The sequence below is a fragment of the Streptomyces sp. NPDC101237 genome, assembly GCF_044767465.1.
Classification (GTDB): Bacteria; Actinomycetota; Actinomycetes; order Streptomycetales; family Streptomycetaceae; genus Streptomyces; species Streptomyces gramineus.
The window spans coordinates 1-56,405 of record NZ_JBIWNY010000019.1 but is presented as its reverse complement, the minus strand read 5'-3'; the positions used below and the strand labels follow the sequence as shown (position 1 = coordinate 56,405).

General features: G+C 72.7%; 50 protein-coding genes, 1 rRNA gene and 6 pseudogenes (1 of these 57 running past the window's edge). 16 read left to right on the top strand and 41 right to left on the bottom strand.

All coding sequences use genetic code 11. The features are described 5' to 3' along the window. From ACIRQ9_RS26975 to ACIRQ9_RS26940, 8 genes and pseudogenes are all read right to left on the bottom strand, one after another. A protein-coding gene (locus tag ACIRQ9_RS26975; protein ID WP_404178590.1) for a SpoIIE family protein phosphatase crosses the window boundary here: on the bottom strand, window positions 1–95 show its beginning. 1,990 nt of this gene lie to the left of the window's left edge; 95 of the gene's 2,085 nt are visible here — the first part of the coding sequence; its start codon is at window positions 93–95; the stop codon falls past the left edge of the window. A 155-nt stretch (window positions 96–250) separates the two neighbouring features. Next, window positions 251–1,330: a S1 family peptidase gene (locus ACIRQ9_RS26970; RefSeq protein ID WP_404178587.1), complete on the bottom strand. Its 1,080-nt coding sequence runs from the start codon at window positions 1,328–1,330 to the stop codon at window positions 251–253. Window positions 1,331–1,561: 231 nt separating this feature from the next. Further along, on the bottom strand, window positions 1,562–2,410 hold the full coding sequence (locus ACIRQ9_RS26965; RefSeq protein WP_404178584.1) for a slipin family protein: 849 nt from the start codon (window positions 2,408–2,410) through the stop codon (window positions 1,562–1,564). Window positions 2,411–2,533: 123 nt separating this feature from the next. Next, a complete protein-coding gene (locus tag ACIRQ9_RS26960; RefSeq protein ID WP_404178581.1) occupies window positions 2,534–3,433 on the bottom strand; it encodes a S1 family peptidase in 900 nt (299 codons plus the stop codon). 486 nt (window positions 3,434–3,919) lie between these two features. Beyond that, window positions 3,920–4,735, bottom strand: a complete 816-nt coding sequence (locus tag ACIRQ9_RS26955) for an LLM class flavin-dependent oxidoreductase (protein ID WP_404178578.1) — start codon at window positions 4,733–4,735, stop codon at window positions 3,920–3,922. Between the two features lie 22 nt (window positions 4,736–4,757). Continuing rightward, a pseudogene (locus ACIRQ9_RS26950) lies at window positions 4,758–5,069 on the bottom strand (ectoine/hydroxyectoine ABC transporter ATP-binding protein EhuA); the annotation flags it as partial. 80 nt (window positions 5,070–5,149) lie between these two features. After that, window positions 5,150–6,952, bottom strand: a complete 1,803-nt coding sequence (locus ACIRQ9_RS26945) for an FAD/NAD(P)-binding protein (protein ID WP_404178575.1) — start codon at window positions 6,950–6,952, stop codon at window positions 5,150–5,152. A 53-nt stretch (window positions 6,953–7,005) separates the two neighbouring features. After that, a pseudogene (locus ACIRQ9_RS26940) lies at window positions 7,006–7,269 on the bottom strand (amino acid ABC transporter permease); the annotation flags it as partial. Between the two features lie 650 nt (window positions 7,270–7,919). Between ACIRQ9_RS26940 and ACIRQ9_RS26935 the strand changes: the two are divergent. Together ACIRQ9_RS26935 and ACIRQ9_RS26930 are read left to right on the top strand one after the other, a co-directional pair. Further along, a pseudogene (locus tag ACIRQ9_RS26935) lies at window positions 7,920–8,123 on the top strand (ABC transporter substrate-binding protein); the annotation flags it as partial. Between the two features lie 308 nt (window positions 8,124–8,431). Then, window positions 8,432–8,872, top strand: coding sequence for a cell division protein SepF (locus ACIRQ9_RS26930; RefSeq protein WP_404178572.1), 441 nt, complete (start codon window positions 8,432–8,434; stop codon window positions 8,870–8,872). A gap of 37 nt (window positions 8,873–8,909) precedes the next feature. Here ACIRQ9_RS26930 and ACIRQ9_RS26925 read toward each other — a convergent pair whose 3' ends face one another. Beyond that, window positions 8,910–10,103, bottom strand: coding sequence for an acyl-CoA dehydrogenase family protein (locus tag ACIRQ9_RS26925; RefSeq protein WP_404178569.1), 1,194 nt, complete (start codon window positions 10,101–10,103; stop codon window positions 8,910–8,912). Between the two features lie 80 nt (window positions 10,104–10,183). Next, window positions 10,184–11,785 (bottom strand): MFS transporter, encoded by a 1,602-nt coding sequence (locus tag ACIRQ9_RS26920; RefSeq protein WP_404178566.1) that lies wholly within the window; start codon window positions 11,783–11,785, stop codon window positions 10,184–10,186. A 261-nt stretch (window positions 11,786–12,046) separates the two neighbouring features. Between ACIRQ9_RS26920 and ACIRQ9_RS26915 the strand changes: the two genes are divergently transcribed. Together ACIRQ9_RS26915 and ACIRQ9_RS26910 are read left to right on the top strand one after the other, a co-directional pair. Next, entirely contained in the window at window positions 12,047–13,345 is a 1,299-nt protein-coding gene (locus ACIRQ9_RS26915) for a mannosyltransferase family protein (protein WP_404178563.1), read from the top strand. A gap of 238 nt (window positions 13,346–13,583) precedes the next feature. Beyond that, window positions 13,584–14,621 (top strand): phosphatase PAP2 family protein, encoded by a 1,038-nt coding sequence (locus tag ACIRQ9_RS26910; protein WP_404178560.1) that lies wholly within the window; start codon window positions 13,584–13,586, stop codon window positions 14,619–14,621. Window positions 14,622–14,726: 105 nt separating this feature from the next. Here the strand turns inward: ACIRQ9_RS26910 and ACIRQ9_RS26905 are convergent, their stop codons facing one another. Then, on the bottom strand, window positions 14,727–14,942 hold the full coding sequence (locus ACIRQ9_RS26905) for an I78 family peptidase inhibitor (RefSeq protein WP_351320682.1): 216 nt from the start codon (window positions 14,940–14,942) through the stop codon (window positions 14,727–14,729). Window positions 14,943–15,405: 463 nt separating this feature from the next. Next, window positions 15,406–16,098, bottom strand: a complete 693-nt coding sequence (locus tag ACIRQ9_RS26900; RefSeq protein ID WP_404178557.1) for a transglycosylase family protein — start codon at window positions 16,096–16,098, stop codon at window positions 15,406–15,408. Between the two features lie 540 nt (window positions 16,099–16,638). Here ACIRQ9_RS26900 and ACIRQ9_RS26895 point away from each other — a divergent pair. Beyond that, window positions 16,639–17,421: a hypothetical protein gene (locus ACIRQ9_RS26895; RefSeq protein ID WP_404178554.1), complete on the top strand. Its 783-nt coding sequence runs from the start codon at window positions 16,639–16,641 to the stop codon at window positions 17,419–17,421. Window positions 17,422–17,555: 134 nt separating this feature from the next. Then, entirely contained in the window at window positions 17,556–17,963 is a 408-nt protein-coding gene (locus ACIRQ9_RS26890) for a hypothetical protein (RefSeq protein ID WP_404178551.1), read from the top strand. Between the two features lie 55 nt (window positions 17,964–18,018). Here ACIRQ9_RS26890 and der read toward each other — a convergent pair whose 3' ends face one another. The 6 genes from der to ACIRQ9_RS26860 all read right to left on the bottom strand — a co-directional run bounded on the left by der (window position 18,019) and on the right by ACIRQ9_RS26860 (window position 22,778). Further along, entirely contained in the window at window positions 18,019–19,497 is a 1,479-nt protein-coding gene (gene der / locus ACIRQ9_RS26885) for a ribosome biogenesis GTPase Der (protein WP_404178548.1), read from the bottom strand. Window positions 19,498–19,574: 77 nt separating this feature from the next. Beyond that, a complete protein-coding gene (locus tag ACIRQ9_RS26880; RefSeq protein WP_404178545.1) occupies window positions 19,575–20,267 on the bottom strand; it encodes a lysophospholipid acyltransferase family protein in 693 nt (230 codons plus the stop codon). Continuing rightward, a complete protein-coding gene (gene cmk / locus ACIRQ9_RS26875) occupies window positions 20,225–20,911 on the bottom strand; it encodes a (d)CMP kinase (protein ID WP_404178542.1) in 687 nt (228 codons plus the stop codon). The genes ACIRQ9_RS26880 and cmk overlap by 43 nt, the downstream gene beginning before the upstream one ends. 95 nt (window positions 20,912–21,006) lie before the next feature. Further along, window positions 21,007–22,092, bottom strand: a complete 1,086-nt coding sequence (locus ACIRQ9_RS26870; RefSeq protein ID WP_404178539.1) for a prephenate dehydrogenase — start codon at window positions 22,090–22,092, stop codon at window positions 21,007–21,009. Then, window positions 22,089–22,451 carry a chorismate mutase gene (gene aroH, locus ACIRQ9_RS26865; protein ID WP_404178536.1) on the bottom strand — a complete coding sequence of 121 codons (363 nt, stop codon included), beginning with the start codon at window positions 22,449–22,451 and terminating at the stop codon, window positions 22,089–22,091. Before aroH ends, ACIRQ9_RS26870 begins: the two co-directional genes overlap by 4 nt. Window positions 22,452–22,547: 96 nt before the next feature. Beyond that, a complete protein-coding gene (locus tag ACIRQ9_RS26860; protein WP_404178533.1) occupies window positions 22,548–22,778 on the bottom strand; it encodes a hypothetical protein in 231 nt (76 codons plus the stop codon). Window positions 22,779–22,838: 60 nt separating this feature from the next. On the opposite strand from ACIRQ9_RS26860, the pseudogene ACIRQ9_RS26855 reads away from it, so the two are divergent. The 3 genes and pseudogenes from ACIRQ9_RS26855 to ACIRQ9_RS26845 form a co-directional block, all read left to right on the top strand. Continuing rightward, window positions 22,839–22,949: pseudogene (locus ACIRQ9_RS26855) on the top strand (hypothetical protein); the annotation flags it as partial. Window positions 22,950–23,030: 81 nt separating this feature from the next. After that, complete coding sequence (locus ACIRQ9_RS26850) at window positions 23,031–23,477, top strand: Rieske (2Fe-2S) protein (protein WP_404178932.1); 447 nt, start codon at window positions 23,031–23,033, stop codon at window positions 23,475–23,477. A gap of 22 nt (window positions 23,478–23,499) precedes the next feature. After that, window positions 23,500–24,207 carry a DNA polymerase beta superfamily protein gene (locus tag ACIRQ9_RS26845; protein WP_404178530.1) on the top strand — a complete coding sequence of 236 codons (708 nt, stop codon included), beginning with the start codon at window positions 23,500–23,502 and terminating at the stop codon, window positions 24,205–24,207. Here ACIRQ9_RS26845 and ACIRQ9_RS26840 read toward each other — a convergent pair. Then, window positions 24,156–24,287, bottom strand: a pseudogene (locus ACIRQ9_RS26840) (DNA polymerase beta superfamily protein); the annotation flags it as partial. The gene ACIRQ9_RS26845 and the pseudogene ACIRQ9_RS26840 sit on opposite strands and share 52 nt — an antisense overlap. Here ACIRQ9_RS26840 and ACIRQ9_RS26835 point away from each other — a divergent pair. Continuing rightward, window positions 24,249–24,413: pseudogene (locus tag ACIRQ9_RS26835) on the top strand (DNA polymerase beta superfamily protein); the annotation flags it as partial. The pseudogenes ACIRQ9_RS26840 and ACIRQ9_RS26835 overlap by 39 nt on opposite strands. 40 nt (window positions 24,414–24,453) lie before the next feature. Here ACIRQ9_RS26835 and ACIRQ9_RS26830 read toward each other — a convergent pair. The 11 genes from ACIRQ9_RS26830 to ACIRQ9_RS26780 all read right to left on the bottom strand — a co-directional run bounded on the left by ACIRQ9_RS26830 (window position 24,454) and on the right by ACIRQ9_RS26780 (window position 37,329). After that, entirely contained in the window at window positions 24,454–25,476 is a 1,023-nt protein-coding gene (locus tag ACIRQ9_RS26830) for an ADP-ribosylglycohydrolase family protein (RefSeq protein ID WP_404178527.1), read from the bottom strand. Continuing rightward, a complete protein-coding gene (locus ACIRQ9_RS26825) occupies window positions 25,473–26,204 on the bottom strand; it encodes an NUDIX hydrolase (RefSeq protein WP_404178524.1) in 732 nt (243 codons plus the stop codon). The genes ACIRQ9_RS26830 and ACIRQ9_RS26825 overlap by 4 nt, the downstream gene beginning before the upstream one ends. 164 nt (window positions 26,205–26,368) lie before the next feature. Next, window positions 26,369–27,490: a pseudouridine synthase gene (locus ACIRQ9_RS26820; protein WP_404178521.1), complete on the bottom strand. Its 1,122-nt coding sequence runs from the start codon at window positions 27,488–27,490 to the stop codon at window positions 26,369–26,371. Further along, entirely contained in the window at window positions 27,490–28,143 is a 654-nt protein-coding gene (gene scpB / locus ACIRQ9_RS26815) for an SMC-Scp complex subunit ScpB (protein WP_404178518.1), read from the bottom strand. Before scpB ends, ACIRQ9_RS26820 begins: the two co-directional genes overlap by 1 nt. Further along, a complete protein-coding gene (locus ACIRQ9_RS26810) occupies window positions 28,140–29,285 on the bottom strand; it encodes a segregation/condensation protein A (RefSeq protein WP_404178515.1) in 1,146 nt (381 codons plus the stop codon). Before ACIRQ9_RS26810 ends, scpB begins: the two co-directional genes overlap by 4 nt. An 18-nt stretch (window positions 29,286–29,303) precedes the next feature. Then, the gene (locus ACIRQ9_RS26805) at window positions 29,304–29,930 is read right to left on the bottom strand and encodes a hypothetical protein (RefSeq protein WP_404178512.1); all 627 of its coding nucleotides are present in this window, start codon (window positions 29,928–29,930) and stop codon (window positions 29,304–29,306) included. Continuing rightward, a complete protein-coding gene (locus ACIRQ9_RS26800) occupies window positions 29,915–31,042 on the bottom strand; it encodes a ParA family protein (protein ID WP_351936587.1) in 1,128 nt (375 codons plus the stop codon). Before ACIRQ9_RS26800 ends, ACIRQ9_RS26805 begins: the two co-directional genes overlap by 16 nt. A 411-nt stretch (window positions 31,043–31,453) precedes the next feature. Continuing rightward, window positions 31,454–32,569: an alanine dehydrogenase gene (gene ald / locus ACIRQ9_RS26795; RefSeq protein ID WP_404178929.1), complete on the bottom strand. Its 1,116-nt coding sequence runs from the start codon at window positions 32,567–32,569 to the stop codon at window positions 31,454–31,456. Between the two features lie 144 nt (window positions 32,570–32,713). After that, on the bottom strand, window positions 32,714–34,771 hold the full coding sequence (locus ACIRQ9_RS26790) for a tetratricopeptide repeat protein (RefSeq protein WP_404178508.1): 2,058 nt from the start codon (window positions 34,769–34,771) through the stop codon (window positions 32,714–32,716). 175 nt (window positions 34,772–34,946) lie between these two features. Beyond that, window positions 34,947–35,573 (bottom strand): NUDIX domain-containing protein, encoded by a 627-nt coding sequence (locus ACIRQ9_RS26785; RefSeq protein WP_404178505.1) that lies wholly within the window; start codon window positions 35,571–35,573, stop codon window positions 34,947–34,949. 85 nt (window positions 35,574–35,658) lie between these two features. Continuing rightward, window positions 35,659–37,329 carry a CTP synthase gene (locus ACIRQ9_RS26780; RefSeq protein WP_404178502.1) on the bottom strand — a complete coding sequence of 557 codons (1,671 nt, stop codon included), beginning with the start codon at window positions 37,327–37,329 and terminating at the stop codon, window positions 35,659–35,661. Between the two features lie 510 nt (window positions 37,330–37,839). Here ACIRQ9_RS26780 and ACIRQ9_RS26775 point away from each other — a divergent pair. From ACIRQ9_RS26775 to ACIRQ9_RS26765, 3 genes are all read left to right on the top strand, one after another. Continuing rightward, on the top strand, window positions 37,840–39,642 hold the full coding sequence (locus ACIRQ9_RS26775; protein WP_404178926.1) for a glycoside hydrolase family 15 protein: 1,803 nt from the start codon (window positions 37,840–37,842) through the stop codon (window positions 39,640–39,642). A gap of 91 nt (window positions 39,643–39,733) precedes the next feature. Then, window positions 39,734–41,116 (top strand): FAD-binding oxidoreductase, encoded by a 1,383-nt coding sequence (locus ACIRQ9_RS26770; protein WP_404178499.1) that lies wholly within the window; start codon window positions 39,734–39,736, stop codon window positions 41,114–41,116. 43 nt (window positions 41,117–41,159) lie between these two features. Further along, window positions 41,160–42,797: a PucR family transcriptional regulator gene (locus ACIRQ9_RS26765; RefSeq protein WP_404178496.1), complete on the top strand. Its 1,638-nt coding sequence runs from the start codon at window positions 41,160–41,162 to the stop codon at window positions 42,795–42,797. 3 nt (window positions 42,798–42,800) lie between these two features. Here the strand turns inward: ACIRQ9_RS26765 and ACIRQ9_RS26760 are convergent, their stop codons facing one another. From ACIRQ9_RS26760 to ACIRQ9_RS26740, 5 genes are all read right to left on the bottom strand, one after another. Continuing rightward, on the bottom strand, window positions 42,801–43,934 hold the full coding sequence (locus tag ACIRQ9_RS26760; protein ID WP_404178493.1) for a glycosyltransferase family 4 protein: 1,134 nt from the start codon (window positions 43,932–43,934) through the stop codon (window positions 42,801–42,803). Window positions 43,935–44,186: 252 nt separating this feature from the next. Next, window positions 44,187–45,905: a DNA repair protein RecN gene (recN, locus tag ACIRQ9_RS26755; RefSeq protein ID WP_404178923.1), complete on the bottom strand. Its 1,719-nt coding sequence runs from the start codon at window positions 45,903–45,905 to the stop codon at window positions 44,187–44,189. A 197-nt stretch (window positions 45,906–46,102) separates the two neighbouring features. Next, window positions 46,103–47,008: an NAD kinase gene (locus ACIRQ9_RS26750; protein ID WP_351320730.1), complete on the bottom strand. Its 906-nt coding sequence runs from the start codon at window positions 47,006–47,008 to the stop codon at window positions 46,103–46,105. After that, window positions 47,005–47,820, bottom strand: coding sequence for a TlyA family RNA methyltransferase (locus ACIRQ9_RS26745; RefSeq protein ID WP_404178489.1), 816 nt, complete (start codon window positions 47,818–47,820; stop codon window positions 47,005–47,007). Before ACIRQ9_RS26745 ends, ACIRQ9_RS26750 begins: the two co-directional genes overlap by 4 nt. A 7-nt stretch (window positions 47,821–47,827) precedes the next feature. Then, on the bottom strand, window positions 47,828–48,145 hold the full coding sequence (locus ACIRQ9_RS26740) for a hypothetical protein (protein ID WP_404178486.1): 318 nt from the start codon (window positions 48,143–48,145) through the stop codon (window positions 47,828–47,830). A gap of 42 nt (window positions 48,146–48,187) precedes the next feature. Here ACIRQ9_RS26740 and ACIRQ9_RS26735 point away from each other — a divergent pair, with 42 nt between their 5' ends. After that, window positions 48,188–48,535, top strand: coding sequence for a sterol-binding protein (locus ACIRQ9_RS26735; RefSeq protein ID WP_404178483.1), 348 nt, complete (start codon window positions 48,188–48,190; stop codon window positions 48,533–48,535). Here the strand turns inward: ACIRQ9_RS26735 and ACIRQ9_RS26730 are convergent. The 4 genes from ACIRQ9_RS26730 to ACIRQ9_RS26715 form a co-directional block, all read right to left on the bottom strand. After that, entirely contained in the window at window positions 48,519–49,370 is an 852-nt protein-coding gene (locus ACIRQ9_RS26730) for an ABC transporter ATP-binding protein (protein WP_404178480.1), read from the bottom strand. The genes ACIRQ9_RS26735 and ACIRQ9_RS26730 overlap by 17 nt on opposite strands. Beyond that, entirely contained in the window at window positions 49,367–50,419 is a 1,053-nt protein-coding gene (locus tag ACIRQ9_RS26725) for a FecCD family ABC transporter permease (RefSeq protein ID WP_404178477.1), read from the bottom strand. Before ACIRQ9_RS26725 ends, ACIRQ9_RS26730 begins: the two co-directional genes overlap by 4 nt. An 11-nt stretch (window positions 50,420–50,430) precedes the next feature. Next, window positions 50,431–51,474 carry a FecCD family ABC transporter permease gene (locus ACIRQ9_RS26720; RefSeq protein WP_404178474.1) on the bottom strand — a complete coding sequence of 348 codons (1,044 nt, stop codon included), beginning with the start codon at window positions 51,472–51,474 and terminating at the stop codon, window positions 50,431–50,433. 61 nt (window positions 51,475–51,535) lie between these two features. Beyond that, window positions 51,536–52,564, bottom strand: coding sequence for an HAD hydrolase-like protein (locus tag ACIRQ9_RS26715; RefSeq protein ID WP_404178471.1), 1,029 nt, complete (start codon window positions 52,562–52,564; stop codon window positions 51,536–51,538). Between the two features lie 94 nt (window positions 52,565–52,658). On the opposite strand from ACIRQ9_RS26715, the gene ACIRQ9_RS26710 reads away from it, so the two are divergent. After that, on the top strand, window positions 52,659–53,942 hold the full coding sequence (locus ACIRQ9_RS26710) for a DUF1015 domain-containing protein (RefSeq protein ID WP_404178468.1): 1,284 nt from the start codon (window positions 52,659–52,661) through the stop codon (window positions 53,940–53,942). An 80-nt stretch (window positions 53,943–54,022) separates the two neighbouring features. On the opposite strand, the gene ACIRQ9_RS26705 is transcribed toward ACIRQ9_RS26710, so the two are convergent. Then, window positions 54,023–54,892 (bottom strand): tetratricopeptide repeat protein, encoded by an 870-nt coding sequence (locus tag ACIRQ9_RS26705; protein ID WP_404178920.1) that lies wholly within the window; start codon window positions 54,890–54,892, stop codon window positions 54,023–54,025. On the opposite strand from ACIRQ9_RS26705, the gene ACIRQ9_RS26700 reads away from it, so the two are divergent. Beyond that, complete coding sequence (locus tag ACIRQ9_RS26700; RefSeq protein WP_404178917.1) at window positions 54,830–56,284, top strand: hypothetical protein; 1,455 nt, start codon at window positions 54,830–54,832, stop codon at window positions 56,282–56,284. The genes ACIRQ9_RS26705 and ACIRQ9_RS26700 overlap by 63 nt on opposite strands. A 29-nt stretch (window positions 56,285–56,313) precedes the next feature. Here the strand turns inward: ACIRQ9_RS26700 and rrf are convergent. Next, a 5S ribosomal RNA gene (gene rrf, locus ACIRQ9_RS26695) occupies window positions 56,314–56,405 on the bottom strand; the annotation flags it as partial.

The following is a 56,405-nucleotide window of genomic DNA, read 5'->3' as shown; positions in this document are numbered from 1 at the left end:
GTGTCCAGGATCAGCCGGCCGGTGGGCGACTGACGGAACAGGGCCTCCAGCACCGCGGCACCCTTGCCCGGCGAGACGGCTTCGTTGTGCGCCACGGCAACCCACCTCCCTAGTCCAGCCTGCACCGAGCCCCGGTGCGCCGCTCTCCCGGGCGGGCTTCGGTGTCGTGGGCACGGCAAGGCGGGCGGCCCGGTGAACGCGGCCGCCCCGCCCCTTCGGGAGGGCGGGGCGGCTGGGCGTGCGGTGCGGGTCAGCCGATCTGGCTGCCGGTGGCCGACAGGGCCTCCGTCACCGGCTGGAAGAACGTCTCCCCGCCGGAGGTGCAGTCGCCGCTGCCGCCGGAGGTCAGGCCGACGGCGTCGCTGCCCGAGAAGAGGGAGCCGCCGCTGTCGCCCGGCTCGGCGCAGACGTCGGTCCGGATGAGCCCGCTCACCGTGCCCTCCGAGTAGTTCACGGTGGCGTTGAGCCCGGTGACCGTGCCGTCGTGGACCTGGGTGGTGGAACCGCTGCGGGTCACCTTCATGCCGACGGTGGCCTCGGCGGCGCCGGTGATCTTCCGGGCGGAGCCGTCGTAGAGGTCGACCTCGCTCGGGTGGTCCACCGTGGAGGTGTACTCGACCAGACCGAAGTCGTTGCCCGGGAAGCTGGACCGGGCGTTGGAGCCGATCACGGCGCCGGAGGAGTCCGACCAGCTGGAGATGGCGTCCGTGCAGTGCCCGGCGGTCAGGAAGTACGGCTCGCCGCCCTTGACCACGTTGAAGCCGAGCGAGCAGCGCCCGCCGGACCCGCTGATCGCGTCGCCGCCGGCGATGAAGGTCTTGAACTCCCCCTTCGAGCGCCGCAGTTCGGCCCTCTCACCGAGCCCGTCGACAACCTTGGCGAGCCGGGCCAGCGCGGTCCCGGCCACCGTCCTGTCGGCGGTGACGACGACCTTGTCGGAGACCGGGTCGGTCGCCCAGGAGGTGCCCGGGATGGTGGCGTCCCGCTTCAGCGTGCCACGCGCGCCGTCGAGTTCGGCCAGGGAGTTGGCGACGAGTCTCGCCCTGGCCCCGGCCGCCTCGACGGTCCGCGCGGCGGCGTCGTCGAGCACGTTGACGACGAGGCTCTTCGCCTTGGCGTCGTAGTACGTGCCGGCCGCGCCGGTGCCGAGGTCGGCGACCAGCGTCGAGGCGAGCTTTCCGGCCGCGGGCGCGGAGAGCGTCCGCGGTGCGGCGGTCTTGGCGGGCTCGCCGGCGTTCGCACTCTGGAAGGTCACTCCGGTGGCGACGAGCGCGGCGACGCCCGCGGCGGCGAGGGCCGCCCGGCGCCCGGGTATGCGTCGGTGCCTCAACTCATGTCCTCCTGTGGGGGGTCGGCCCGTAAGGATGTGGGGACCTCAGGGCCGGAAGGCTGGTTGACGGGCGCCCACTATTCCGACACCCACAGGGAGCACACAAGGTCGACTTCAGGACGCGTGTGCGCAGGCGGTGCGCGCCCCCCGCGCGACGGCCGTTCGCAGTCACCGCCGGGGAATTCGCACTGCAAACACTACGGGCGAGTAACCACGGGCGGAGCGTGACCCTCACCCCTGGCCGGAATGCGCCCCTCCAGGCTCGTCCGACTCCCGCGCGACCCTGTTCACCGCCGACCCGTCGGCCCCGGGCGGCAGTTGCTGCTGGGCCCGCTCCAGGAACCGCAGCAGCTCCACGGGGAAGGGCAGCACCAGCGTCGAGTTCTTCTCCGCGGCCACCGCCACCACCGTCTGCAGCAGCCGCAGTTGGAGCGCGGCGGGCTGCTCGGACATCTCCTTGGCCGCCTCCGCTAGCTTCTTGGAGGCCTGGAGTTCGGCGTCGGCGTTGATGACCCGGGCCCGGCGTTCCCGGTCGGCCTCGGCCTGCCGGGCCATGGACCGCTTCATGGTCTCGGGCAGCGACACGTCCTTGATCTCGACACGGTCGATGGTGACGCCCCACTCCACGGCCGGACTGTCGATCATCAGCTCCAGGCCCTGGTTGAGCTTCTCCCGGTTCGACAGCAGGTCGTCCAGCTCGCTCTTGCCGATGATGGACCGCAGCGAGGTCTGCGCCATCTGCGAGACGGCGAACCGGTAGTCCTCGACCCGGACGACCGCCTCGGCGGGCCCGGTCACCCTGAAGTAGACGACGGCGTCGACGCGGACGGTCACGTTGTCCCGGGTGATGCCCTCCTGCGCCGGCACGGGCATCGTGACGATCTGCATGTTGACCTTCTGGAGCCGGTCCACGAAGGGGACGATCATGGTGAAACCGGGTTCGCGCACCTCCGGTCGCAGCCGGCCGAGGCGGAACACCACGCCTCGCTCGTACTGCCTGACGACCCGTGCCGCGGCCAGTGCGTAGACCGCTCCGACGGACACGAGAGCGGCCGCGGCCGCCACCATCGCCTCGACCATGCCGGCCCCCAGGGGGTGACTCCAGTGGTCCTTCGACGGTAACTCCGCCACCCCGTCAAAAGGGAGCCCCCGCACGCCGGTTGCGTGCGGGGGCCCCCAGGGAGAACCGGTCCGGGAGGATCGTCAGCCGACGCTCACGCCGTAGTAGCTCAGCGCCTCGGTGACCGGCTGGAAGAAGGTCGTTCCGCCGGAGGTGCAGTTGCCGCTGCCGCCCGAGGTCAGACCGTAGGCCACGGAACCGCCGTAGAGCGGGCCGCCGCTGTCGCCGCCCTCGGCGCAGACCGTGGTCTGGATCATGCCGTAGACGACGTCACCGCCGCCGTAGTTGACGGTGGCGTTCAGCGCGGTGACCCGGCCGCTGTGCGTGCCGGTGGTCGAACCGCGGCGGTACACCGTCGTCCCGACGGACGGGGTGGCCGCACTGGTGATGGTCTGGCTGCCGACCGCGCTCGGGTGCGCGATCGAGCTGTTGGTGTACCGGACCAGCGCGAAGTCGTTGTTCGGGAAGCTGTAGCTGACGTTGGTGCCCAGGACCGTGGTGTGGCCGGAGTTGCTGTACCAGGTCGAGGCCACCTCACCGCAGTGCCCGGCGGTCAGGAAGTAGTACGTGCTGCCGCTGTGCACGTTGAAGCCGAGCGAGCAGCGGTAGGAGCCGCCGTAGATGGCGTCGCCACCGGTGATCAGCTTCTTGAAGGTGCCGGGGGTGCGCTTGACGGTGATCGCGCCGGCGTCGGCGCCCGCCTGGTCCTTGATCTTGGCGATCTCGGCGGCGGAGACCGTGGAGTCGGCGGTGACGACGACACGGTTGGTCTTGCTGTCGACGGCCCAGGCGGTGCCGGGGACGTTCGCCTTCAGAACGGAGCTGTTCACGGCCTTCAGTTCGCTCGCGCTGAAGGTGTGGACGGTACTCGCGCTCGCGGTGGGGACGGCGAACGCGGCAGCGGCCAGGAAACCGGTACCCACGGCGATCAGCCGGGTCCGTCTCGTGACACCGCTGCGGGGGGTCGTGCGCTTGATCCTCACTTTTCGTTCCCTCCCAGGGGAATCAGGGGGCCCGCGTGGGGTCGGGGCCCGTGAGGCGCAGCCAGGGAGGACGTCCGGGTTCCGGACACGCATGCCCCTGACAAGCGCTGTGGGGGAGTATTCGGGCGAACGACCGGTACCCGCAAGGGGGCCTTTCGGCCGTGCGACCGTGTTCGAACCCTGCCGACTTTGTGGGAACTCGTCGTGGTCCGTACGGGATGACACCCGGTCACAAATCCCTCGAATCCCTCGGGTCACTGTGCGCTCCCCCGCCCCGGCCGCGAGGTCCGTCCCGTTCCCTCGCGGCGGGAAGGGGCAGATGGCGGGGGCCGCGGCGGCGCACGGCGGCGGTCGCGCCCGGCCGGTGCCGACGGCCGGGGAGTCGCCGGCGCCGGGGAGCGGCCGAATAGATGAACCCGAAACGGCGTGCGTCCCTCTCCCCCGCGTGCCCGTCCCGTCCGCGCCGGCCGGGAGCGCACGGCCGTCTCAGGGCGCCGCGAGCTGCCCGGCTGACCGGGCCAGGCCCAGGTGCTCGCGCAGGGTGCCGCCCGGATAGAAGGTGCGGAACAGCCCGCGGTGCTGGAGCAGCGCCACGGTGCCGTTGACCAGCCGCTCCAGGTCCCGGCGCGGTTCGGCGGGCACCAGGTGGAAGCCGTCGGCGGCGCCCTCGCCGTGCCAGCCGGCGATCAGCTCCGCGAGGTCCACCGGGCCGCCTCGGTACAGCGGCCCGCGCACGGTCTGCCGGGGCCCGCCGCCGCCGTGCCCCGGCGCGGCCGCCCGCTCCCCGTCCCCCAGGTCCACCAGCAGACTCACCAGCACCCGCAGCGCGTCGGGATCCCGCCCCGACTCCCCCGCCCGGCTCCTGAGTTCGTCCCGCACGGCGGCGGCCTGAGCCGCGCTCGCGGCCCGCACCAGGACGACGTCGGCATGGCGTGCCGCGCTCCGCAGGGCGGGACCCTCGGTGGCCTCGGCGACCCGGACCGGATGCCCGTGCGAGGGTCCCGGCGTCCCGCTCCACCAGCCGGCCCGGCCCCGGCTGACCCGGTCGAGGTCGGCCAGTGCGGTCTGCGGGGCGCTCACCAGCGGCACCAGCCCGATGCGCCGGGTGGCGAGCGCGATCCGCGACAGCACGGCGAGCGGGTCGGTCTCCGCCCACCCGGACCGGCCGTCGAGCGTGACGAAGTCCAGGGCGCCGCTCTCGGCGAGCCGCGCCAGCTCCACGTGAAGCTCCGCGTCGGAGCCGTCCGCCCGGTCCACGGCGGCGGCCAGGTGCAGCAGTCCCCGGCCGTACGAGCCGCTCATGACAGACCGTCCTCTCGGCGCATCACAGCGCCTTGGAGAGGAGCGTCCGGGTCCGCTCCTCGCGCGGAGCGTCCAGCACCCGCGCCGGCGGTCCGGCCTCCACGATCCGTCCGTCGGCCATGAAGACGACGGTGTCGGCGACCTCCCGGGCGAACCCGATCCCATGGCTCACGATGATCGTCGTGGTGCGCTGCCGCGCCAGGTCCCTGATGCCGTCCAGGAGTTCACCCACCGGTTCCGGGTCGAGCGCGGAGGTCGGTTCGTCGAACAGCAGCACGGTGGGCGCCGGCGCCGGCGCCCGTGCGATCGCGGCCCGCTGCTGCCGGCCGCCGGCCCGCACCGGGAGGTCGATGCCCTTGAGCACCTCCGGCGTGCCGAAGCTCTTGTGCACGGACCCGATGTCGACCATCACGCTCATGGAGTGGACCCCTCGGGGGAAGTGGAGGCCGGACCGGCGGACCGGGCGGCGGTCCGCCCGTCCGGGTCCCGCAGGAAGGCCAGTGCCGCCCGCGCCGCGCCGTCGTTCTGCCGGAAGGCGGGGCCGCCGGTGCGCGGCCGGGTGAACGCGCCGGGTGTGCGGGCGTCGGTGAACGGCCCGAGCGCGAACCGGCGGGGATGCGGCCGGCCGCTCACGTCCAGGACGCGGCCGTCCGCGGGATCGACTCTGAGCAGCCCCTCGGGCGTCTCGGCGGCCCCGTCGGTCAGGAGTTCGCGCAGCAGCGTCTCCCGGGTCCGTCCCACGGTGGGTTCGGGCAGCCGCGCCTCGACGAGCGCCCGCGCCTCGACCACGAACCCGGGCACGGTCTCCGCGGACGCCGCGAACACGCCGTCCCGCGCCGTCACCTCCGTCCCGGCGCCGAGGAACCTGACCACTCCCGCCCGGGACAGCGCGAGCAGCTGCCGCAGCCGGGGGCCGGGCGGCCCCGAGGCCAGGTAGCTGAAGAACCCGTGCCACCAGGGGCCGATGTCACCGAGCCGCACCAACTGCCCGTAGACGGAAAGCAGTCCGAGGAAGACCGCCAGGTCGGCGCTGTGCCCGGGATCGTGACGGCGGCTCAGGTCCGCCTCGACGTAGGTCCGCAGACCCTCCTGGAACTCCTCGTGGGATCCGAAGCGCACGCCCTCCAGCGGCCGGTCGAGCGCCGCGAGGTCGAGCCGGTCGGCCGGGTCCGGCACGGCGGACGCCACCAGCGCCCGGATCTCCGCCCCGGTCCCGGCGGCGGCGTACTTCTCCTCGAAGTCCCGCCAGGCGACGGCCGTCCGCTCGGGGTGGACGGTGAACAGCCGGTGGTAGTGGGCGAAGCCGAGTTCCTTCTCCACCAGGGGCCACACGTCCCGGCGGAAGTCGAGACGGCCGGGCCTCGCGCGCAGTTCGTCGACCTCGGCGGGGCCGAGGAACCGGGGCAGCGGCGGCCGTTCGCCGGTCCAGTCGTAGCCGATCTTCGCGTGGTACGGCACCCCGCGCCGTGAGCCGACGTACAGCACCGGTTCGCGTCCCGAGGGCACGTAGGTGTCCCCTTCGTACCGTCCGCCACGGCCCTCCGTGAGGAGCACCATCAGGTCGACGAAGGCCAGCCCGAAGCCGCGCACCAGCACCGGTTCGCCGGGCCGTAGCGCGGACAGGTCGCTGTCGGCGGTGAAGTCCGGGGGCAGGTGGACCAGTCCGTGCGTGCGGGCGTACGCGGCCAGGGCCTGCTGTTCGGGGTCGAGGTCGGCGTCGAGGTGGCCGAGGGCGAGGACGACGAGGTCGGCGACGAGCGGGTCCCGGCGGCCCTCGAGCCAGACCTGCTGACGCCCGTCGCGCGGACCGCTCACCCGCAGGGCCCGGTGGGGATGGTGCCGGACGGTGACGCCGTCGGGCAGGCCGGCCACGGCGCGGTCGTACACGTGCCGCAGGTACCGGCCCTGGATCTGCCGGTCGGCGAAGGTACGGCCGTCCAGTCCCGCCCACTCGTGCAGGGTCGGACCCTCGCGCACCGGGCCGGTCATGCGCACCGTCTCGTCGGTGAACATGGTGACGTCCTCGGCGTGCGAGTTCATCCACAGCAGCGGCGACTGCGCGGCCCGCCAGATCCGGCCGGCGCCGGGCGGATGGGGGTCGACCAGGTGGATGTCGAGGCCGTCGCCGGCGTACAGCTCGGGCGCGTTGGCGGCGATGCGCTCCAGGAGTCCGGTCCCCCGCGGACCGGCTCCCACGATCACCAACCGGGACCTCATCGGCCCGTTCCCGTGCCGCGCGCGGAGTGCTTCTCGACGGAGTGCCGGCCGATGCCGAGCACCGAGGTGACGACGGTGTACCACAGGGTGAGCCACAGGCCGAGCAGTACGGAGGCGGTGGTGAAGCAGTCGGCGACGACGTCCCGTGGGAACGCCTTGTTGCGCACCACCGAGGCGGTCGCGAGGCCGAGCAGGACGAGGACGGCGACGGCCGCGGTCCCTTGTCCGTACCGGCGGCGCGGGACGACTCTCAGGTGGTGCGCGCGTTCGGGTATACCGAGCGCGGCAGGGACGGTGGCGAGGGTGTCGGATGACATGCGAAGGCTCCGTGACGGATCATTCGAGCACGCTGGACGCGCGCACGGTGGTGCGGCGGGTGCCTTCACACGGAGCGCCGCCGCTGGGCGGCGCTCGCACGGCCGAGCCCCTCAGCAGGGCCGTCCGTCGACTGTACGGCGCCGTTTCCCCTCCCTGTCAAGGGTGTCCGGACTGTGAGCAGCGCGTCTCAGGTCGGTTGACGGGGAACCGGAGACCTGTTCCACTTGGCCCATGCATCCGCAGCAGTGGCTGGTCACCCGCTCCCACATCGACTTCGGTCGCGTGTGGTCCTCTTCCTGTTGAGCTGACCCACTGCGCGCCCCGCCGACGGCGGGGACTCCTCGCGTTCTGTGCCGCTTTCCCCGTTCCGCCTTCACACGCGCACCCCTCCCCTCGCACTCCCCCTCGCGCCGCGCCTCCAGGTCCGCACGCCTGCTGATCCCAGGAGACCGCCCGACGATCCGTACGCCCGTCCCATACCCGCCACCGGTTCCTGCTCCCCGCTTTCGCGATCACCTCGGTCACGGCCCTGTCCCTCACCGCCTGCGGTTCCGGTTCCGGCGGCCCGTCGGGCTCCGGTTCGGCACGGGGGGGGGCGGCGGCCGGGAGCGGCGCGATCCCCACCACCGACGTGGTCTCCGCGGCCCACGAGGACCTGAAGATCCTCAACGAGTACCACCGGCTCGACGTCGGTTTCGCCCTCAAGAAGGGCACGAAACGGGCGCCCGCGTTCAGGGCGGCCGTGAACAGGCTCATCACCGACGGTGCCTACGAACGGATTCCGCGGAAGCGGGGGACGACCGCGTCGGCGATCGGCACCTCGCGGATCTCCCCGCCCGAGCTGAAGAACTGACAGTACGTCAGGGCCGGTACGACGCTGAGCTGGGCCGTCGTATCGGCCTACTGTCGTTTCATCGACGCCCGTCGATTCACTCGGACGCACCGCTCATCACCCATACGCCCGGAACAATCATATTTCACTCACAGTCAGCAGCCGTGTGAGTCACGACCCTTGGGGTACCTGGGCTCTCGACGTTTGCGCTCTGCACCAGTACCGTCACAAACCCCCCGCGCGGCGTCTATCCACTTGGCGCGCCATCCGCATCATGGACGACCATAGGGATGCGGAAGCATGAAAGACCGCTGTGAGAGGAGGCGTCCATGGGATCGGTACGCAAGGCGAGTGCCTGGCTTGGCCTCGTCGACGACAACGATGACGAGCGCTACTACGACGACGACTACTCCGAAGGGACCGAGCAGCCCGGGGATGCCTGGGTCACCGACCCGCGGGTCAAGGTGGCCACGGACACCGCCGAGGAGAAGGGCCGCCGGATCGGCACGGTCACCCCGGACAGCTTCCGGGACGCCCGCGCGATCGGCGAGCTGTTCCGCGAGGGCGTGCCGGTCATCGTGAACCTCACCGCCATGGAGGCCGGCGACGCCAAGCGGGTCGTCGACTTCGCGGCCGGGCTGATCTTCGGCCTCCGTGGTTCGATCGACCGGGTGTCCAACCGGGTCTTCCTGCTCTCCCCCGCCAACACCGAGATCGTCAACGGCGAGCCGGCCGCGCGCCGGGAGGACGGTTTCTTCAACCAGAGCTGAGGCAGGGCCGCTCGCCGGCCCTGCCCCCGCGCAGGGGTCACCGGAAGGCGTCGAGCCCGGTGAGCGCCTTGCCCAGCACGAGCTGGTGCATCTCGACGGTGCCCTCGTAGGTGAGCACCGACTCCAGGTTGGTCGCGTGCCGCATCACCGGGTACTCCAGCGAGATCCCGTTGGCGCCGAGGACCGTCCGTGCCGTACGGCAGATCTCGATCGCCTCCCGCACGTTGTTGAGTTTGCCGAAGCTGACCTGCTCGGGACGCAGGCGGCCGGCGTCCATCCGCCGCCCGAGGTGATGGGCGAGCAGGATCCCCTTGTGCAGTTCGACCGCCATGTCGGCGATTTTGGCCTGGGTGAGCTGGAAGCCCCCGATGGGCCTGCCGAACTGCTCCCGCGACTTCGCGTAGTCGACGGCCGTCTCGAAACAGGTGCGGGCCGCGCCCATGGCGCCCCAGACGATGCCGTAGCGCGCGTGCGACAGACAGCTGAGCGGCCCCTTGAGCCCCGTGACCTCGGGCAGCACGGCGTCGGCGGGCAGCCGTACGTCGTCCATCACCAGCTCGCTGGTGACGCTCGCCCGCAGCGACCACTTGTGCTTGATCTCCGGCGCGGAGAAGCCGGGCGTGTCGGTGGGCACGACGAACCCGCGGATCCCGTTGTCGCTCTGCGCCCACACGACGGCGACGCCCGCCACCGAGCCGTTGGTGATCCACATCTTCCGGCCGTTGAGCACCCAGTCGCCGCCGGCCTCGCGCTTGGCGTAGGTGCGCATGGCGGCGGGGTCGGAGCCGTGGTCGGGCTCGGTGAGGCCGAAGCACCCGATGACCTCACCGGCGGCCATGGCGGGCAGCCAGCGGGACTTCTGTTCCTCGCTCCCGAACCGGTGGACGGCGTACATCGCGAGCGATCCCTGCACGGACACCAGCGAGCGGATGCCCGAGTCGGCGGCCTCCAGCTCCAGGCAGGCCAGCCCGTACTGCACGGCGGACGCCCCGGCGCAGCCGTAGCCGGTCAGCGACATCCCGAGGGCACCGATCGCGCCCAGTTCCCTGGCCAGCTCCCGGATGCCGGGCAGCTCCCCGCTCTCGTACCAGTCGGCGACGAACGGCAGCACCCGGTCGGCCGCCCAGTTCCGCACGGTCTCCCGGACGGCGAGATCCTCCGGCTCCAGAAGATCGTCGATGCCGAGCGGATCACCGGCATCGAACGGAGGCAACTTCCCGGACGCGGACATGCAGACCCTCCTGAAACTAGCACCGCTAGTCGGACCAGGCTACGCGCAGTCTCCCTGATCGCCCAGCCGCCCCCGACCGGTCAGGCCGAGACGCGGGACCTCTGGGGCTCCCTGGGGGCCGGCACCTCGACCGCGGCCTCCTCGCACTGCATCACCCGGGGCAGCCGCAGCGCCATCACCGCGCCCAGCAGCAGCAGACCCGCGCTCACCAGCAGCGTCACGTGCAGACCGTGCACGAAGGAGTCCCTCGCCGCCCGGCGCAGCGCCGCGCCCGTGGGGCCGCCGAGTCGGCCTGCGACGTCGTAGGCCTCGCCCAGCGAGTGGCCGGCCGCCGCGGACTCCGCTCGCGGCACTCCGGGCACCCGCGCAAGTCCGGGCGCGTAGGCGGCGTTCATCACGCTGCCGAGGAGCGCGATCCCGATGCCCGCGCCCAGTTGGTAGGAGGTCTCGCCGATCGCCGCCGCCCCGCCGGCCTGCGCGGCGGGCGCCTCGCTCAGCATCGACTCGTACGCCCCGAAGAGCGTGGTCTCCAGGCCGAAGCCGAGCAGCACGAAACCGAACAGCAGCAGGCCCGCGTTGTCGGCGCCGCCCATCGCGGTCAGCGTCAGCACCGCCGCGGCGGTCAGGCAGAAACCGAAGCACACCATCCGGCGCGGCCCGACGCGCCGCAGCAGCCGCGCCCCGGCCAGGCCGGCCGCCATCGCGGCGAGCGTCAGCGGCAGCAGGCGCAGCCCGGTCTGCAACGGCGACAGGCCCAGCACCAGTTGCAGGTACTGCGCGGCGATCAGTTCGAGACCCACCAACGCGAGCATCGCGAGGACGATGCAGCCCACCGAGGTGCTGAACGCGGGCCGGGCGAACATCTTCAGGTCCACCAGCGGGTACGTGCGCCGCCGTTGTCGTCGTACGAACAGGAACAGCAGCAGCGCGCCGACCACCAGCGGCGCCACCGTCAGCGCGTCGGCGGCCGGTTCGCCGCTGCCCAGCCGCTTCACGGCGAACACCACGCCGAACAGGCCAAGGGCCGCCATCAGGGCGCCCACGACGTCCCAGGGACCGTCGCGGTCGCCGCGCGACTCGGGGAGCAGCAGCCGTCCCACGGGCAGACTGATCAGCATCAGCGGGATGTTGACCAGGAAGACCGAACCCCACCAGAAGTGTTCGAGCAGGAAGCCGCCCAACAGCGGCCCCACGGCGGCGCCGACCGCCGCCACCGCGCTCCAGACGCCGATGGCCAGGGCGCGTTCGCGGCGGTCGGGGAAGACCTGCCGGAGGATCGACAGCGTCGCCGGCATGATCATGGCGCCGCCGACGCCGAGCAGTGCCCGGGCCCCGATCAGCGCTCCGGCGGTGGGCGCGGCCGCCGCGGCGGCCGAGGCGACCCCGAAGAGGGCGTACCCGAGGAGCAGGACACGGCGCCGGCCCACGCGGTCGCCGAGCGTGCCGAAGAGGATCAGCAGCGAGGCGCAGACCAGTGGGTAGACGTCGACGATCCAGAGCAGTTCCATGGCGCCCGGCTTGAGGTCCTCGGTGACGGCGGGCACCGCGACGTGCAGCACGGTCGCGTCGAGGGCGACCAGCAGCAGGCTGATGCAGAGGACGACGAGGACGACCCAGCGGTTGGCACCGGTACCGGTCGCCCGACGGCGCGGCCGTACGGCTGCCGTGGTCGTACCGGACATGTACGTACCTCCCAGATGATCCCTCGCGTACGGCGGATCGGCGGGCGGGGACTCCCCGTCGTACGGCCGGAGAGGAGCGGGGGTCTCCGGCCCGCGCATACGAACGCGAGTGACACGACAGCGTACGCGAGTTCGTTCCGGGGGTACGTGGCGGACCTCTCACCGGCTGCCGGGAAGTCGTGTGGTGTACGCCACTGACCTCGGGGTCCCGGCGGGCGGGGCCGGCTCCGCGGGATGCGGGCCGCGTCGATAATCGAGCCTGTGACCGATCTTGAGACGCCCGTGGCGGCCTCGCGTGTCCCGGCCCTGCGCCGGGCGGCGCCGGCCCTGCTCGGGTACGCCGCCGTGCGCGCCCTCGGCCTGCTCGCGCTGGCCGTGTGGAGCGGGGCGCGCGGCAAGAGCGCGTACGGCCTGCTGACGGCGCGCTGGGACTCGCTGTGGTACGCCCGTGTCGCCGGGCTCGGGTACGGCTACGAGGTGCGGCTGCCCAACGGTGACGTCCACTCCGACCTGGCCTTCTTCCCGCTGCTGCCGTGGCTGGAGCGGCTGCTGCACGCGCTCACGCCGCTGTCGTACGGGGGCGCGGGCCTCACGGTCTCCCTGCTCGCCTCGCTCGCCGCGGCCTGGGGGGTCTTCGCCGTCGCCGACCTCGTCCACGGCCCGCGGGTCGGCGTCCGCGCGGTCCTGCTGTGGGCGGTGCTGCCGGTCGGGATCGTCCAGTCGATGGCGTACAGCGAGTCCCTGTTCACCGCGCTGGCCGCGTGGTCGCTGTACGCCGTGCTGACCGGCCGCTGGGTGGGCGCCGGGGTGCTGGCCGCGCTGGCGGGGCTGACCCGGCCGGTGGGGCTCGCCGTCGTGGCGGCGGTGTGGGCGGCGGGCGTGGTCTCGTTCGTGCGGGCTCGGAGCGGGGGCGTGCGCGACCGGGGCGCGGGGCACGCGTCGGGCGCGCCGGACGACGGACGCGCCCCGGAGGAGTCCGGCACCGCCCCGCCCCGGCGCGTTCCGCGACCACCCGGCGCGCCACCCGCGGCGCACGCCCCCCATGTCACGGAGGGCGCGCCCGCCTGGCGGCGCCTCCTCGGCATGCTCCTCGCCCCCGTCGGCGCCGCCGCCTACGTGCTGTGGGTCGGCCACCGCACCGGCAAGGGACCGCTCGGCTACCTGGACGTCCAGGCGGGCTGGCGCAACGGCTTCGACGGCGGTTACGCGTTCGCGCGCTTCGTCGCCGACAAGTTCACGTCATTTCCGTCCGCCCTGGCCGGAGCGGGTTTGACCGTGGGTGTCTGTCTGCTGCTGTGGCTCTACGTGATCGGCGTACGACAGCGTCAGCCGCTTCCGCTGCTGGTCTACACGGGCGTCGTCCTCGCGCTCGCGCTGTGCGCGTCGAGTTATTTCGGCTCCAAGCCGCGCCTGCTGATGCCGGCCTTCCCGCTGCTGCTGCCGCCCGCCCGGGCCCTGGCCGCCGCACGCCCGCGCAGATCGGTGCTGGTCACCGCGGCGGTGGCGGTGGCTTCGGCGGTGTATGGCGCGTTCTGGCTGAACGGCTCGGGCCCGCCATGATCATCGGCGCACCGACGGTGAGCGGCCGGGGGACTCCACGCCACGCTTTGGTTAACGAATTCATAAGTGCCATAAAACGGCCGCCCGGCATGATCAAAGGAATTGAAGGCCGGGCACGCCGCGGATTACGGAATCCTTAGAATTCGGAGACCTCCTGAGAGGTTTCCCACATCACATCGTCATCACAAAGCCGCTGTTTCGACCGGGAACAGAGCTCACTCGCTGTAACGTCGATTGGGTGCGTACCGAACGAAACCTCACCCGTCTGGACCGGGTGTTCGCCAGACTGGACCGTGAGCCGGAACGACCGGCCCACATCGATGTGCCGAGGATGAGCCGGCACCGGGTCGTGTTGTTCACCGCGACCCTCGCCTTCTACCTGGCGATCGTGTGGGCCGTCGTGATCACGTCCTGGCTGGTCCGGCTCGACTGGCTGGTCATGTTCTTCCGGCCGTACCAGCAGTGGTCGGAGATCCACTGGTTCGTCGACTACTACGTGGTCCTCGGCCAGCGCGGCCCGACCGCCGTGATGGTCGCGTCCTGGCTGGGCTGGCGCTCCTGGCGCCAGCACACCCTGCGCCCGCTGCTGACCCTCGGTGCCTCGCTGCTGCTGCTCAACATCACGGTCGGCGCCGCCAAGCTCGGCATGGGACGCCTCGGACCGCACTACGCGACCGTGATCGGCTCGAACGAGATGGGCCTGGGCGGCGATATATTTCCCAGCGGACACACCGCCAACGCGGTGGTGACCTGGGGAATTCTGGCATATCTGGCCTCCACCCCCAGGGCCCGCCGCTGGCTCTCCGCCGCTTCCGCGGTCACCTCGCTCGGGGTGGGCATGTCCACCGTCTACCTCGGTACGCACTGGCTGAGCGACGTACTGCTGGGCTGGGCCGCCGGACTGCTGATCCTGCTGGCGCTGCCGTGGTGCGAGCCGTTCATCGCGCGCGCCGAGACTTGGATCTTCGACCTGCGCGACCGCTGGCGCGCCGGCCGCGGCCGCACGGCCCCCGCGCCCGTGCCCGTGCCCGTGCCCGTCTCACCGGTGGTGCTCAAGCCGCGTGCGGCGGCCGCCGAGGACGCGCCCGCTCCGGAGCGCGAGCCGGTCTCCCCGGTCCGCTCGCCCCGGACCCCGATCCATCTGGCGCCGGGCCCGCACACGGCCCGCTCGGAGCGCACCCCGGTCACCCCGGCCGGCAGCCGCCGGCCGCCGCACCCCGAGCGTCAGCCGCGCGGCGGCGCCGCCCAGCCGGCCCGCCCGCTGACGGGCGGCTGACGCCCCGGCCGACCCGCGCGCGGGCACCCGGTACGCACAGCCGGCCCGCACGCACCGAAGGCCCCGGTTCCCCCTGCGGGAACCGGGGCCTTCGCCGTCGCGGGGTCAGCCCTTCCAGGCGCGCGCCACGACGCCGTCGCGCACCTCGAAGTTGAGCCGCCCCGCCCGGTACTCCATGGTGATGATCGCGCCCGGTGGCAGCGCGCGGACCGTAGGCCACCCCCGCTGCCGGGCGAGCCGTTCCGCGTCGCCCGCGTCGAGGCCTACGTATCCCTGCGGGCTGTCCTGGGGCTCCTGCGCCGGAGCCGGATTCGGTGCCATACGGCCACGCTAGGCGGCTTCCGGCGGCGACGGAAGCCGAGAACGGCCGCGACGTCCGACGTCCCTCCCCGGTCACGCTTCTGTCACAGAATCACGACACGCGTTTCGATCGAACTCCGTCACACGTTCGAGCGGTTCAGTACGTCTTCTCGGCTCATTCGCACGCAATTCCCCGGCGCCGGTAAGGTCTTCCGAAAAGCGCGCCGGAAAGAACCGGAAGCCGGGACCCGGTGCGCTCGGCCGGGCGCATTCCATTCCGATTCCCCGGGCCGCCGCGCGAGCTGACACCGCATAAGAGATTCACCGCTTCGGCACAGAACCCCCCCTTGGCGGCCCGGCTCCGGGCCGGTGTGGCGGCGCCGCGAACTCGACGCCGTCCGGGCGCGCGAACCGCCCTCACCACGCGCCGCGCCCCGCCCGGTCGGAGCCGGGCGGGGCGTGGCGGTGCGGGGCGGGAGGTGCGTCAGAGCGCGAGGCGCTGCCCGGGCACGATGAGGTTCGGGTCGCCGCCGATGACGTCCTCATTGGCGGCGTACAGGCGTTGCCAGGTGGTGCCGTGCCGCTCGGCGATCCGGCTCAGGGTGTCGCCCTCGCGGACGGTGTAGTCGCCCCGGGCCGCGTCACGGCCGGTGCGGGTTGCCGGGCGCCGCGCCTCCTTGTGCGCGGGGGCCGACCCGGTGCTCTGCCGGGTGGCCGATCCGCCGGTGGAGCGGGTCGCCGGCTCGGTGCGGCTCCTCGTGGTCGCGGAGGCCCCCTCGGGCGCCGAACCGGTCGCTCCGGCCCGCGCCGAGCAGACCGGCCACGCCCCCCAGCCCTGGGCCTGCTGGACCCTGGTGGCGACGGCTATCTGCGCTTCCCTGGAGGCCTGGTCGGCCGTCGACGCGTAGGCGGAGCCGCCGTACGCGCGCCAGGTGGAGGCGGAGAACTGCAGTCCGCCGAAGTAGCCGTTGTGGGTGTTGATGTGCCAGTTGCCGCCGCTCTCGCACTGGGCGATGCGGTCCCACACCCCGTTGTCCGCCGCCGCGGCGTTGCCGGTCGCGGCCAGCAGGCCCAGCGGGGCGAGCAGCGCCGCTCCGGCCAGGGCCGCCGTCGTACGGCCCCTGCGGGAACCGCTGCGGTCGACGGTCTCACGGGTGGTATCGGCACACTCGGACATGTATATCCCTCTCCACGTACCCGGGATCCCCCAGGCGGGACGCGGTCCCCGCGATGGACGCGGTTCGTCGCGGCCGCCCCGTCCGCCGCGGCCGGCACCGTGACGGTGCTCTTCCTGGTGCCGGCCGGCGGACGTACCCGAGCGGTGCTCGTTGCACACGGCGGAGGAATCTAGAGAGCGGGAACGTCCGGAATCAACCAACTCCCTGTCGAGCCAGGCCAGTTCCACGTTACCGAAGGTAGCGGCGAATTCCGGACACCCACTACATACCCTGATTTCATGATGTGTCGACCATGCGATCGATGGATCTGTGACCCACTTCACCGCCTCAAACTCTCTTGGCGTGCGCCTAGTTGACGGAGCGTGCCGATTTCCGCACGCCGGGTGACCCAGTGCGATGGATGGTTGGATCCCGATCCCCCGGGGGCGTGACCACCACCACAGATCACCCGTTGTCTTCTTCATGAGCCCGCAACCCCCAGGGGCTCACGGACCGGGATCCGCCCGGGCCTTCACGTACCGCATCCCGAGGGAGCCACCGTGCCGCGCATGCTCGACGTCAGCGACGAGGTACGCGCCGAGATCGGCGACGAAGAAGCCGACCGGCTGCTCGCCGGAGACAACGCCCCAGGCAGTTACGACTGCACGTCCTGCCGCACCCCGGGCGACTCCGAACAGGAGCGCACCAGCACCGTCCTGTTCATCGGTGACGAGACCGCCGTCCTCGCCTTCGCCCACGCGGGCTGCCTGCCCTCGCAGGTCGTCCAGGTCACCGAGGAGCAGTTGCAGGGCGCGGTCCGCTCGATCAGCGGCGACAGCGCGCCCGGCGGGCCGCGGAAGTCCGTGCCCGAGCAGGCGGTGCTCGGTGTCACCAGCGGACTGGTACTGATCGCCGGTGAGCTGCACCCCGCGCTCGTCGTCGAGCCGACCTCGCCCATCGTGCGGCCTGGCACGGACGGGGTGGGCGACGACTTCCTGCCGCTCCTCATCGAGCAGGGCTTCATGCCGCTGACGGCGCTGGCCGCGGTGCCGCCGGTGCTGCACGGCTGGTCGGTGCTGCTGGCGGTGGGCCAGCTGCACGCGGTGCTCCAGCCGGGCACCAACGGCGGTCAGCCGGTGGCCTGGTGGCAGGCGCACCAGCCGCTGCAGGTGACCGACGGCTGGCGGGCGGCCGCCAACAAGCACCAGCAGGTGCTGATGTTCGCGGCGCCGGTCGGGTCGATCGGCCGGCAGCCCCGCGAGGACCTGCTGCGCGACGCGCTCGACAAGGCCGCGGCGAACGGCAAGCTGGTGGCGGCGGCGCTGCCCCTCGCGGGGGTCTGAGGACCGCCCCGAGGCCGCCGCCCTTCACCGGACCGGCGGCCGGGGGCGCGTCATGGCTGGTCGCGCGGTCGACCGCCCGCCAACGCGGCGCGGGCGAGCCGCATCCCTTTGGTGACCCGGTCGTTTGGACATACGTGCACGCATACGACCTTCCGCCCCGCCGGCCGTCCTTCTCCGCCGTTCCGTCCGCCCGGACGGGACAGGAGAGCCTGGGCTCCCTCTCGGCCACGCCGATCTACGACTCGCTCTACGCGGAGTGGGTCAAGAGCTTCCGAACGCTGCCGGGCGACCGCAGCGGTGAGGAGGAGATGGGCTTCGTCGCCTTCGGGACGACCCCGTTCAGCACCGGCACCTACGGCCTCGGGATGTACGGAGGAAACTCCTACAGCGCGTACAGCGCGGGCGCCTACAGCGCCCGCAACGGCGGTGACCAGCCGCAGCCGCCGCAGTGGCAGCGGATCGGGCCGCTCGGACGGTCCCAGGAGACCGGGATGCATCCGGTGCCGGCGGCGCTGCCGCCCGGTCCGCGCCGGGGCCAGTGACGCAGATGCCCGAGGGGCGGCCACCGATGACGGTGGCCGCCCCTCATTCGTGCGTCTACTTCTTCTTGCCGCGCTTCTCGCGCACCCGCACGGAGATGTGGATCGGCGTCCCTTCGAAACCGAACTCCTCGCGCAGCCGGCGTTCGATGAAGCGCCGGTAGCCCGCCTCGATGAAGCCGGAGGCGAAGAGGACGAACCGCGGCGGCTTGGTGCCGGCCTGGGTGCCGAACAGGATGCGGGGCTGCTTGCCGCCGCGGACCGGGTGCGGGTGGGCCGCGACCAGCTCGCCGAGGAAGGCGTTCAGGCGGCCGGTGGGGACGCGGGTCTCCCAGCCGGCGAGGGCGGTCTCGATGGCGGGGACCAGCTTCTCCATGTGGCGGCCGGTCTGCGCGGAGACGTTGACCCGGGGTGCCCAGGCGACCTGGCCCAGCTCGGTCTCGATCTCGCGTTCGAGGTAGTAGCGGCGCTCCTCGTCGAGGGTGTCCCACTTGTTGAAGGCGACGACGATCGCGCGGCCCGCCTCGACGGCCATGGTCACGATCCGCTGGTCCTGGACCGAGATGTTCTCGGAGGCGTCGATCAGGATGACCGCCACCTCGGCCTTCTCGACGGCGGCCGCGGTGCGCAGCGAGGCGTAGTAGTCGGCGCCCTGCTGGAGGTGGACCCGCTTGCGGATGCCCGCGGTGTCGACGAACTTCCAGGTGATCCCGCCGAGTTCGATGAGCTCGTCGACCGGGTCGCGGGTGGTGCCGGCGAGTTCGTTGACGACGACCCGCTCCTCGCCCGCCACCTTGTTCAGGAGGGAGGACTTGCCGACGTTCGGCCGTCCGATGAGCGCGATCCGGCGCGGGCCGCCCACCGCGGTGCCGAAGGTCTGCTGGGGCGCCTCCGGCAGCGCCTCCAGGACGGCGTCGAGCATGTCGCCGGTGCCGCGGCCGTGGAGGGCGGAGACCGGGTGCGGTTCGCCGAGGCCGAGGGACCACAGGTAGGACGCGTCGGCCTCGCCGCTGGGCCCGTCGACCTTGTTGGCCGCCAGCACCACCGGCTTGCCGGCCTTGCGCAGCAGTCGTACGACCGCCTCGTCGGTGTCGGTCGCGCCGACCTTGGCGTCCACGACGAAGACGACCGCGTCGGCCGCCTCGATCGCGTACTCGGCCTGCGCCGCCACGGAGGCGTCGATGCCGAGGACGTCCTGCTCCCAGCCGCCGGTGTCGACGACCTTGAAGCGGCGGCCGGCCCACTCGGCCTCGTAGGTGACCCGGTCGCGGGTGACGCCGGGCTTGTCCTCGACGACGGCCTCGCGACGGCCGATGATGCGGTTCACCAGGGTCGACTTGCCGACGTTCGGGCGGCCGACGACGGCGAGCACCGGCAGCGGGCCGTGGCCCGCCGCCTCGATGGCACCCTCGACGTCCTCGGCGGCGAAGCCCTCCTCGGCGGCGAGCTCCATGAACTCCGCGTACTCGGCGTCGCCGAGTGCCCCGTGGTCGTACTCGTGCTCAGCCGAGTCGCCGGGCTGGATCTGGTCGTTCATGAAGTCCGTACCTCGTCGTTCATCGTGGTGATCGGTGGACCTTCCCCTATCGGGCTGATCCACTACTCAAGTGTCGCCTAGCGTCCGATCTGGCGCCTGGCGTTTTCCAGGTGGCTGGTCAGCTGCTTCTGAATGCGCTCGGTGGCCTGGTCCAGGGCGCTGCGGGTGCGCCGGCCGCTGCCGTCGCCCGCTTCGAAGGGCTCGCCGAAGACGACGTCGACCCGGGCCCGCAGCGGCGGCAGGCCCTTGACCAGCCGTCCGCGCCGCTCCGCGCTTCCCAGCACGGCCACGGGCACGATCGGCGCCCCGGAGCGCACCGCGAAGTAGGCGAGGCCCGCGCGCAGCGAGGCGAAGTCGCCCTCGCCCCGGCTGCCCTCGGGGAATATGCCGAGCACTCCCCCGTCCGCCAGCACGCCGAGCGCGCGGGTGACCGCCGTGCGGTCGGTGGACCGCCGGTCCACCTTCAGCTGGCCGATCCGGTTCAGGAACGGGTCCAGCGGGCCGACGAACGCCTCCTTCTTGATCAGGAAGTGCGTCGGCCGGGGCGAGACGCCCATGACCATCGGGCCGTCGATGTTGTGGGAGTGGTTCACGGCGAGGATCACCGGGCCGTGCGCCGGCATCCGCCAGGCGCCCAGCACGCGCGGCTTCCACAGCCCGTACATGAGGCCGACGCCGATGCGCCGGCCCACCTCGGCACCCCGCTGCGAGGGGTTCGACGGACCGCTCACTTCCCCGCCCGCTTCTCCTCGACGAGGGTGACGACGCACTCGATGACCTGGGCCAGCGTCAGCTCGGTGGTGTCCACCTCGACCGCGTCGTCCGCCTTGGCGAGCGGCGAGGTCTTGCGGCTGGAGTCCGCCGCGTCCCGCTTGACCAGGGCCTCGCGGGTGGCGTTGACGTCGGCGCCCTTGAGTTCACCGCTGCGCCGGGCCGCGCGGGCCTCGGGGGACGCGGTGAGGAAGACCTTCAGGTCGGCGTCGGGCAGCACGGTCGTGCCGATGTCGCGGCCCTCGACGACGATCCCGGTCTCGGTGCCGGTGGCCAGCGTCCGCTGCAGCTCACTGATCCGGGTGCGCACCTCCGGGACCGCGCTGACCGCGCTGACCTTGGAGGTGACCTCCTCGGTGCGGATCGGGCCGGCGACGTCCACGCCGTCGACGGTGATCGTCGGGTGGGACGGGTCGGTCCCGGAGACGATCTCCGGCTTGCCGGCGACCGCGGCGATGGCGGTCGGGTCGGTGAGGTCGATGCCGTTGGTCACCATCCACCAGGTGATCGCCCGGTACTGGGCACCGGTGTCCAGGTAGCTGAGGCCGAGCTGGGCGGCCACGGCCCTGGACGTGCTCGACTTGCCGGTGCCCGAGGGGCCGTCGATCGCGACAATCACGGGCTTTACGGCGCCGTTTTCCACGGGGGGACACCTTCCGGGTGCGGGGTGGTGGGTGGTGTGCGGGGCTCCGCGCGCCCCGCACAAGGTTACCGGCCCCCGCGACCGCCTGATTCAGCCTATTGCCGCAGCGCCCAGCCGCGGTCCCGCAGGGCCGCCGTGAGCACCGGCACCGCCTTGGGCTCCACCCAGATCTGGACGTGCCCGGCCTGCTGTCCGGTCGCGTGCTCGATGCGCACGTCCTCGATGTTGACCCCGGCCGCGCCGGCGTCCGCGAAGATCTTGCCGAGCTGGCCGGGCTGGTCGTCGATGAGGACCGCCACGACCTCGTAGGCGCGCGGCGCGGACCCGTGCTTGCCCGGCACCCGGACCTGGCCGGCGTTGCCGCGCCGCAGCAGGTCCTCGATGCCGGTGCCGCCCTCGTGCCGCTTGGCATCGTCCGAGGACTGCAGGGCCCGCAGCGCGCGCACGGTCTCGTCCAGGTCGGCGGAGACGTCGGCGAGCAGGTCGGCGACCGGGCCGGGGTTGGCGGAGAGGATGTCGATCCACATCGCGGGGTCGGAGGCGGCGATCCGGGTCACGTCCCGGATGCCCTGCCCGCACAGCCGCACGGCCGCCTCCTCGGCGTGCTCCAGCCGGGCCGCGACCATGCTGGAGACCAGGTGGGGCATGTGGGAGACGAGGGCGACCGCGCGGTCGTGGGCGTCGGCGTCCATGACGACCGGTACGGCACTGCAGTGCGAGACCAGTTCGAGGGCGAGGTTGAGCACCTCGGTGTCGGTGTCCCGGGTCGGGGTGAGCACCCAGGGGCGGCCTTCGAAGAGGTCGGCGGTGGCCGCCAGCGGCCCGGACTTCTCCCGGCCGGACATGGGGTGCGTCCCGATGTACGACGCCAGGTCCAGGCCCCGTGCCTCCAGCTCGCGGCGCGGTCCGCCCTTGACGCTGGCCACGTCGACGTAGCCGCGGGCCAGACCTCTGCCCATCGCGTCGGCGAGGACGGCGGCCACGTGGGCGGGCGGGGCGGCGACGATCGCCAGGTCGACGGGGCCGGCCGGGGGCTGGTCGGTGCCGGCGCCGAGCGCGGCCGCCGTCCTGGCCTGCTCGGGGTCGTGGTCGGCCAGATGGACGACGACGCCCCGCCGGGAGAGGGCGAGGGCGGCGGACGTACCGATGAGACCGGTACCGATGACGAGCGCGGTCCTCACTGGGCGATGTCCTTGCGCAGGGCGGCCGCGGCGCCGAGGTAGACGTGGTTGATCTCGGTGCGGGGCCGTTCGGACTCGATGTGCGCGAGGATCCGTACGACCCGGGGCATGGCGCCCTCGATGTCGAGTTCCTGCGCGCAGATCAGGGGGACGTCGACGATGCCGAGCTTGCGCGCGGCGGCCGCCGGGAAGTCGCTGTGCAGGTCGGGCGTGGCCGTGAACCAGATGCTGATCAGGTCGTCGGCGCTCAGCCCGTTCCGCTCCAGGACGGCGGTGAGCAACGCTCCGACCTGCTCGTCCATGTGACCGGCCTCGTCCCGCTCCAGCTGGACGGCCCCCCGGACCGCTCGTACCGCCACGGCGCTGCTCCTGTTCTGACGTCGTCTTCCCGTACGTCCAGCCTAGTCAGCCCACCGCCGGGCCGGTGCGCGGAGCCCGCCCGCTGAGACGGCCGCTCACCCGGAGTCCTGGCCGACCAGGCCGTCGGCGCGGGCCCGCGGTGTCCCGTCCTCGTGGCCGGGCCGGGCGGTGGGGCCGGTCCTGGCCAGCCCGTCGAGGAGGGCGCCCAGCGAACCGCCGCCCTGGCCGTGGCTGAGGAACCCGATCAGCGCGCTCAGGAGCCGTGCGTCCCCGCCTTCGCCGCCCAGGAGGCTGCCGAGCATCCTTTCCAGATCGTCGCCTGCCATGACCATGCCTTTCGGAGTCGTCGGGGCGACGTCCGCGGACGTCGGCGGACCCCCAGGTCAATGTCGGCCCATTCGCCGCGTCCCGCTACTCGGGGCCCGTTGGGCTGTCGGGTGTACGGAAAGGGTGTTTTGCGGCACTCCCTACCCGGTTGCTTCGTCCTGGGTGTTTTCAGTGCCAAGATGCTGCTGCTCCGCTCGGAGCGACTCCCTGGCGTCCGCCTCCCGGTTCTTCCGCACGTTCGGAGTGACGACATGACCGACGGATCCACCCGCCGCACGATGCTCACGACGGGCGCGTCGGCGCTCGCGGTGTGCTGCGTGGGATGCGGCAGCAACAACGGCAGTTCCTCCAGCTCCTCCGCGTCGGCCTCCGCCGCCGAGTCGGCCCCGGCGTCGGCGAGCGCGCCCGGCGGGAAGGCGCTGGCGCAGACCAGCCAGATCCCCGAGGGCGGCGGCATGATCTTCAAGGACCAGAAGGTCGTGGTGACGCAGCCGACGAAGGGCGAGTTCAAGGCCTTCTCGGCGATCTGCACCCACGAGGGCTGCACGGTCGCGCAGGTGGCGGACGGCACCATCGACTGCCCCTGCCACGGCAGCAGGTTCCACATCGCCGACGGCTCGGTGGCGCACGGCCCGGCCACCCGGCCGCTGCCCGCCGAGTCCATCACGGTGAGCGGAAATTCGATCACCCTGGCGTGACCGTCCGCGTACGCTCCCCGGCATGCAGCCCGAGGACCTGGTACGCGACCACACCGTCTACACCTGCGTCATGGGGTCGCGCGCCTTCGGACTGGCGACGGAGGGCAGCGACACCGACCGCCGGGGCGTGTTCCTCGCCCCCACGCCCCTGTTCTGGCGCTTCGAGAAACCGCCGACGCACGTGGAGGGGCCGGGCGAGGAGCAGTTCTCCTGGGAGCTGGAGCGGTTCTGCGAGCTGGCGCTGCGGGCCGATCCGAACATCCTGGAGTGCCTGCACTCGCCCCTGGTCGAGCACATCGACGACACCGGCCGCGAACTGCTCGCCCTGCGCGGCGCCTTCCTCTCCCGGCAGGCGTACGCCACCTTCACCCGCTACGCCCTCGGCCAGCGCCGCAAGCTCGACGCGGACGTCCGCGTGCACGGCGCCCCGCGCTGGAAGCACGCGATGCACCTGCTCCGGCTGCTGGCGAGCGCCCGCGACCTGCTGCGCACCGGCGAGCTGACGATCGACGTCGGCGACCGGCGCGAGGAGTTGCTGGCGGTGAAGCGCGGCGAGGTCTCCTGGCCGGAGGTCGAGGCCCGGATGGCCCGGCTCGCCACGGAGACCGAACGGGCACTGGGCGGCAGCCCGCTCCCGGCGGAGCCGGACCACGCCCGCGTGGCAGCCTTCCTCTTCGCCGCCCGCCGCACGTCAGCGACGAGCGGTGACAGAAGCTGCTCCAGCACGTAGCCGTTGCGGCGCGGCATCAGGCGGACGAACCTGCGCGGGTCGTGGGTGACCGGGTCCGTCTCGACGCCGTCGCGCGTCCACGGGTCACGGAGCGGCCCCATCCCGTGCTGTTCGCGACCGTCTCCGGCGCCCACCTGTACGGCTTCCCGTCCCGGGACTCGGACGTCGACCTCCGGGGCGCCCACCTGCTGCCCGTCGCCGACCTAGGTCAGGTCGAGGGCCGGGGACAGGGCGTCGGTCATGGGGTCAGGCGTCCCAGAGCGTGCCGAGGGCCAGCAGCTCCTCCCGGTACTCGATCCGGTCGGCCCAGGCGGCGGGCCAGGCGTCGGCGCCCAGCCAGGCGCCCGCGAAGGCGCCGGTCAGGCAGGCGATGGAGTCCGAGTCGCCGGAGGAGCAGGCGGCCCGGCGCAAGGCCGTCACCGGCTCGTCGGGGAAGAGCAGGAAGCACAGCAGGCCGGTCGCGAGGGCCTCCTCGGCGATCCAGCCGGCGCCGGTGGCCAGGCACGGGTCGGCCTCCGGGGAGGCGGTCCGCACGGCCTCCTGGAGCCGTTCGAGGATGGCCAGGCACTCGTCCCAGCCGCGCGCGACGAACGCCTCGGGCGTCGCGTCGTGGCTGCGGGTCCACAGGTCGCCGAGCCAGGTCTGGTGGTAGTGGGTGCGGTTGTCGAGCGCGTACGACCGCAACCGGCCGATCAGCGCGGCCGGTTCGGTTCCGGTGGCCAGCAGCCGTACGGCGTGCGCGGTGAGGTCGCTGGCGGCCAGCGCGGTGGGGTGGCCGTGGGTGAGGGCGGACTGCAACTGGGCCGCGCCGGCGCGCTGTTCGTCGGTGAGTCCGGGCGCGAGCCCGACCGGTGCGACCCGCATGTTGGCGCCGCACCCCTTGGAGTCGACCTGGCTGGCGTCCTGCCAGGCCCGGCCCTCCTCCTTCAGCAGGCCGCAGGCACGCAGACAGGTCCGGCCGGGCGCCCGGTTGTTCTCGGGCGACTGGTACCAGTCCACGAACTCCTCGCGCAGCGGCCGTTCCAGCCGCTTCGGCGCGAGATACCCTCGGTCCATGGCGGTGCGCAGCCCTCGTCCGACCGCGAGGGTCATCTGCGTGTCGTCGGAGACGAAGGCCCGCGCGGGCAGCTCCATCTCCCGCCACGGACCGCACTTGGCGAGGATCGAGGGCACGTCGTTGAACTCGGTCGGGAAACCGAGCGCGTCCCCGAGGGCGAGACCGGTCAGGGAGCCGACGGCGGCACGCTTGCGGGCGGGGTTCGTGGTCATGCGGGGCGTCCTTCCCGGGAGGGGCGGAGCAGGGGCGGGTGGAGCGCGGCGGCGGTGCCCGCGCGGTACAGCGCGGCGGGCTTGCCCCGGCCGCCGGTGAGCCGGGCGGCACCGGGCACCGGTTCGAGGAACCCGGGCGTGGCGAGCACCTTGCGGCGGAAGTTGGGGCGGTCCAGCGCGACGCCCCACACGGTCTCGTAGACGTTCTGCAGCTCGCCGAGGGTGAACTCGGGCGGGCAGAAGGCGGTGGCCAGCGAGCTGTACTCCAGCTTCGCGCCGAGGCGTTCGTGGCCGTCGGCCAGGATCCGCTCGTGGTCGAAGGCGAGCGGTCTCGCCGGGTCGTACGGCAGCCAGCGGGCCTGGGCCGCGTCCCCGCCGCCGCGCGGTTCGGGCGCGTCGGGCAGCAGCGCGGTGAAGGCGACGGAGACGACCCGCATCCTCGGGTCGCGGTCCGGCGCGCTGTAGGTGCGCAGTTGCTCCAGGTGCAGCCCCGACACGTCCGAAAGACCGGTCTCCTCGGCGAGTTCGCGCCGGGCCGCCGTCTCGGCCGACTCCCTGGGCAGCACGAAGCCGCCCGGCAGCGCCCACTGTCCGGCGTACGGTTCCTGCCCGCGCTCGACCAGCAGCACGTGCAGGGCCCCCGCGCGGAGGGTGAGGACGGCGAGGTCGACGGTGACGGCGAAGGGTTCGTAGGCGTGCTTGTCGTAGTCCTGCACGGACCCGTCCACCCCCCTTCTCTTCTGGCCACTCCCACTAATAGTCTCCACGACTATAAATAGGCGCGGCCGGACACGCAAGGCCCTCAGCGGCCGCTGAGGGCCCGTTCACGGGAACGACGACGGCCGGTCCCGTCGCACACGGAACCGGCCGTCAGGGAATCGCTCAGGGCCTTCTAGAGGTCGACTTCCTTCATGAGCATCCCGACCTCGGTGTTGGACAGGCGGCGCAGCCAGCCCGACTTCTGGTCGCCGAGGGTGATCGGTCCGAAGGACACCCGCACCAGCTTGTCGACCGGGAACCCGGCCTCGGCCAGCATGCGCCGCACGATGTGCTTGCGGCCCTCGTGCAGGGTGACCTCGACCAGGTAGTTCTTGCCGGTCTGCTCGACGACCCGGAAGTGGTCCGCGCGCGCGTACCCGTCCTCCAGCTGGATGCCGTCCTTGAGCCGCTTGCCCAGGTCGCGCGGGATGGGACCCACGATGTGCGCGAGGTAGGTCTTCTTCACGCCGTACCTGGGGTGGGTCAGCCGGTGCGCCAGCTCGCCGTGGTTGGTGAGCAGGATGACGCCCTCGGTCTCGGTGTCCAGACGCCCCACGTGGAAGAGCCGGGTCTCCCGGTTGGTGACGTAGTCGCCCAGGCACTGCCGCCCGTCCGGGTCCTCCATGGTGGAGACCACACCGGCCGGCTTGTTCAGCGAGAAGAACTGGTACGACTGCGTGGCCACGGTCAGGCCGTCGACGCGGACCTCGTCGTTCTCCGGGTCGACCCGCTTGCCCTGCTCCAGGACGATCTCGCCGTTCACCTCGACCCGGGCCTGCTCGATCAGCTCCTCGCAGGCGCGCCGGGAGCCGTAGCCCGCGCGGGCCAGCACCTTCTGCAGCCGCTCGCCCTCCTGCTCGGCGCCCGGAAAGGTCTTGGGGAGCTTCACGTCCGGCTTGCCGGCGTACCGCTCCCGGTTGCGCTCCTCGGCCCGGGCGTCGTACTCGCGGGAACTCGCCGGGGCCGTACGGCCCCGGCCGGTGCCCTGACCCTGCCGGGGGCCGCCCTTGGCGCCGCCGCGCGCCGAGGCGCCGCGGCCCGACTTGGGGCCGTCCTGGGTGGCGCCGGGGCCCACGTCGTAGCGCCGCTCCTCCGGGCGCGGCTTCTTCGGACGCCCGCCCTGCTTGTCGTCGCGGGCGTTGCCGGCGCCGCGGTAGTCACCGCGGCCACCGCTGCTCCCGCCGCGGCCGCCGCTGTTGCCACCACGGCTCCCGCCGTTGTTTCCGCTGCTGTTCCTGCCGCTGCTGCTTCGCATCAAAGTTCCGTCTTGTCGTCTGCGTCCTCGGAATCCGGAGCGTCCGGATCGAACGACGGCACACCCTCCTGGGTCTCGGCCTCGATCGCCTCCGCCTCCGGGAGGAAGGGCGCGAGTTCCGGGAGCTCGTCCAGGCCGCGCAGGCCCATCCGCTCCAGGAAGTAGTTCGTCGTCCTGTACAGGATCGCACCTGTTTCGGGTTCCGCGCCCGCCTCCTCGACCAGACCGCGCTGGAGCAGGGTGCGCATGACGCCGTCGCAGTTGACTCCGCGGACGGCCGAGACGCGGCTGCGGCTCACCGGCTGGCGGTAGGCGACGACCGCCAGGGTCTCCAGCGCGGCCTGCGTCAGCCGGGCCGTCTGGCCCTCCAGGACCAGCCGTTCCACGGCGGGCGCGAACTCGCCCCGGGTGTAGAAACGCCAGCCGCCCGCGACGAACCGCAGCTCGAAGCCCCGGCCCTGCGCGGTGTACTCCTCGGCCAGGGCCCGCAGCGCCTTGGTGATCGTCTGCCGCGGCCGCTCCAGGATCTTCGCCAGGTGCTCGGCGGTGGCGGGCTCGTCCACCACCATCAGGACGGCCTCCAGGGCCGGCTTGAGGTCGAGTTCGGCGACCGGGCGCAGCCCGGCCGGCAGCTCTGAGGTGTCCTCGCTCACGCCTTGTCCTCCTTGGGCGGCTCCGGCGGCCGGTCGAACTCGTCGGTCACCATCGGCCGGGACCCCGCGTCCCCGCCCGTCCACCGCACGATCAGGTCGCCCAGCGCGGTCTCCTGGTCCAGGGCGACGGCCTTCTCCCGGTACAGCTCCAGCAGGGCCAGGAACCGGGCCACGACGGTGAGGGTGTCGTCGGTGTCCGCGACGAGGGACCGGAAGTCCGCCTCGCCCAGTTCCCGCAGCCGGGCCACCACGATCTGGGCCTGCTCCTGCACGCTGACCAGCGGTGCGTGGATGTGGTCGACGTACACCTGCGGCTTGGGCCGGGGCTGCATCGCCTTGACCGCGAGCCTGGCGAACCCCTCCGGGCCGATGCTGATGACGACCTCGGGCAACAGCTCGGCCAGGTGCGGCTCCAGGCCGACGGTGCGGGGCCAGCGGCGCGCCTCCTCGTCCAGGCGGCTATTGAGGATGTCGGCGATCTGCTTGTACGCGCGGTACTGCAACAGCCGCGCGAAGAGCAGGTCGCGGGCTTCGAGGAGCGCGAGGTCGGCCTCGTCCTCGACCTCGGCGGCGGGCAGCAGCCGGGCGGCCTTGAGGTCGAGGAGGGTGGCGGCGACGACGAGGAACTCGGTCGTCTGGTCGAGGTCCCAGTCCGGCCCCATGGCCCGGATGTGCGTCATGAACTCGTCGGTGACCTTGGAGAGCGCGACCTCGGTGACGTCCATCTTGTGCTTGGAGATCAGCTGGAGGAGGAGGTCGAAGGGGCCCTCGAAGTTGGCCAGCCGGACCTTGAAGACACCGTCCGCCACGGGGTCCGGCCCGGACCCCGGCTCCGCCGCGGCCGGCTCGGACAGGGCCACCGCGGCTTCCGGCTCCGCCGGACCGGTCGCCGGCTCCGCCACCTCGGCCTCCGGGACGGCCCTGGCGGGCACCGGCACCGGCTCCGCCGCCACGGACTCGGGCGCGGCCTGAACGGACTCCGGATCCGCCGCGACGGGCTCCGGCCCGGCCGCCGCGGGCCCTGGTGCCGACCGCGGTTCGGCGGTCTCGGAAGCGGTCGGGGGCGCCGTGCCCGGTCCCCGTCCCAGCGCACGCCGACGGCCACCGGAGTGGCCGGGAACGGGAGCGTCGGTCGAGGTCATGGCCCCCGCAGGCTACCTCTACCGGCCGCGCAGCCGTCGTACGAGAATGCTCGCGTCCCCGCGGGACTCCAGGTCGGCCAGGACCACGGCGACCGCCTCGCGGACGATCCGGCCGCGGTCCACGGCCAGTCCGTGCTCGCCGCGGAGCACCAGACGCGCGTGCTCCAGGTCCATCAGTTCCTCGGCGGAGACGTAGACGGTGATCTTCTCGTCGTGCCGTTCCCGGCCGCTCGGCCGCCGCGCGGGGGCCCGGCCGCCGCGCTTGCGGGGCTGGGCCTGCTCGGCGGCGGCGCCAGAACCTTCCTGCGCCGCCTGCCGCCGCCCGGTCCGGTCGGCGGACGGCGTGACCGTCACCGCGGGCCCGGCGGGCGACGGGGCGTGGTTGCGGGACTCCCTGGCATCGGCCGGCTCGGCGTCCGCCGCCACGTGCTCCGCGCCCTCGCCGTCACCACCCTGCACCGGCACCGCGTGCGGCGCGTCAGCGGCACCCTCGGTGGCCGCGTCCTCGCTCTCCGCGGGACCCCCTGGGGCCGGCACCCGGGCCTCGCCGTTGGCCGGGCGCCTGGGGGTGGACGGCTGCAGCGCCATGCCCCCGGTCGTACGGAACAGTTCGTCGGCCCCCGGCAGACTCACTCGGCGTGACACCGGGCGAGCACCTCCCTGGCGAGCTGACGGTAGGCGGCCGCACCGACGGAGTTGGAGGCGTACGTGGTGATCGGCTCACCGGCGACCGTGGTCTCCGGGAAGCGGACCGTGCGGCCGATGACCGTGTGGTAGACGTGGTCGTCGAAGGCCTCGACGACCCGCGCGAGCACCTCACGGCTGTGCACGGTGCGGGAGTCGTACATGGTGGCGAGGATGCCGTCGAGCTCCAGCTCCGGGTTGAGCCGCTCCTGGACCTTCTCGATGGTCTCGGTCAGCAGCGCGACACCGCGCAGGGCGAAGAACTCGCACTCCAGCGGCACGATCACCTTGTGAGCGGCCGTCAGCGCGTTGACCGTGAGCAGGCCGAGCGAGGGCTGACAGTCGATCACGATGTAGTCGTAGTCGGGCAGCAGCGGCTTCAGGGCGCGCTGGAGCGTCGACTCCCGCGCGACCTCGGAGACCAGCTGGACCTCGGCGGCCGACAGGTCGATGTTGGAGGGCAGCAGGTCCATGTTGGGGACCGCCGTCTTCAGGAGCACCTCGTCCGCCGCCATGCCCCGCTCCATGAGCAGGTTGTAGACGGTGAGGTCGAGCTCCATCGGGTTGACGCCCAGGCCGACCGAGAGCGCGCCCTGCGGGTCGAAGTCGACGAGCAGGACCCGCCGGCCGTACTCCGCGAGCGCGGCACCCAGGTTGATGGTCGACGTGGTCTTGCCGACGCCGCCCTTCTGGTTGCACATCGCGATGATCTTCGCGGGGCCGTGATCGGTCAGCGGACCCGGGATCGGGAAGTAGGGCAGCGGGCGGCCGGTCGGGCCGATGCGCTCACGACGCTGGCGGGCGGCGTCGGGCGCGAGCGTGGCCGCGTACTCGGGATCGGGCTCGTACTCGGCGTCGGGGTCGTAGAAGTGCCCCTCGGGCAGTTCGTCGTAGTCGGCGAACCGGCTGTGGGGCGCGCCACTTCCGTCGCCGGCCATGGCGTTCACGTGATGGCCATCCATGCTCTGGTGTGCTGTCCGCGTGGTCAGCGAACTCTGATGGGCTGCGAAGGTGCGCACCGCGACGGAGCCGACAGCCTCGAACCCCGCGGGACCCTGGTCCCTCACCGGCATTCCTGGTTGACCACCCCCGGGAGAAAATGTCGACTCATTCACAAGTCGTCTTACCTCCTTGGTGACCAGGAAACTTCTAGACAGGTCAGCGTGGCACCATGCCGACAGTCGGCGACTCTATGGCGTGTCGGGCGTCCGCAGCAACACAATCCGCCGGACCCGGCAGGATGTGTCGGCAATGAAACATCTCGCTGTCAAGGGCGTACGGCCGTCGCACAGCAGGTTTCACCGGTGCGCGAATCGGTCGAAGGGTTACGTTCGAGGCGAGTTGACCGAGCGTCGCAAAGTGACCATACACACATCCGGCCGGACCTTGTCCGCAAGGTCCGGCCGGATGGGCGCGGTTGACGCCGCTTGTTGACGTATCGCCTTTACGAAAAGGTGACTTGGTCACCGCCTCGGTGCGACGGCTCAGTCCAGCAGCGTGTCGAGCTCGACGTGGTCCAGGCCGTGGGCCTCGGCGACCTCGCGGTAGACGACCTTGCCGTCGTGCGTGTTGAGGCCCTTGGCGAGCGCGGCGTCGCGGCGCAGCGCCTCGACCCAGCCGTTGTCCGCGAGCGACACGATGTAGGGCAGCGTGGCGTTCGTGAGCGCGTAGGTCGAGGTGTTGGGCACCGCGCCGGGCATGTTGGCGACGCAGTAGAAGACCGACTCGTGGATCCGGAAGGTCGGGTCGGCGTGCGTGGTGGGCCGGGAGTCCTCGAAGCAGCCGCCCTGGTCGATCGCGATGTCGACAAGGACACTTCCCGGCTTCATGCGGGAGACCAGCTCGTTGGTGACCAGCTTCGGGGCCTTGGCGCCCGGGATGAGCACCGCGCCGATCACCAGGTCGGCCTCCAGGCAGGCCTTCTCCAGCTCGAAGGAGTTGGACATGACGGCCTTGACCTTGGTGCCGAAGATCTTGTCGGCCTCGCGCAGCTTGTTGATGTCGCGGTCGAGCAGGGTCACGTCGAAGCCCATGCCGATGGCGATCTGCACGGCGTTCCAGCCGGAGACACCGCCGCCGATGACGACGGCCTTGGCGGGCAGCACGCCCGGGACACCGCCGGGCAGGACGCCGCGGCCGCCGGCCGCGCGCATCAGGTGGTAGGCGCCGACCTGCGGCGCGAGCCGGCCCGCGACCTCGGACATCGGGGCGAGCAGCGGCAGGGCGCGGCTCGGCAGCTCGACGGTCTCGTAGGCGATGGCGGTGGTGCCGGACTCCAGGAGGGCGTCGGTGCACTCCCTGGACGCGGCCAGGTGCAGGTAGGTGAAGAGCGTCTGGTCCTTGCGGAGGCGGTGGTACTCCTCCGCGATCGGCTCCTTGACCTTCAGCAGCAGGTCGGCGGTGGCCCACACCTCGTCCGCCGTGTCCAGGATCCGTCCGCCGGCGGCGACGTACTCGTCGTCCGGGATCGACGAGCCGACACCGGCGCCGCGCTCGATGACGACCTGGTGGCCGTGGCGCACCAGCTCGTGCACACCGGCGGGGGTGATGGCCACCCGGAACTCGTTGTTCTTGACCTCGCGGGGGATGCCGACCTTCACGTCGATCACGGTCCTTGGCTCAGAGGGTGTGGGGGCACAACAGCACATACCCGGCATGGAGGAACACACCAGGAGACACCGCAGGAGAACCGGCGGCAGAGCCAGTTTAATGAAGGCGTTCCGGCTGTCTAGCCTTTCATTGCATCAATCTTCGCCGGACCCGCTACGGATTTCGCAGGCGTTATCTCCCTGTTCCGGGCTGGAGTCCTGGCCGAGGGGCTCCTCACCCAGCATGCGCTCGGCGGCCGAGCGGTGCAGGCTCGCGGCGGTGGAGTCGCCGAGGCGCTCCAGCGTGTCCGCCAGCCGCAGCTGGAGCGCCGCCTGGAGCCGGGTGTCCTCGGCGCGGCGCGCCCACTCGACCGCCTCCTGACAGGTGCGCAGCGACTCCGCGGGCCGGCCGGCGTACTCCTGGACGCGGGCCAGCTCGCTCAACGCCCTTGCCTGGGCGGCCACATCGCCGTTCTTGCGGTGTCCGGAGACGGCGGCCCGCCAGGCCCGCAGCGCCTCGCCGTAGCGGCCCGCGTAGGTGTGCGCGCCGGCGATGCGGCCGTAGAGCCGGGCGGCCTCGGCGCGCTCGTCGCGGGCCAGGCGCTCGGCGAGGGCGCGGCCGAACCAGTCGGCGGCCCGGTCGTAGTCGCCCAGCTCCTGATACGCGCCACCTACGGATTCCATTGCGCGACCGGTTGCGTACGGGTCATTTGCACTGCGTCCGGCGGTCAAAGCCGACCGATATCGCACCAGCGCGTCCTTGGTGCGCCCGGTCTGCGCGTCCAGGTCGGCCAGGTTCAGCAGCGCGGCGGCCTGCTCGCGGGGCAGGTGCCGGCGCTCCGCCACGTCGAGCACCAGCCGGTGGATGCCGTACAGGTCGGGCGCGGCGGCCTGGGTGCCGAAGTGCGCCGCCATGGCCTTGACCAGCTGGGACATCAGCCGGCGGGCCAGGGTGTCCAGCTCGCCGTCGGCGACCGCCGCGCGGGCCGCGGCGAGCAGGGCGGGGCGCCGGATCCGCAGCCAGTCGGCGGCGGCCCGCGGGGTGGGGAAGCGCAGCTCGCGGTGCAGGCCCTGGAGCTTCTCGCGGGCCTGCGGGTTGTCCGTCTCGGTGATCGCCCGGCAGGACTGGAGCAGCCGTACCGTCCGCTCCAGCATCCGGGCCCGGGCCAGCTGGAGTTCTCCGGCACGCTCCTGGGTCTCGGCCAGGCCGCGGAGCAGCGGGTGCAGACAGCCGGGGACCTCGTACTGGGGCAGCGAGGTGAGCAGCGGGCGGAGCATGCCGAGGCGGACCAGCTCGTCCAGGGCGGCGCGGGCGGTGTCCACCGAGCAGCCCGCCAGGGCCGAGGCGGTGTGCGGGTCCACCAGACCGGCCGGGGCCAGCGAGAGGAGTCGCAGTGTCCGGGCGGTCTGGGCGGGCAGGTCGCCGTGGACGAAGCGGAAGACGCGGGCGAGCGCGGTGACGTCCTCCGGGTCGGCGTGCAGCCGTTTGGCGAGATCGGAGACGGTCACCTGGGGATGGGCCGCCAGCCAGCCGCCGGCCAGGGTGAGCGCGGCGGGCTGTCCCTGGCACACCTCGGCCAGCGCCTCGGCGGACCGCGGGTCGACGGTGACCCGGACCGAGCCGGTGTACCGGGCCAGGAGTTCCACGCCCGACTTGGTGTCCAGGCCGCCGAGGGTGCACGGGCGGACGTCGGAGATCCCGGTGAGCGGGCCGCCGGAGACGGCGACGGCCAGGCAGTCGGAGTTGTCCGGGAGCAGCGCGTCGACGTGGTCGGCGCCGGGCGCGTCGTCGAGGAGGAGGAGCATCCGGCGCCCGGCGAGGGCGGTGCGCAGGGCGTGCGTGAGGTCGTCCTCGGCGGCGCCGGCCGGGGTGGGCAGGCGCAGCGCGGTGAGGAGTTCGCGGGCGGTGCGTTCCACGGGGACCGCGGTGCCGTCGGGTTCGGTGAGGCGGGCGCGCAGCACGCCGTCGGGGTAGTCGGCGGCGACCTGGCGGACGAGTTCCGCGGCGAGGGCGGTGCGGCCGGATCCGGGTCTGCCCGCGATGAGCAGGACCCGGGCACGCGGGGCCTTGCGGCCGGCGATGGTGTCCAGGCCCGCGCGCTCGATGTCGGCGCGCAGTTCCTTCAACTCCCTTGTACGGCCCAGGAATTCGTCTTCCGTGGCCGTCGGCGCCGGCACCCGCGCGCCGCCTGTGTCCACCACCTGATCCGTCACGGGCCACACTCCCGTCCCACCGCACACGCAATGCCCGCCGGGACTCCGGTTCGGGCCTCTCGGCTCAATCGCGTCGAGCCTAGTTCACGTGCACGGACGTTCCGGGCGGAGCGCGGCGGGGACGTCGCCCGATCGGATCAGGCGATGGTCACATCAGCACACCCGCGGTGGGGGTTCAGGCGGCGAAGGGGCGGGCCGGCCAGGGCGCGTCGGCCGGGCGCAGCGCGTCCAGTCCGTCGCCGGTGCGCGCGGCGACCAGCGAGAGGACGCCCGTCACCAGGCAGTTGTTGTGCACGTCGCCGGCGAGCACCAGGCGCACCAGCTCGTCGACCGGCACGCGCGCGTACTCCAGGTCGATCTCCTCGTGCTCGGTCGCGAAACGCTCGCCCTCGGCCTCGGACAGGTCACGGGCGAGGAAGATCCGCACCGCCTCGTCGCAGCCGCCCGGGGTGGTGTAGAGGTCGGTCAGCACCCGCCAGTCCTCGGCCTTGACGTGCGCCTCCTCGTACAGCTCGCGCTGGGCCGCGTGCAGCGGGTTCTCGCCGGGGACGTCGAGCAGACCGGCCGGGATCTCCCAGAGCTTGTGCCGCACCGGGTGCCGGTACTGGCGGATGAGCAGCACCCGGTCCTCCTCGTCGAGGGCGAGGACGGCGACCGAGCCGGGGTGGACCTGGTAGTCACGGCGGACGACCGAACCGTCGGGCATGACCACCTCGTCCGTGCGGACGGAGGTCTTGTTGCCCACGAAGGGGGTCTCCGTCGCCCGGATCTCCCACTCCTCGGGAGTGTCCTTGATGGTCATGCCGTGCCGCCTTCCGCGTGCGGAGAAGAAAACCGGGGTGCATGCCGTTGAGGGGATGCGCCCCGGCCACCGTACAACCGGTGTGTTACTTCGCATTCTCCTGCCCGGCGGGGTCCTGCTGACGCGCGACCGCGGCCTTCACCAGGCCCGCGAACAGCGGGTGCGGGCGGGTCGGGCGGGACCGCAGCTCCGGGTGCGCCTGGGTGGCGACCAGGTACGGGTGGACGTCGCGCGGGTACTCGACGTACTCGACGAGCTTGCCGTCCGGGGAGGTGCCGGAGAACTGGATGCCGGCCTTCTTCTCCAGCTCCGCGCGGTAGGCGTTGTTCACCTCGTAGCGGTGCCGGTGGCGCTCCTCGACGTACTCCTTGCCGTCGTACACCTCGCGCACGATCGAGCCCTCGGCCAGCTTGGCCGGGTACATGCCCAGCCGCATGGTGCCGCCCATGTCGCCCTCGCCGGCCACGATGTCCAGCTGCTCGGCCATGGTGGAGATCACCGGGTGGCCGGTGGCGGAGTCGAACTCGGTCGAGTTGGCGTCCGGGATGTCGGCCAGGTTGCGCGCGGCCTCGATCACGATGCACTGCAGGCCGAGGCAGAGGCCGAGCAGCGGGATCCGGTTCTCGCGGGCGTACTTGATGGCGCCGACCTTGCCGAGCACACCGCGGTCGCCGAAGCCGCCGGGGATGCAGATGCCGTCGACGTCACCGAGCTGCGCGGCCGCGCCGGCCGGGGTCCTGCAGTCGTCCGACGTGACCCACTTGATCGTGACGCGGGCCTTGTTGGCGAACCCGCCGGCGCGCAGCGCCTCGGTGACCGAGAGGTAGGCGTCGGGCAGGTCGATGTACTTGCCGACCAGCGCGAGGGTGATCTCGTGGTCGGGGTTGTGGACGCGGTCCAGCAGGTCGTCCCAGGTCCGCCAGTCCACGTCCCGGAACGGCAGGTCCAGCTTGCGGACGACGTAGGCGTCCAGGCCCTCGCCGTGCACGGTCTTCGGGATGTCGTAGATCGAGCGGGCGTCCGGACAGGCGACCACGGCCGCCTCGTCGACGTCGCACATCAGCGAGATCTTGCGCTTGATGGCGGTGGGCACCTCGCGGTCGCAGCGCAGCACGATCGCGTCCGGCTGGATGCCGATGTTGCGCAGCGCGGCCACCGAGTGCTGGGTGGGCTTGGTCTTCAGCTCGCCCGACGGGCCGATGTACGGAAGGAGCGAGATGTGCACCACGAACACGTTGTCGCGGCCGACCTCGTGACGGACCTGGCGGACCGTCTCCAGGAACGGCAGGGACTCGATGTCGCCGACCGTGCCGCCGACCTCGGTGATGACGACGTCCACCTCGTCGGTGGCCATCCGGCGGATGCGGTGCTTGATCTCGTTGGTGATGTGCGGGATGACCTGGACGGTGTCGCCCAGGTACTCGCCACGCCGTTCTTTGGCGATCACCGTCGAATAGACCTGACCTGTGGTGACGTTGGCGGAGCCGTCCAGGTCGCGGTCGAGGAAACGCTCGTAGTGGCCGATGTCCAGGTCGGTCTCGGCACCGTCGTTGGTGACGAACACCTCACCGTGCTGGAAGGGGTTCATCGTGCCCGGGTCGACGTTCAGGTACGGGTCGAGCTTCTGCATCACCACACGCAGGCCGCGGGCCTTGAGCAGCATGCCCAGGCTGGAGGCGGTGAGGCCCTTGCCGAGCGAGGAGGCGACACCCCCGGTGACGAAGATGTGCTTGGTCGTCGTAGATTTCGGCGGCATGGCCAAGAGGGTGCTCCCGTGGTCGCGGTCTGTCATGCGGTACGGCCGGCCTCCGGGTTTCCGGGGGTGCCGTCGCTGCGGTTCGGGGGTTTCGTACCCACCGGTCCACGGGCTACCAGGGTATCAGCGCCGCGGAGAGATGGCTTCCGGCCACGTTCCGTACACACATCGGCACAGACGTGGTGCCTGGCTTACCGGGTTTTCACTCAGGGCTCACCCGTTCGGCGCACACGGGTTGCCCGGAGCGGCACGCAGATCATCTACGTGCGTCGTATCCTGCTCGGACACTCGCTGCCGAGCCGACCGGAAAACACGGCACACCCCCGCCCGTCACCCCCGGAACACGAGAGCTCGGCAGTTCGTTGAGCTATGACTGTCGTTTTGCCTCAGGGCGCGGCGGGCTGCTTTGCTTCACCGCTTAACGACGCACAACAACAACCCCCCTTGACCGCACTAGCGACAGCCCCCTTTTGCCTGGGGGGTGACGTGGCCGTTCGACTGGAGTTGCACGTGGCCGGGCGCATCGAAGACTACGCACTCATCGGAGACATGCAGACCGCGGCATTGGTCTGCCGGGACGGCACTGTGGACTGGCTGTGCCTGCCCCGCTTCGACTCGCATGCCATCTTCGCCGGTCTGCTCGGCACCGAGGAACACGGCTTCTGGCGGCTCGGCCCGGCCCACGCGGCCGACTCCGAGCCGCCGACCGCGGCCCGCCGCACCTACCGCGGCGACTCGCTGATCCTGGAGTCCGAGTGGGACACCCCGCGCGGGACGGTCCGGGTCACCGACTTCATGCCGCCGCGTGACGGCGCGCCCCAGCTGATCCGGATCGTCGAGGGCGTCACCGGCCGGGTGCCGATGCGCTCGGTGCTGCGGATGCGCTTCTCCTACGGCCGGGTCGTCCCCTGGGTGCACAAGCACGAGGGCCGTACGGTCGCCGTCGCGGGCCCCGACTCGGTGTGGTTCGACACGTCGGCGGAGACCTACGGGAAGTCGCTGACCACCTACGCCGACTTCACGGTGGCCCCCGGCGACCGGATCGCGTTCACCATCTCGTGGGAGCCCTCGCACAAGGAGCCGCCGCCGCTGCCGGAGCCCGAGCAGTCGCTGGAGGCGACCGAGGAGTTCTGGCGGGAGTGGGTCGAGCACTGTACGTACCACGGCCCGTACCGCGAGGCGGTGGTCCGCTCCCTGATCACCCTGAAGGCCCTGACGTACGCCCCCACCGGCGGCATCGTCGCCGCGCCCACCACCTCCCTGCCGGAGGACGTCGGCGGCGTCCGCAACTGGGACTACCGCTACACCTGGCTGCGCGACGCCGCGATCACCCTGTCCTCCCTGCTGCGCACCGGCTACCGCGAGGAGGCCCGCGCCTGGCGCGAGTGGCTGCTGCGCGCGGTCGCGGGCGACCCGGAGAACCTCCAGATCATGTACGGCATCGCGGGCGAGCGCGAGCTGGGCGAGGCCGAGCTGGACTGGCTGCCCGGCTACGAGCACTCGGCGCCGGTCCGGGTCGGCAACGGCGCGGCGCACCAGCTCCAGCTGGACGTCTACGGCGAGGTCACCGAGGCCCTGCACCTGGCCCACATGACCGGCCTCGCCCGCAACGACTACGCCTCGCTGCTCCAGCTGAAGCTCATCCGCTACCTGGAGGACCACTGGGACGAGCCGGACGAGGGCATCTGGGAGGTCCGCGGCCCGCGCCGGCACTTCGTGCACTCCAAGGTGATGGCCTGGGTCGCGGTGGACCGCACCATCAAGCTGATCGAGTCCGGGGACGCGGACGGGCCGCTGGAGCGCTGGAAGGAACTGCGCGACGACATCCACCGGGACGTCTGCGAGAAGGGCTACGACAAGGAACGGAACACCTTCACGCAGTCCTACGGCTCCCAGGAGCTGGACGCGTCGCTGCTGCTGATCCCGCAGATGGGCTTCCTGCCGCCGGACGACAAGCGGGTCATCGGCACCATCGAGGCGATCCAGCGCGAACTGTCCACCTCGGACGGCTTCATCCTGCGCTACCCGACCTCGGGCGGCGACGAGGGCGTCGACGGGCTCCCCGGCGACGAGGGGGCGTTCCTGGCCTGCTCGTTCTGGATGGCCGACGACCTCGCGATGATCGGCCGCGTCGACGAGGCCCGCAAGCTGTTCGAGAAGCTCCTCGCGCTGCGCAACGACCTCGGGCTGCTGGCCGAGGAGTGGGATCCGCGGCTGCAGCGGCAGGTGGGGAACTTCCCGCAGGCGTTCAGCCACGTGCCGCTGATCGACACGGCGCTGCGGCTCACGGCGTCGGGGGCGTACGGGGGATAGCCGGCCGTCGGCGCTTCCCCGCGCTCCCTGCGGGCCGCTCGTGCTTAGGTGGATCCAGGACCAATCCCCTCTTCGCGAAAGGGGGGCGGCCATGGCTTCCCCCTCCAAGGCGCACACGGCGCTCGCCGCCCTGCGCGAGGATCTCGCCGGTGCGGTGTTCGCGCCGGGCGACGCCGGGTACGACGACGCCCGTACCGTCTTCAACGCCATGATCGACCGGCGGCCCGCCGTCATCGCCCAGTGCGCCGACGACGCCGACGTGGTCCGCGCGGTGCGGTTCGGCCGCGAGCTGGACCTGGCGATCGCGGTGCGCGGCGGCGGCCACAGCGTGGCCGGGTCGGCGAGCGGCGACGCCGCGCTCGTGGTGGACCTGCGCCGGATGCACGAGGTCACCGTCGACCCCGCGGCGCGGACGGCCCGTGTGCGGGGCGGCGCCACGATGAGCGATCTGGACCGGACGACCGAACCGTACGGCCTGGCCACCACCGGCGGCCGGGCCTCCACGACCGGCGTCGGAGGCTTCGTGCTCGGCGGCGGTACCGGCTGGCTCGACCGCGCCTTCGGCCTGGCCGTCGACAACCTGCTCGGCGTCGAACTGGTCACCGCGGACGGCGAACGGGTGCACGCCGGTGCCGAGGACAACCCGGAGCTGTTCTGGGCCCTGCACGGGGGCGGCGGGAACTTCGGCGTCGCCACCGCCCTCACCCTCGCCCTGCACGAGCTGCCGGCGTTCTCCGTCGCGGTGCTGCTCTACTCGCCGCGGTCGGGACCGGACGTGGTGCGCACCTTCCGGGAGATGATCCGCACCGGGCCCGACGAGGCGGCCGGCGCGGTGCAGTACCTCACCGGCCCGCCGCTGCCGTTCGTACCGGAGCACCTGGTGGGCACGCTGGTGTGCGCGGCCCTGGTGACGTACGCGGGCGGCGAGGAGGACCTGCGCAAGGTCGTCGAGCCCTTGCTGGCGCTGCCGCACGAGGCGGAGACGGTCGGCCGGATGCCGTATCCCGCGGCGCAGTCCATGCTCGACTTCCCGCCCGGCCTGCGGAACTACTGGTCGGCCGAGTACCTGGACGCGCTGCCCGACGCGGCGGTGGACGCGTTCTGCGGCTGCGCGGACGGCGTCCTGGTGCCCAGCGGCACCCAGCACGTGCTCTTCCCGCAGGGCGGGGCGATCGCGGCGGGCCCCGCCGAGTACCCGGTGCCCTACCGGTCCGCGTCCTGGGCCGTGCACCCCTTCGGCATGTGGGCGGAGCCCGCCGACGACGACCGGGCCGTGGCCTGGGTGCGGGACGTCCGGGCCGCCGTGCGCCCCTGGTCCAACGGCGCGGTCTACCTCAACTTCATCGGCGACGAGGGCGGCGACCGGGTGCGGGCCGGGCTGGGAGCGGGGAACGCGCTGCGGCTCGGCAAGGTGAAGCGGGCGTGGGACCCCGACAACGTCTTCCGCTTCAACCACAACATCGAACCTGTCTGACGGAAGGTGCCGGGAAGGCGTTCGCCCAGGTAGCGTCCGCTCCATGGACGGTACGGGCGGCGGGTTCGACACCCAGGGCGGGATCACGGTGCAGCGGGCGCTGGAGCTGCCCGGGCTGCGCAGCGGGCTCCCGGAGATCCTGGCGGGCGCCGACCGGCTGGGCCGGACCGTGCGCTGGGTGCACGCCGGCGAGGTGCCGAACATCGCCTCGCTGCTCAAGGGCGGCGAGCTGCTCCTCACCACCGGGTACGGACTCGGCACCCGGCCGGGCGACCAGCGGGCGTTCGTGCGCACCCTCGCCGAGCGGGGCATCGCCGCCCTGGTGGTGGAGCTGGGCCCGCGGTTCGCACGGCTGCCCGCCACCCTCGTCGACACCGCCCGCGCGACCGGGCTGCCGCTGGTCGTGCTGCACCGCGAGGTGCCCTTCGTGACGGTGACGGAGGAGATCCACACCGAGATCGTCAACCACCACTACACGCTCCTCCAGCGCGCCGAGGAGGTGCACCGCCGCTGCACCGAGGCCCTGCTGGGCGGTGGCGGGGTCCCGCAGGTCCTGGCGATCCTCGCCGACTTCTGCGGCAACCCGGTCTTCCTGGAGACCACCGACGGCCAGTTGCTGTACGCCGCCGGGTCGGGGCCCGAGGGCGCGGATCCGCTGCAGGTGTGGGAGGGGCTGCGCGGCCAGCACCGGCAGGCGCCGCCGCCCGCCGGGACGGTCCTGGTGGACGTGCCGGGCGGCGGTCCCGGGTCCGGTTCGGTGCGCGCCCGGCTGGTGCTGCTCCCGGTGCGCGGGCCGCTCGCCCCGGTGCACCGCAACGCCGCGGAGCGGGCCGCCGGCATCCTGGCCGTCGTCCTGATGCAGGCCCGCCAGGAGGAGGAACTGGCGGCGCGCGGCCGTGGCGACTTCCTGACCGACCTCGCCGAGGGCCGCGTCAGCGCGGCGGACGCCCCGGCCCAGGCCCGCGTCCTCGGCTTCAAGCCCGGCGGCAGCCCGCTGCTGCCGGTGGTCATGCGGGTCGGCGACTCGCTGTCGCCGGGCGGCGGCTGGGCGGTGCTGGCCCGGGCCGTGGGCGAGGAGCTGGCCGCCGTGGGGGTGCCCGTGCTGCTCGGGGTGCGGCCGGTGGAGGGCCGGGTGCCGCTCCTGCTGGGCCTGCGCTCGGAGGCGGAGCGCGCGAGCGTCGCGGACCGGGTCGCGGCGGCGCTGCGGGCGGGCGTGGAGCGGGCCGGGATGCGGCGTCCGGGGGCCGCACCGCCGATCGTGGTGGTCGGGGTGGCGGGCGGCTGGGCGGCGGCCTCGGCGGGGCTGCGGCACGCGGCCGAGACGGCGACGGCGGCCCAGGGCCTCTCCGACCGCCCCTGGTACGACGCCCGCCGCCTCGACATCGACCTCCTGCTGTGGCGGCTGCGCGACCATCCGGACCTGGCGGCCTTCGTCGACCGGGCGATCGGCCCGCTCCGGGACCACGACGACCGGTCCAAGCCGCCCCTGCTGCCCACCCTGGAGACCTATCTCGCGCACGCCGGCCGCAAGGCGGAGACGGCCCGCGAGCTGCATCTGAACCGGCAGACCCTCTACAACCGGCTGGCCCGCATCGGCGAGTTGCTCGGCACCGACCTCGACGACCCGCAGGCGGTCCTGGCGTTGAGCCTCGCCCTGCGGGCCCGCCGGCACGTGCCCTGACCGCTACAGCGGCAGGGGCTGGGTCAACTCGTCGTACACGCTGAGCACTTGGGTGACCGTCTCGTCCTCGGTCGGCCAGCTCGCGGCCTGCCGGGCGCCCTTCTCGCGCAGTTCCTCGCGGCGCTCGGGGTCGCCGAGGAGGCGCAGCACGGTGTCGGCGAGGGCGACCGCGTCGCCGTAGGGGACGAGCGCGGCGGCGTCGCCGACCAGGTCGGGGACACCGCCGACGGCGGTCGCGACGAGCGGCACCCCCGCGTGCAGCGCCTCCTGGGCGAGCACCGAGCGCGACTCCCAGCTGCTGGTCAGCAGGGCCAGGTCGGCGGCCGCGAGCAGATGCGGGACGTCGTCGCGGTGGCCGAGGAGCCGGACGGGCAGTTCCTCGTCCTCGATCCGCCGCTGCAGCACCCCGCGCAGCGGTCCCTCGCCCGCGACGACCAGCAGCGGTACCGGGTCGAGCCGGCACCAGGCCCGTGCCGCGTCCAGCAGGACGTCATAGCCGCGGTGCCGGTCGAGGGAGCCCACCGCGACGAGCAACGGCCGTCCCATGGCGCCGAGTTCGGCCCGCAGCTTGGGCCGCTGCCGGTCCGTCTCGTCCCCTTCCGGAGGCCGCCGCAGTCCCGGCAGCGTCACGGCGGCGAGCCGCGCGTCCCGCGCGCCGGTACGGCGGGCCCGGTCCACCAGGTCGGAAGTGGTGCCCAGCACCACGGCCGCGGTGCGCACCACCCGCCGCTCCAGCATCCGCAGCAGGTGCGCCCGCGCCCCTTCGGCCTCCGGCCGGCTGTGCCAGGTGACGACGAGCGGGGTGTCGCGGCCGCTGAGCGCCAGCACGGCGCGGAAGGAGGCGTGCAGACCATGCGCGTGCACGAGGTCGGCGCCGGTGCAGGCGGCACGCAGGGCGGCCACCGATCCCGGGTCGCTGCTCCGCGGCACGTGGACGTGGTCGGCGCCGACACCCGAGAAGTCATAGGCGCGATCGGCCTCGGCGGGGGCGCACACCGTGACCCGCACGCCCCGCGCGACCAGACCGGCGGCGAGCGAACGCACGTGCGCACTGCTGCCGGCGTTGCCGCCGCCCAGCACCTGCACGGTGCGCAGCGGCGACTGACCGTGCGATGCGTTGCTGCTCACGGGGCTCACGCAGCCGGGCTCCTGTGTTCGGCGACGGGGCGGTCACGAGGGTACGTACAGACGGTATCGGGCCGAGGGGGGCACCGCAGGGGTCCGGGGTGGGGCATACCGGGGCGGGGCGGGGCACGCGCCGGAGTGAGTCACCCGTGAGAGTGACAGTACGGCACGCCGAGCGGGCGTGGGCGCCGGCTCGCACGCGGCGGGGCGGACGCGTCCTCGCGTCCGCCCCGGACGCACGCTCCCGCGCCCCCGACAGCCCTGTCAGGCGTCGGCCCGCGCGGCGGCGAGCAGTTCCTCCGCGTGCGCCCGTGCCGTCTCCGAGTCCTCCTGGCCGGCCAGCATCCGGGACAGCTCCCTGACCCGCTCCTCGCCCTCCAGGACCTTCACGCCCGAGCGGGTGACCGATCCGTCGTTCGTCTTCTCGACCAGCAGCTGCCGGTCGGCGAAGGCGGCGACCTGCGGGAGGTGCGTGACCACGACCACCTGCGCCGACTTGGCGAGCTTCGCCAGACGGCGCCCGATCTCGACCGCGGCCTTGCCGCCGACGCCCGCGTCGACCTCGTCGAAGAGGTACGTCGGGACCGGGTCGGTGCCCGCGAAGACGACCTCGACCGCGAGCATCACCCGGGACAACTCACCGCCGGAGGCGCCCTTGGCGATCGGGCGGGGCGGTGCGCCGGGGTGCGGGGCGAGGAGCAGTTCGACCTCGTCGGCGCCCGAGGGCCCGTAGGCGACCGTGCGGCCGCCGACCTCCACGCCCTCGGGGTCCTCGGTCTGGCGGATGTCGAAGGACACGCGCGCGTGCGGCATCGCCAGCGAGCCCAGCTCGGCGGTGACGGCGGCCGCGAAACGCTCGGCGGCCTCCGTGCGCGCGTCGGTCAACGCCTGCGCGAGTCCGCCCAGTTCCCCGCGCAGGGCGTCCCGTTCGGCGGTCAGCTCGCCGATCCGGTCGTCGTCGCCGTCCAGTTCGGTCAGCCGCGCGGCGCCCTGCTCGGCCCACGCCAGCACCGCGTCGGCGCTCTCGCCGTACTTGCGGATGAGCGCGGTCAGCGCGGCCCGGCGCTCCTCCACGGCGGCGAGCCGCAGCGGGTCGGCGTCCAGGTCGTCGGCGTACCCGGCCAGCTCGCCCGCCACGTCGCCGAGCAGGATGCCGACCTCGCCGATCCGGTCGGCGAGCGCGGCCAGCTCCGGGTCGTGCGACCGTACGGCCTCCAGGGCGCGGTGGGCGCCCGCGACGAGGGTGGCCGCGTCGATGCCCTCGGGGTCCTCGGGGTTGCCCGCGAGCGCGGAGTGCGCGGCGGTCGCGGCCGACGACAGCGCCTCGGCGTGTCCGAGCCGCTCGGCCTCCTCGGCGAGTTCGACGTCCTCGCCGGCCCGCGGCTCCACCGCGGCGATCTCGTCCAGGCCGTAGCGCAGCATGTCGGCCTCCTGGGCCCGCTCGCGCGCCCGGGTGACGATCTCGTCCAGTTCCACCGCGACGGCCCGCAGCCGCCGGTAGGCCTCGCCGTACTTGGCGAGCGGCACGGCGACCCCGTCGCCCGCGTACCGGTCCAGGGCCTGCCGCTGCCGGGACAGCTTCAGCAGGCCCTGCTGGTCGGTCTGCCCGTGCACGGCCACCAGGTCGTCGGCGAGTTCCGCGAGCAGGCCCACGGGCACGCTGCGGCCCCCGAGGTGCGCCCGGGAGCGGCCCTCGGCGGAAACGGTACGGCTGATCAGCAGCGCCCCGTCGTCCAGCTCGGCGCCCGCCTCCTCGGCCCGTAGGACCGCGGAGGCGCCCGGTGGCACGGTGAGCCGTCCCTCGACGACCGCCTTGTCGGAGCCGATCCGCACGAGCGCGGGATCGGCCCGCCCGCCGAGCAGCAGCCCCAGGCTGGTGACCACCATGGTCTTGCCCGCACCGGTCTCGCCGGTGACGGCGGTGAATCCCGGCGACAGCTCGACCACAGCGTCGTCGATGACCCCGAGCGACCGTATCCGCATTTCTTCCAGCACGGAGAAGACCTTACGAGGTCCGGCCGACGAAGTGCGAGGCCCCCTGTCACCCGGGCGGGTGGAGGTGCCCGCCGAAGGGGCACGGCGCCGTGTCGGCGCTCGGGCCGGCGGAGAGACCGAGGGGCGCGCGGAACCGCGCGACAGGCCACGGATCAGCCGCGCACGCCCATGCTCCCTCGGAACCCCTACTGCGGCGCCCCCCGCCACCCCGACACCGGCAGCGCGAACTTCGCCACGAGCCGGTCCGTGAAGGACGCGTGATGCAGCCGCGCCAGCCGCACCGGCACCGCGCCCCGGCGCACCTCCACCCGCGCCCCCGGCGGCAGCTCCACCGTCCGCCGCCCGTCGCACCACAGCACGCCCGGCTGGATGTGCGGCAGCACCTCCACCGCCAGCACCGAGTCCGGCGAGGTCACCAGCGGCTTCGCGAACAGGGCGTGCGCGGAGATCGGCACCATCAGCAGCGCCTCCACCTCCGGCCACACCACCGGACCGCCCGCGGAGAACGCGTACGCCGTGGACCCGGTCGGCGTCGACAGCACGATCCCGTCGCACCCGAACCCGGTCACCGGCCGGCCGTCGATCTCCAGGACCACTTCGAGGAGCTTCTCGGCGCCCGCCTTCTGCACGGCCGCCTCGTTCAGCGCCCAGTCGGTGTGCACGATGTCGCCGTTGCGGTGCACGACGACGTCGACGGTCATCCGCTCCTCGACCTCGTACGCCCGGCTCACCACCCGGTCCACGACCTTGTCGAGGTCGTCCCGTTCGGCCTCCGCGAGGAAGCCGACGCTGCCGAGGTTGACGCCGAGCATCGGCACCCCGGAGGCGCGGGCGAACTCGGCGCCGCGCAGCAGCGTCCCGTCACCGCCGAGCACGATCAGCAGCTCGCAGCCGTCGAGGCTGTGCGGGGAGGCCTCCTCGACGAGTTCGACCTCGTCCGGCAGCGGCAGGTCCGCGGCCTCGAAGTCCAGTACCCGTACGCCCACTCCGGCCGCCAGCAGCCCCTTGACCACCAGTTCGGCGCTCCGGATGGCCGCGGGCCGCCCGGTGTGGGCCAGCAGGAAAACAGTACGAGCTCGGTTCTGTGTCAACGCGGCCCCTCCGCCACTGCACGGTCAACGTCGGCCGGGTCCAGTCGGGGTGCCCCGGCCCGCAGCCACAGAAAGTACTCGACATTGCCGGACGGGCCGGGCAGCGGACTGGCGGTGACACCGTTCACCCCGAGTCCCAGCTCCCACGCCTTCTCGGCCACCCCCCGCACGGCCTCCGCGCGCAGCTCCGGACTCCGTACCACTCCCCCGCTGCCCAGCCGTTCCCTGCCCACCTCGAACTGCGGCTTGACCATCATCACCAGGTCGGCGTCCGGCTTCACACATCGCGCCAGGGCCGGCAGCACCAGCCCCAGCGGGATGAAGGACAGATCACCCACGACAAGATCCACAGGCTCCCCATCGATCGCTTCAAGCGTCAACTCGCGTACGTTCGTACGGTCCTTGACGGTGACGCGTTCATCGCTCTGCAGAGACCAGGCGAGTTGGCCGTACCCGACGTCGACGGCGACGACGTGCGCGGCGCCCGCGCGCAGCAGCACATCGGTGAAGCCTCCGGTGGACGCGCCGGCGTCCAGCCCCCGCCGTCCTTCGACCGCGAGCCCGAGCGGCACGAACGCCGCCAGCGCCCCCGCCAGCTTGTGGCCGCCCCGGGACACGTACTCCGGGTCGCTGTCGTCGGACTGCACGACGATGGCCGCGGCGGTCTCCACCTGGGTGGCCGGCTTGGTCGCGAGGGTCTTGCCGACGGTGACCCGCCCGGCGGCGATCAGCTGGCTGGCGTGCTCGCGCGAGCGCGCCAGCTTCCGGCGGACCAGCTCCGCGTCCAGACGGCGGCGTGCGACTCCTGCCACGTTCGGTTCAGCTCCTGCTCTGGTGGTACGAGGGTGTGGGCGCCCGCTCGCCGTGCGGTGCGGGCGCCGGAGGTCCGGGGCGGGTGTCGAGCGCGGTGAGCGCGTCGCGCAGTCCCCGGTGTACATCCTCGTACACCTCCAGATGGCCGTCCGTGGCGAGGTGGTCGGCGTCGGCCAGCCGCTCCAGCCGCTCGTCGACCTCGGCGTTGCCGGTGGGGGTGCGGGGGACGTCCAGCGGGGCGGGGGCCGCGGGGTCGTACTCGGGCTCGGCCGGTAGCGCTTCCGCGGGCTCCGCCACCCTGCCCTCGGGCACAGAGTCGGTCATGCCCCGACGCTACCCCGAACCGCTGGGGTACCGTCGATCGCGATGGCCACGATCGAGGAGTGCCGCGCCGCACTCGACAAGCTCTCCCACACCATGGGCGGCGCCGAGGGCGACGTCCGCGCGGCCGCCGCCATGGACCGCACCGTCAGCTGCCACATCACCGACCTGGACGTCACCTTCGCCGGCCGGCTCACCGGCGGCCGGATCGAGGTGGAGGACACGTTTCCCGGCCCGCCGCGCGACAGGGCGCAGATCAGGCTGGCCATGGCGGGCGACGACCTGGTCGCCCTGGTCGACGGCGAGCTGAACTTCGCCGGCGCCTGGGGCTCGGGACGGGTGAAACTGGACGCGCACCTGCTGGACCTGTTCCGGCTCAGGAAGCTGCTGTGAGCCGCGCCTTGCGGGCCGCGGGCACCACCAGCGGGGTGCCCGTCTCCGGGTCGTCGATGATCTGACAGCGCAGCCCGAAGACCTCCTCGACCAGCTCGGCGGTGACGATGTCGTTCGGGGCGCCCTCGGCGATCACCTCGCCGCCGCGCAGCGCGATGAGGTGGGTGGCGTACCGGGCCGCGTGGTTGAGGTCGTGCAGCACGGCGACCAGCGTCCGGCCCTGCTCCTCGTGCAGCTCCGCGCAGAGGTCGAGGACGTCGATCTGGTGCTGGATGTCCAGGTAGGTGGTCGGCTCGTCGAGGAGCAGCAGCGGGGTCTGCTGGGCGAGCGCCATGGCGATCCACACGCGCTGGCGCTGGCCGCCGGACAGTTCGTCGACGTAGCGGTCGGCGAGTTCGGCGACACCGGTCCTGGCCATCGACTCCTGGACGACGTGCTCGTCCTCGGCGGACCACTGGCGCAGCAGCCCCTGGTGCGGGTAGCGGCCGCGGCCGACCAGGTCGCCGACGGTGATGCCGTCGGGCGCGACGGACGACTGGGGCAGCAGACCGAGGGTGCGGGCGACCTTCTTCGCCGGCATCGACTGGATGACCTGCCCGTCCAGCAGCACCCGGCCCTGGCTGGGCCTGAGCATCCGGGACAGCGCCCGCAGGAGCGTCGACTTGCCGCAGGCGTTGGGGCCCACGATCACCGTGAAGGAGTTGTCGGGGATCTCCACCGACAACTGCTCGGCGATGACACGCTGGTCGTAGGCGAGGGTGACGTTCTCGGCGGACAGGCGGTTCACAGGGGTCCTCTTCTGGTTCGTGCTCTCCGGCTCGCGGTGCGTGCTCATATCCGGCCCGCCCGGCGTTCGGTGACGAGCAGCCACAGCAGGTAGACCCCGCCGAGGACGCCGGTGACCACGCCCACGGGCAGCTGGTCGGAGCCGAACGCGCGCTGGGACGCCCAGTCGGCGGTGACCAGCAGGGCGGCGCCCATGCAGAGGGAGGGCAGCAGGTTGGGGCCCGGCGAGCGGGTCAGGCGGCGGGCGAGCTGCGGGGCGGTGAGCGCCACGAAGCTGACCGGGCCCGCGGCGGCGGTGGCGGCCGCGGTCAGCAGGACCGCCGACACCATCAGCAGCAGCCGCACCCGCTCCACGCGCACCCCGAGGGCGTGCGCCACGTCGTCGCCCATCTCCATCATCCGCAGGCCGCGCGCGTTGCCGAGGACCAGCGGGACGAGGACCGCGCACAGCGCGAGCAGCGGCCGGACCTGGCTCCAGTCCCGGCCGTTCAGGGAGCCGGTCATCCAGACGACCGCGCGGGTCGCGTCGACGAAATCGGCCTTGGTGAGCAGGTAGCCGTTGACCGCGGTGACGACCGCGGAGACACCGATGCCGACCAGGACCAGCCGGTAACCGTGCACGCCCTGCTTCCAGGCGAGCAGATAGATGGCCAGACCGGTCAGCAGACCGCCGGCCAGCGCCCCGACCGTGACCTGGGCGGCGCTCCCGGACATCAGCACGATGACGACGAGCGCGCCGGTCGTCGCGCCCTGGGAGAGACCGAGGACGTCCGGACTGCCGAGCGGGTTGCGGGAGACGGCCTGGAACAGCGCGCCGCCGAGGCCGAGCGAGGCGCCGACCAGCAGACCCACCAGGACGCGCGGCAGCCGCAGTTCGTTGACGACGAAGTCCTGGCCCGCGGTGCCGTTGCCGGCCAGCGTCTTCACCACGTCGCCGAAGGAGATCGGGAAGTCGCCGGTACCGATCAGCACGACACTCGCGACGCACGCGGCCAGCACCAGCGCGGTCACCACGACGAGCGAGCGCGGGTCCGTCCGCAGCGAGAGCCCGCCGGGCGTGCGCAGGGTCCGCGTGGTCCGTGCGGCGGTCGTCTTCACAGCGGTGTTCCTCACAGCTGGGCCGTCCTCCGCCGTCGTACGAGAAGAATGAAGACCGGCCCGCCGATGATCGCGGTGACGATGCCGACCTGGAGTTCCGAGGGCCGGGCGACGATCCGGCCGAGGACGTCGGCGCCGAGCAGCAGCACGGGAGACAGGACCGTCGCGTACGGCAGGATCCACCGCAGGTCGGGGCCGGTGAAGGAGCGCACCGCGTGCGGCACCATCAGGCCGACGAAGGCGATCGGGCCGCAGGCCGCGGTGGCCGCGCCGCACAGCACGACGGCGGCGAGCATGGAGAGGGCGCGGGTGCGGCCCAGGTTCGCGCCGAGGGCGCGGGCGGTGTCGTCGCCCATCGCGACCGCGTTCAGCGGCCGGGCGAGGCCGAGCGCGAGCAACGTGCCGACCGCGATGAACGGCAGCACCTGCGTGATCGTCGAGTCGTTCGCGGAGGCCAGCGAACCGACCGTCCAGAACCGCCACTTGTTGAGCGCCGCGCCGTCCGTGATCATAACGGCCTGGAGGTAGCCGTAGAGCGCGGCGCTGATCGCGGTGCCCGCGAGCGCCAGCCGGACCGGGGTGGCGCCGCGGCTGCCGCCCAGGAACCACACCAGCGCGCCCACCACGGCCGCCCCGAGGAAGGCGAACCACACGTAGCCGTCGAGCGTGCTGACACCGAAGTAGGTGATGGCGGTGACGACCGCGGCCGACGCGCCCGCGTTGATGCCGAGCAGTCCGGGGTCGGCGAGCGGGTTGCGGGTGAGCGCCTGGAGCACCGCCCCCGACAGGCCGAGGGCGGCACCGGCGAGCAGGCCGAGGACGGTCCGGGACAGCCGCTCGTCGACGACCACGTCGCCGTAGGTCCCCGTGTCGTGGAACAGGCCGTGCCAGACCTGGTCCAGCGGCAGTTCCTTCGCTCCGATCGCGATGCTCGCCAGGGCGACGAGCATCAGGATCAGGGCGGAGGCGAGGAGCCCGAGGGTCCGGATCGCCCGGCGGCTCGGGGGCGCGGGGGCGGTCTCCGCGCGCTGTTCGGGGGGACTGTCGACCAACACCCGGTTAGGTTAGCCTACCCTCCCCTCGGCTCTCGATCCCGGTTCCGCGAGCGGCACCGGTTCACAGCCCGAGCCGCGCCAGCGCCTGGCCCCCGTCCAGCTCGCAGGAGCCGTCACCCGCCGCCGTCCAGGCCGCGGCGCACAGCGCCCGCAGCCCGTCCAGCGCCTCGCCCTCACCCTCCAGCGCCAGCCGGTCGGCGCCCGCCGCGGCCGTCCACCCCCCGCACCGGAACCCGTCGCCCGCCGCCGTCACCTCCGGCTGCCCGGTCAGCAGCCCGCGCAGATCGGCGTCCACGTACGTCGGCCGGTGGTGCGGCGGCGCGGCGAGCAGCTGCCGCCCGTCGGTGACACCGGTCAGCACCAGCAGCGAGTCCACCCCGCCGTTGAACGCCCCCTCGATGTCGGTGTCCAGCCGGTCCCCGACCACCAACGGCCGCTCCGCGCCCGTTCGCAGGACCGTCTCGCGATGCATCGGCGGCAGCGGCTTGCCCGCCACCTGCGGCTCGGCGCCCGTCGCGATCCTGACGACCTCCACCGCCGCGCCGTTGCCCGGCGCGATCCCGCGTCCGCTGGGAATCGTCAGATCGGTGTTGGACGCGAACCACGGCACCCCGCGCGCGACCGCGTACGACGCCTCCGCGAACCGCCCCCACGCCAGGTCCGGGCCGCCGTAGCCCTGCGCCACGGCCGCCGGGTCGTCGTCGGCGGACTCCACCGGTTCGAGCCCCCGCTCCCGCAGGGCGACCCGCAGCCCCTCCCCGCCGATCACCAGCACCCGGGCTCCGGCCGGCACCTGCTCGCTGATCAGCCGCGCGACCGCCTGCGCCGAGGTGATGACGTCGGCGGCACCGGTCGGGATGCCCAGCTCGGTGAGGTGCCCGGCCACCGCGTCCGGGGTGCGCAGCGCGTTGTTGGTGACGTACGCCAGATGCATCCCTCCCTGCCGCGCCTTCTCCAGCGACTCCACCGCGTGCGCGATCGCGCTGCCGCCCGCGTACACCACCCCGTCCAGATCGAGCAGCGCCGTGTCATACGCCGTGCTCAGAGCCTGTTCGGCGGCTTCCGGAGCCGTCCTGACGCCCTGGCTCATCCCCATCGCTCCTCGTCACTGTTCGTCACTCTTTGTTGTCCCGCCTTTCCCTGTCGATCATCCCGCACGCCACTGACACACGTACGATGCCGGGATGAACACTGCAGGTCACTCGGAAGCAACGGAGCGCCGAGGCCTGGAACTCAACCCGTTCCGAGGCCTTCGCTACGACCCCGGCCGGGTCGGCAGCCTCGCCGCCGTCACTTCCCCGCCGTACGACGTCGTCGTACGCCCCGACGGCGTAACCCACCTCCAGTCCGCCGACCCGCACAACATCGTCCGCCTGATCCTGCCCCAGGCAGGTACCCCGAGCGCCGGGACCGAACAGGCGGCCGACACGCTGAAGCGCTGGCAGGCCGAGGGAATCCTCGCCGTGGACCCGGAACCCGGCCTGTACGTCTACGAGCAGCACGACGGCGACGGCATGGTCCAGCGCGGCGTCATCGGCGCCCTGCGGATCTCCGAACCCTCGGAGGGCGTCGTGCTGCCGCACGAGGAGGTCATGCCCCCGGTGGTCGCCGACCGGGCGGCCCTGATGCGCGCGACCTCCGCCAACCTCGAACCCCTGCTCCTGACCTACCGGGGCGACGGCGCGGCCGCCGAGGTCGTCGAAGCGGCGGCCGAGCGCCCCCCGCTCCTCGCCACCACCACGGAGGACGGCTTCCACCACCGCCTGTGGTCGATCACCGACCCCGACGAGGTGGCACGCGTCCAGTCCGACCTGTCCCAGCACCAGGCCCTGATCGCCGACGGCCATCACCGCTGGGCCACGTACTTGCGTCTACGCGCGGAGCACTCCTCCCCGAGCCCCTGGGACTACGGCCTGGTGCTCCTGGTGGACACCGCCCGCTATCCGCTGCGTGTACGGGCCATCCACCGTCTGCTGCACGGCCTGCCGGTGGCGGACGCCCTGACGGCCGTACAGGACCATTTCCGGGTACGGCGGCTCGACGTTCCGCTCGCGCGGGCCCAGGAGGCGCTCGCCGACGCGGCCCGCACCGGCAACGCGTTCCTGCTGGCGGGCGACGGCGCCTTCCATCTCATCGACCGCCCGGACCCGGATCTCCTGGCCCGCACGGTCCCCGCCGACCGCCCGGCCGCCTGGCGAGGCCTCGACGCCACCGTCCTGCACGCCACCCTGCTCGAACACGTCTGGCGCATCCCCGAGGACTCGAACGCGCACATCGCCTACATCCACGACACGGCGGCGACGGTCGCCAAGGCCGAACGGGCGGGCAGCACCGCCGTCCTCCTGCACCCGGTGCGCGAGGAGGTCGTCCGTGACCTGGCCCGCCAGGGCGTGACGATGCCCCGCAAGTCGACCTCCTTCGGCCCCAAGCCGGCCTCCGGGCTGGTCCTGCGGGCACTCGACTTCTGAGTGCGGGTCGTCTCCGGCCGGCGGCGCGTACGACGAAGGGCAGGCCCCGGTCGGGGCCTGCCCTTCGTCGTACGCCGTGATCAGTCCTTGTCGGCCTCGGCCTCGGCCTCAGACCGGGCCTCGGACCCGGCCTCGTCCTCGGCCCCGGCCGCGACGTCGGTCGCGGTCCCGGACTCGGACTCGGACTCGGACTCGGCGGGAGAGTCCTCGGACTCGGGCGCGTCGTCGGCGAGGTCTACGTCCGACTCCTCGTCCTGGTCCTGGTCCTCGTCGTTCAGGGCGTCGACGAACTCGACGCCGTCCAGCTCCGCCAGCCGGTCGGAGGCGTCCGTGCTGCCGTCCCGGTCGGCCTCGACGGCCTTGGCGAACCACTCGCGCGCCTCGTCGACCCGGCCGGCCGCGAGCAGGGCGTCGGCGTAGGCGTACCGCAGGCGCGCCGTCCAGGGCTGTACGGAGCTCGACGCCAGCTCGGGGCTCTGCAGGGTCACGATCGCCGCGTCCAGCTGCCCCATGTCACGCCGGGCACCGGCGGCGACGAGCCGCATCTCCACCTGGCCGGCCTTGTCGAGCTTGTGGACCTCGGGGGCACCGGCCATGTCCAGCGCCTTCTCCGGACGCCCGAGCCCACGCTCGCAGTCGGCCATGACGGGCCACAGCTCGACGTTGCCGGTCATCCGACGCGCGGCCCGGAACTCGGCCAGCGCCTCGCTGTACTTCTGGTTCGCGTACGCGGCGAAGCCGGCGGCCTCACGGACGGCGGCGACACGGGACGCGAGGCGCAGCGCCACCCTGGAGTAGCCGTACGCGCCCTCGGGGTCCTCGTCGATGAGCCGTGCGACCATCACCAGGTTCCTGGCGACGTCCTCGGCGAGCGTCTTGGGCAGGCTCTGCAGCTCCTGCCGTACGTCCTTGTCGATCTCGTCGCCGGTGACGTCCTCCGGGATGGGCAGCCGCTTGATCGGCTCACGGTCCCGGTCGCGCTCCCGGTCGTCACGCCGTCCGTAACCACCGCCGCGGCGGTCGTCGCCACGCCGGTCGTCACGGCGGTCGTCACGCCGGTCGTCGCGGCCTCGGTAGCCGCCGCCACCAGCGCGGTTGTCGTCACGCCGGAAGCCGCCACGGTCGTCACGGCGGTCGTCGGTACGGGGGGCCCGGAAGCCGCCACGGTTGTCGTCGCGACGGTCGTCCCTGCGATCGTCGCGCCGGTCGTCGCGGCCTCGGTAGCCGCCGCCACCGGCACGGTTGTCGTCACGCCGGAAGTCGCTGCGGCCGCCTCGGTCGTCGCGGTCGTCACGACGGAACGCCGGACGGTCGCCACGGTTGTCGTCGCGACGGTCGTCACGCCGGTCGTCACGGCGGTCGTCGCGGCCTCGGTAACCGCCGCCACCGCCGCGGTTGTCGTCGCGGCGGAAACCACCGCGGTCGCCGCGGTCGTCCCGCTGGAACGCGGGGCGCGAGCCGCGGCTGTCGTCACGCCGGCCGTACCCGCCACCACGGTTGTCGCCACCGCGGTTGTCATCACGGCGGTCGTCCCGCCGGTCGTCACGGCGGGGGTAACCGCCACCGCCACGGTTGTCGTCACGGCGGCCGCCGTAGCCACCGCTGTAGCCGCCGCCACGGTTGTCGTCGCGGCCTCGGTAGCCGCCGCCACCGCCGCGGTTGTCGTCACGCCGGAAGTCGCTGCGGCCGCCTCGGTCGTCGCGGTCGTCACGACGGAACGCCGGACGGTCGCCACGGTTGTCGTCGCGACGGTCGTCACGCCGGTCGTCACGGCGGTCGTCGCGGCCTCGGTAACCGCCGCCACCGCCGCGGTTGTCGTCGCGGCGGAAACCACCGCGGTCGCCGCGGTCGTCCCGCTGGAACGCGGGGCGCGAGCCGCGGTTGTCGTCCCGCCGGCCGTACCCGCCACCGCGGTTGTCGCCACCGCGGTTGTCGCCACCGCGGTTGTCACCACCACGGTTGTCACCACCACGGTTGTCGCCACCACGGTTGTCGTCGCGACGGCCATAGCCGCCACGGTCTCCGCGGTCGTCACGGCGATCGTCACCACGGCGGTCGTCACGACGGCCGTATCCACCACCGCGGTTGTCGTCACGGCGGCCGTAGCCGCCGCCAGCGCCACCGCGGTTGTCGTCGCGGCGGCCGTAACTGCCACGGTCTCCGCGGTCGTTGCCACGGTCGGGACGGTCTCCGCGGTACCCGCCACGGTCACCGCGGTCACCACTGTCCCGTCGCCGCTGGTCGCGCTCCGGTCGCTCGTCGGGAGAGTTGGTGGACATGGTGACTCCTGTCTTCGGTACCGCAAGCATTGTAAAAACAAAAGGACCCCTGGTCCCAGCTGAACGCTGGTGACCAGGGGTCCTCAAAAATTGTTCGGCGGTGTCCTACTCTCCCACAGGGTCCCCCCTGCAGTACCATCGGCGCTGTAAGGCTTAGCTTCCGGGTTCGGAATGTAACCGGGCG

What these genes read in the sequence shown, in the direction of transcription:
- ACIRQ9_RS26965 (WP_404178584.1), bottom strand. Translation starts at nt 2,410, where the DNA reads ATGGTCGAGGCGATGGTGGCGGCCGCGGCCGCTCTCGTGTCCGTCGGA.
- ACIRQ9_RS26955 (WP_404178578.1), bottom strand. Translation starts at nt 4,735, where the DNA reads ATGAGCGGCTCGTACGGCCGGGGACTGCTGCACCTGGCCGCCGCCGTG.
- ACIRQ9_RS26945 (WP_404178575.1), bottom strand. Translation starts at nt 6,952, where the DNA reads ATGAGGTCCCGGTTGGTGATCGTGGGAGCCGGTCCGCGGGGGACCGGA.
- ACIRQ9_RS26930 (WP_404178572.1), top strand. Translation starts at nt 8,432, where the DNA reads ATGGGATCGGTACGCAAGGCGAGTGCCTGGCTTGGCCTCGTCGACGAC.
- ACIRQ9_RS26925 (WP_404178569.1), bottom strand. Translation starts at nt 10,103, where the DNA reads ATGTCCGCGTCCGGGAAGTTGCCTCCGTTCGATGCCGGTGATCCGCTC.
- ACIRQ9_RS26920 (WP_404178566.1), bottom strand. Translation starts at nt 11,785, where the DNA reads ATGTCCGGTACGACCACGGCAGCCGTACGGCCGCGCCGTCGGGCGACC.
- ACIRQ9_RS26905 (WP_351320682.1), bottom strand. Translation starts at nt 14,942, where the DNA reads ATGGCACCGAATCCGGCTCCGGCGCAGGAGCCCCAGGACAGCCCGCAG.
- ACIRQ9_RS26900 (WP_404178557.1), bottom strand. Translation starts at nt 16,098, where the DNA reads ATGTCCGAGTGTGCCGATACCACCCGTGAGACCGTCGACCGCAGCGGT.
- der (WP_404178548.1), bottom strand. Translation starts at nt 19,497, where the DNA reads ATGAACGACCAGATCCAGCCCGGCGACTCGGCTGAGCACGAGTACGAC.
- ACIRQ9_RS26860 (WP_404178533.1), bottom strand. Translation starts at nt 22,778, where the DNA reads ATGGCAGGCGACGATCTGGAAAGGATGCTCGGCAGCCTCCTGGGCGGC.
- ACIRQ9_RS26850 (WP_404178932.1), top strand. Translation starts at nt 23,031, where the DNA reads ATGACCGACGGATCCACCCGCCGCACGATGCTCACGACGGGCGCGTCG.
- ACIRQ9_RS26845 (WP_404178530.1), top strand. Translation starts at nt 23,500, where the DNA reads ATGCAGCCCGAGGACCTGGTACGCGACCACACCGTCTACACCTGCGTC.
- ACIRQ9_RS26830 (WP_404178527.1), bottom strand. Translation starts at nt 25,476, where the DNA reads ATGACCACGAACCCCGCCCGCAAGCGTGCCGCCGTCGGCTCCCTGACC.
- ACIRQ9_RS26820 (WP_404178521.1), bottom strand. Translation starts at nt 27,490, where the DNA reads ATGCGAAGCAGCAGCGGCAGGAACAGCAGCGGAAACAACGGCGGGAGC.
- ACIRQ9_RS26810 (WP_404178515.1), bottom strand. Translation starts at nt 29,285, where the DNA reads ATGACCTCGACCGACGCTCCCGTTCCCGGCCACTCCGGTGGCCGTCGG.
- ACIRQ9_RS26800 (WP_351936587.1), bottom strand. Translation starts at nt 31,042, where the DNA reads ATGCCGGTGAGGGACCAGGGTCCCGCGGGGTTCGAGGCTGTCGGCTCC.
- ACIRQ9_RS26785 (WP_404178505.1), bottom strand. Translation starts at nt 35,573, where the DNA reads ATGACCATCAAGGACACTCCCGAGGAGTGGGAGATCCGGGCGACGGAG.
- ACIRQ9_RS26780 (WP_404178502.1), bottom strand. Translation starts at nt 37,329, where the DNA reads ATGCCGCCGAAATCTACGACGACCAAGCACATCTTCGTCACCGGGGGT.
- ACIRQ9_RS26770 (WP_404178499.1), top strand. Translation starts at nt 39,734, where the DNA reads ATGGCTTCCCCCTCCAAGGCGCACACGGCGCTCGCCGCCCTGCGCGAG.
- ACIRQ9_RS26765 (WP_404178496.1), top strand. Translation starts at nt 41,160, where the DNA reads ATGGACGGTACGGGCGGCGGGTTCGACACCCAGGGCGGGATCACGGTG.
- recN (WP_404178923.1), bottom strand. Translation starts at nt 45,905, where the DNA reads ATGCGGATACGGTCGCTCGGGGTCATCGACGACGCTGTGGTCGAGCTG.
- ACIRQ9_RS26740 (WP_404178486.1), bottom strand. Translation starts at nt 48,145, where the DNA reads ATGACCGACTCTGTGCCCGAGGGCAGGGTGGCGGAGCCCGCGGAAGCG.
- ACIRQ9_RS26735 (WP_404178483.1), top strand. Translation starts at nt 48,188, where the DNA reads ATGGCCACGATCGAGGAGTGCCGCGCCGCACTCGACAAGCTCTCCCAC.
- ACIRQ9_RS26730 (WP_404178480.1), bottom strand. Translation starts at nt 49,370, where the DNA reads ATGAGCACGCACCGCGAGCCGGAGAGCACGAACCAGAAGAGGACCCCT.
- ACIRQ9_RS26715 (WP_404178471.1), bottom strand. Translation starts at nt 52,564, where the DNA reads ATGAGCCAGGGCGTCAGGACGGCTCCGGAAGCCGCCGAACAGGCTCTG.
- ACIRQ9_RS26710 (WP_404178468.1), top strand. Translation starts at nt 52,659, where the DNA reads ATGAACACTGCAGGTCACTCGGAAGCAACGGAGCGCCGAGGCCTGGAA.